This window comes from Desulfovibrio sp. SGI.133 (assembly GCF_050313955.1).
Taxonomy (GTDB): Bacteria; Desulfobacterota; Desulfovibrionia; order Desulfovibrionales; family Desulfovibrionaceae; genus Desulfovibrio.
On record NZ_JBNPMK010000002.1, the window covers coordinates 454,505 to 510,163 of the forward strand.

The following is a 55,659-nucleotide window of genomic DNA, read 5'->3' on the forward strand; positions in this document are numbered from 1 at the left end:
TGAAGTCGAGGCCCTGCTGGCCAGTCTGACGAAGGGGTAGGCCATGGCGACCACACGTCTGCTGTTGAAAGAAATCTGCGCGGCTGTCCGCGAGGCACTGGCCGGCTACCCCTTTCCGGCCCCTGACGGCAGCTGGGGTGATGTCCGGGTGTTCCTGCACGGGCTGCCGCAGGAGCAGGGCGACGCCTGCTATCCCTTCGTCATCGTGCGCTGGATCAGCGGTTCGGTGGAGGAGGAGACAGCACAGGTCACGCGCCTGCGCGAGACTGTGGGGCTGGCCCTGGGCGTCTACGCCTCCAAAACGCAGGAACAGGCGGGCATCCTGCTGGCCGAATTGCTCGACTGCCTGCGCCGCTCCCTCTGGAAGGGGCGCATCCTCGCGGGGCGCTTTGAGCTGGAAGAGCCGGTCAAGGCCGAGATCCCCACGCCGCGCACGCGCTGGAACGAATACCACCTGGCCACCATCGAGACTGTCTGGAACTACGTCTGGCCGTCGCGCGGCCTGGAAGAACTGACAAAAATGGAGAGACCATGACCCCTACGCAGTACATGTATCTGGGCCCCAACCGGCCTTTCGGGCTGCCGCTGGTGACGCGCGCGATCTTTCGCGGCGATCCCGAAAAGACGTTCCCGCAGCTCTCGGCCCTGTTCGAGCAGCACAAAGAGCTGCGCACCCTGTTCGTTCCCGTGGCGGAACTGGCCACGTCCCGCATGTTGCTGACCATGCAGGGCACGGCCTTGCACAATGTCTATGCCGCCATCAAGAGCGCGTCGGCCAAGGCCAGGAAGTAGGAGGAATATCACATGACAACCACCGGATACCGTCACGGCATCTACACCTCCGAGCAGGCCACCAGCATCCTGCCCGCCCGCACCGTGGACAGCGCGGTCGTCTTCGCCGTGGGCACGGCGGCCGTGCATACGCTGGCCGAGGATAAGGCCCGTCCCGTCAACGTGCCGCAGCTTTTTTACAGCTATGACGAAGCAGTGCAGGCGATGGGCTGGGATGCCGACCATTTCAGCGACTACAGCCTGCAAGAGCTGATCTACAGCCATTTCGCCATCTACCGCGGCGCGCCCGTGGTCTGCGTCAACGTTTTCGACCCCGAAAAACACAAGACCGAGGTCGCGGACGAAAGCCTGACCTTCGGCACGTCGGCCCTGGACAAGGACACCGCCCAGCTGGCCCACGGCGGCGTCAGTGCCGTGGAGCTGACGGATGAGCTGGGCGAGACCACCTATGAGGCGGGCACCGACTACAGCGTGGATGCCGTCAGCGGTCTGCTGACCCGTCTGGCCGAGGGAAGCATCCCCGAAGGCGGCACGGTCAAGGCCGGCTACGTCTACGCGGACGTGAGCAAGGTCACGTCTGAGGACGTGATCGGCGGCATCGACCCCGTCAGCGGGCAGGGCACCGGTCTTGAGCTCATCGACGAAGTGTTCCCGCGTTTCCGGCTCGTGCCGTCCATTGTTCTGGCGCCGCAGTTCTGCGAGGACCCGGCTGTGGCCGTGGTCATGGCCGCCAAGTGCGACGGCATCAACGGCCTGTTCAAGGCCGTCTGTCTGGTGGACATCCCCAGCAGCGGCGACAATGCCGTGACCAGATACAGCGACGTGCCCGGCTACAAGGAGAAGCACAACCTCACCGATGATCTGATGGTTGTCTGCTGGCCCAAGGTCAAGCTGGGCGATAACGTGTACGGCCTCGCCACCCATCTGGCCGGGGTCATGGCGGCCACGGACGGCGATCATGACGGCATCCCCTACGCCAGCCCCAGCAATAAACGGCTGGACATCACCTCCAGCGGCTATGTGGATACTGATGGCCAGTGGAACGAGCTGTGGCTCGACCTGACCAGGGCTAACTACCTGAACGGGCAGGGAATTTATACGGTCAGCAACTTCGATGGCGGCATGAAGACCTGGGGTGGCCGCATGGCCTGCTATCCGTCCAATACCGACCCCAAGGACGCGCAGGATAGCATCCGGCGCTTCTTCAACTGGTATCAGGCCCAGTTCATCCTGACCTACTTCTCCAAGGTGGACGAGCCGCTGACCCGTCGCCTTGTGCAGACCTTTTTGAAGTCCGAGCAGATCAAACTGGACGGCTACACCGCCCGCGAGATCATCCTGGGCGGCAGCATCACCTTTGATGAGTCCGAGAACCCCGTGACCGACCTCATCGACGGCATCCTGCGTTTTCACTTGCGCATCACGCCGCCTCCTGCTGCCCGGGATATTGAAGCCGTCTTCGAATTTGACACCGACAACCTCTCCGCCCTGTTCGGTTAAGGAGGCATAGCGTGGGCAAGTATCTCCCTGAACAAACAATCGCTTTCCGCATCTATCATGACGGTACTGACCAGATCGGCGTGGCCACCATCGACCTGCCTGAGCTGTCCTACATGACGGAAAGCCTGTCCGGTGCTGGCATCGCTGGCGAGATCGACAGTCCGACCCTGGGCATGACGGAATCCATGACGCTGAAAATGTCGTTCAATTCCGTGTATCCCGAAATTTACAACATGCTGGACTGGACGCGCTCCAATTTGTTCGAGTGCTATGCCGCCGTGCAGATGAGCGATCCGGCCACGTCCATGCGCACCTCTGTGCCCCTGCGCGTCAACATAGTGGGCCGCGCCAAGAGCTTCCCTCTGGGCAGCCTTGAACCCGGCAAGAAGCAGGGCAACGAGCAGGAACTGGAAGTGACCCGTCTGGAAGTGCTCCTGGATGGCGAGGAAAAACTGCTCATCGACAAGCTCAATTTTATCCATCGTGTGAACGGCACGGATCTGCTGGCCACGGTGCGCGCCCAGATGGGCCTGAACGTCTAAGGAGGACGCCATGAGTGAAAATCGTATGCAGACCGTGAAGCTGTCCGCTCCCCTGCAGGTGGGCGGCAAGGACGTGTGGGAGCTGACCGTGCGCCCGTCCACCATCGGGGACGAAGAAGACGCCATGCAGGACGCCGTAGGTATTCGCAGGGGCAACAATCCGCTGACGGCGGAGATGGCCCTGCTGGCCCGTATCGTGCGGGTCCCCTATGACGCCCTGCGCGGCCTGAGCAGTGGCGATTATCTCAAGCTGCGGGCCGCGTTCAACGTCGTGAACGGCACCAACGAATCCCAGGAAAACCCTACGCCGGAGGCGGCTGGGACGCCGGAACAGGCCTAGCGGAGTTGAGGCAGGGGATGGTGGCCCTGGGCAAGATCACCCATTGGCCACGCTCCGAGATCCGGGCCATGAGCCCGGAGGTATTCACACACTATCTTGATGCCGCCGCAGCCGTCGAAAAGGCGGCCAGCGGCGGATAAAGGGTATCATGGCCAAAGAAGTTTCCGTTTCCTTCAAGCTGGGCGCGACCCTCGCCGGGAGCTACCGCACAGCGTTCCAGGATGCCGCCGGCCAGGCGCGCATGGTCTCGCAGGCTATCCGCGAGATGGGCAACACGCCCGTGGGACAGCTGGGCGCGGCTCTGGAAAAGCAGGGGGCCAAGCTCACCGGTCTGGCCGGGAAGCTGGAGAAGGCGGAAGCCAAGCTGGCCGGTCTGCGAGCCCAGGCGGAGAGCGCGGGAGCTTCCTCTTCCCGCTTCGCCTCCCGCATCAAGGCGGCGGAAAGCAGGGTATTCGACCTGACGGCAGAGCTGGCGCTCAACAAAGAGGAAATGCAGGGACTTGCCCTGCAGGCAGGAAAGGTCAGCGGTAGCGTACAGGCCCTGCAGGCTGATTACGCTGGCCTCGTCAAGCGCATGGATCAGGCGAGGGCGGCGCGTTCCGCCCTTCAGGTGCACATGGCCAATTCCCGCGCTCTGCAGGCGGAGCGGCAGGAGCTGCAAAGCCGGTTGCTGGGCACAGCGGCTGTGGGGGCTACGGCGGCCATTCCGGTCAAGCTGGCCGTCAGCGCGGAAGACGTGTTCGCCGATCTGCGCAAGGTCATGGATGCGCCGGAAGAGGTCATGCAGCAGCTGTTTGCCGATGCGCAGGCCATGTCCAGCCGCACCGGCAAGAGCTTTGAGGACATCGTGACCATCATGACGGCGGCGGCCCAGGCCGGTCTCGGCAAGACCCGCGAGGAGATGCTGGGCGTGGCCGAGCAGGCCACGAAAATGTCCATCGCCTGGGGCGTCAGCGCAGAGCAGGCGGGCAAGTCGCTGGCCACATGGCAGGCCGCTATGGGCCTTACGGCGGAGCAGTCGCGCCACACGGCGGATGTCATCAATGCCCTGAGCAACGAGATGAACGCCGAGGCCGGGGAGGTCGACCAGATCTTCACGCGCATGGGGCCTTTGCTCAAGGCCTCCGGCTTCGCCACCCAGGACATCGCGGCTCTGGCCACGGCCTTCAAGGCCGCCGGGGCCGAAGTGGAAGTGTCGGGCACGGCCATGAAGAACTTTATCAAGGTCATGGCCGCCGGAGAAGCCGGGCTCACGGATCAGCGCAAGGCCATCTACAAATATTTGCAAATAGACCCCAACGATCTGCAGAAACAGCTCCAGACCGACGCTATGGGCGCGGTCATGCGCGTGCTGCAGGCCCTCCAGCGCGTGCGTCCGGAGGAGCGCAATTCCATTTCCTCCTTGCTGTTTGGTGATGAAAGCATCGCGGCCATCGCACCCATCATGGAGCGGATCATGACCTTGCGCCAGGCGGTGAGCATCGCCAACAGTGATGTGGCCGGTTCCGTGGATCAGGAATACGCCAACCGGATGAAGACCACGGCCACCTCGCTGGCCAAGGTCACGCAAAGCGCCCGCAACCTCGGTGTCACGGTAGGCACGGCGCTGCTCCCGGTAGTCGGAGCTGTGGCGGAAGGGGGCGCGTCCGTCCTCAATGTTGTCCGCGATCTGGCCCGGCGTTTTCCGCGTCTGACCGGCGTGGTCATGGGCGCAGGCGCGGGCATCGCCACGCTGGCGGTGGGCGGTGTGGCCCTGGGCCTTGTCCTCAATGTGCTGCGCACAGCGGCCAACGGCTTCGGCGGCATGCTGCTGCGCATGAATGCCGCCCAGCTCGCGGCAGCCGGTGGAGCGCAGACGCTTACCTTCTGGCAGCGGGCCTCGTCTCTGGCCTCCCTCTCGTGGCGGGATGTCCTTGCCGGTGTGGGGGGCAGGCTCATGGCCCTGACCGGCCTTCTGCGCGGTGCCACATTGTCCACCATAGCCCTCGGCACAGTCCAACGCGCTTGTGCCGCTGGTGCCGCGATCCTCTCCGGGGGGCTTCGTCTGGTGGGCGTGGCCCTGCGTTTCGCCATGGGGCCGATGGGCGTGGTATTCACGGCTGTGACCGTGGCCGCCGGTCTCATCATCGACAACTGGAGCACGGTCGGCCCGTTTTTCCATTCCCTGTGGAGCGGCATCGTGGGCGTGTTTCAGTGGGCGTGGGGCATCATCAAGGGAATCATGGATTCCGTTGCCGAGGCCGTGACCTGGATCGGCCAGAAGATCGACGAGATGCCCGTGCTGGGCAGCGCCAAGCGCGGCATCGGCAAGGCCATCGGCTGGTTCAGCGGCGATGACAAAAAAGAGCAGCCGGCTGCCAGCGCCAAGGCTGCGGCGGAGCAGAACGCCGCTCCTAATGCCAAGGCCGCAGCGGACAAGGCCTCTGCCATCGAGGCGCCCCCAATGCCCGACTTGCCCAAGGCACCGGACACCAAAAACTTAGCGAGTTTGCAGGGACTGGCCGCCGGGGGCGGCGACGAAGAATATTTCAAGCAGAGCTTTAACGATTTCAACGCTGCCGAAGAGGCGGCCAAGAAAAAAGGCAAAAAGGGAAGTGGTGGCGGTGGCTCCCGCGCTTCTGCAAGCGGCACCACCGTGGTCACGCTGGCCGGGGACAATTCCCGGCCGCAGACCCTGTTCATCCCGGCGGGTAGCCGTACGGGCAGCAGCCTGTCCACGACCACGGGCACGGCCATCCAGACATCCGGCCGTGTGGGCACGCCCACGGCTCTGCCGCAGACGCCCGCCCGTCTGGCCCGGCGCGGCGGCAATGCAGCCCAGGCTGCCGGGAGCAACGGCCAGATCATGGTGGATCTGACCCAGAATTTTTCGCTTATGTCGTCCGACCCGCGTGCGGTGCGCCGGGTGCTGGAGAGCATCAAGCCCGACATGGAGGCGCTCATCCGCCGGGCGCTGGACAAGATCGCCTCCGACCGCAGGAGGACGGCCTATGCCTAGTGAGTACGTCAGCCGACAGGGCGAGGCATGGGACCAGATCGCTCTGGCCCGCCTCTCCGGGGAACATCAGATGGGCGATGTGCTGGCCCTCAACGTTGATGAGCTGGACGCGCTGCTGCTCTCCGGGGAGACGCGCGTCAGCGTGCCGGAGCAGGCCGCTGACGCGCGGGTGCGCAGCCTTCCGCCGTGGGAGCGTATGTGATGCGTCGCGCCACCGTCGAGATCAGCATCCAGGGCAAGGACGTGAGCATGGATCTTTGGCCGCACCTTTTGTCCCTCTCCTACACGGACAAGGCGGACGATGAGCTGGACGACCTCCAGCTTACCCTGGAAGACCGCGAGGGGCTCTGGCAGGGCGACTGGCTGCCCAAACACGGGGACATCATCAGCGTGGTGATCGTGGCCAGCAATTTCCGCGCCCCTGGAGAGGAGGAACTGGATTGCGGGGAATTTGAGGTGGATGAACTGACGCTGGAATCCAGCCGCGACGGTGGCGACGTGGTGACCATCAAGGGCGTGCCGGCGGCGGTCAAGTCCAGCCTCATGCTGCAGAAAAAAACGCGGGCCTGGGCCGACGTGCCTCTGTCCACGGTGGCGGCGGACGTGGTGGGGCCTGCGGGCCTCGACCTGCTCTACAAAGCCCCGGAGATCGTTTTTGGGCGCGTGGAGCAGCGGCAGGAAGCCGACCTGGCCTTCCTCCAGCGCATCTGCAAGGAGCAGGGCCTGCGCGTGGCCGTGAAGAAAAATCTCTGCGTCATCTACTCCGGGCAGGCGGCCGACCAGCTGGAGCCCCTGGAGCTCAAGCGCGGCGAACTGGCCGTGGAGCGGGCCGGATTCAAGCGCACGCTGGACGGCGTCTATACGCAATGCGTGGTGGGCTACACCGACGCCGCCAGCTCCGAGACCACGGAGAAGAGCTATCAGCCGGAGCTGCCGCCCACCACGGGCCGGGTGCTGACCATCAACAAACGCATCGAGCATCCGGCACAGGCCGAGCGCGTGGCCATCGCGGAGTTGCGGGCCAAAAACTGTCAGGAGATGACAGGCTCTCTCGAAACTATGGGCGATACGCGCCTGCGGGCGGGCACGGTGCTGCGCCTCTCAGGCTGGGGCAATTTTGACACGGACTACATGATCCAGCAGGCCACGCACAACCTGGGCCGCGACAGCGGCTACCGCACCAGCGTGGAGCTGGTCAAGGCGCTGGACTACTAGGGGGCGGACATGGATCAGGATCTGCGACAGATCAGACGGGAGATGCGGCCCATTTTCCTGTTGCTGGCAGCGGGGTTGCTGTTCATGGCCGCCGGTGGCTGCTGGCTGGCTTTGGAATTGTGGGGGTACTGCCATGAGTGATGTGCAGGACGTGCTGGCCCAGGTCATCCGCGTGGGCTTTGTGACGGCCCGCCAGCCGGAAAAAATGCGCGTGCAGGTGGAGCTGCGGGACACGGTGACGCAGCCCCTGTCCTCCGCATGGCTGCCGGTACTCTGTCCACGGGCCTCCGGCGATCTGGTCTATGACCTGCCCGATGTAGGCGATCAGGTGCTGTGCCTGTTCCTGCCCTACGGGCTGGAGCAGGGCTTCGTTTTGGGGGCCATGTACGGCAAGGCCAGCCCGCCGGTTTCCAGCGGGGACAAGTGGCACCGCCGTTTTCAGGACGGCACGGTGCTGGAGTACGACCGGGCCGCGCACAAGCTCACGGCCCAGGTGCAGGGCGATGTGGCCGTGAAGGCCACCGGCAGCGTGCAGGCCGAGGCCACCGGTGATGTCAGCGTCTCCAGCGCGGCCAGCCTGACGCTCATGGCTCCGGCCATGCAGCTGGGCGGCACCGGTGGCGGCACGACCCAGGCGGCCATGCAGGGCACGTTCCGGCTGGAGCATGGCGACATCATCGTGGAGGGCGTTTCCTTCCTGCATCACGTCCACGACTGCCCGCACGGCGGTCAGACAGGGGAGCCGCACTGATGTACCAGGGGCTTTTGGGCGCTTTCCCGTTCACCGTGACAGAACTGGAGGTCAGTACCTTCCGCGACCTCAAATTTTCGCGCGAGCAGGTCTATGCCGAGCATCGGGTGCTGGCCGGCATCCCCTGTTTGCAGCACATGGGCCGTAACCTCGACCCGGTATCGCTGACCGTGCAGATCGTGCCCCTGACGCCCGTCTCCACCGTGGGCCTGCGCCTGCGCCTGCTGGAGAGCGTGGCGGCCAGCGGCGATGAGATGGCCCTGGTCATCGGCTTAAAATACTACGGCCTGTATGTGTTGAAGTCCTACGAGATCACCCACCGCCAGCTGCACTACGGCGTGACGCTTTCCGCCGAGGTCCAGCTGGCCCTGCAGGAGTACAACTGATGCCCCCCATCACGCTCACCGTGGACATGGCGCAGCGCCAGCGCATCCAGATCGGCGCCACCGGTCTGGCCGGTCTGGCGCAGGAGATCCGCATGGTGCTGGCCACGCGCAAAGGCTCCGTGCCGCTGGATCGTGATTTCGGCCTCAGCTGGGATCATGTGGACAGGCCGATGGGCGAGGCCATGCAGTACATGGTGGCCGAGATCGGCCAGCAGCTGGAGCGCTATGTGCCGCGCATCCGGGTGCGGGACATCTCGTTTTCCAGCAACGACGCGGTGGATGGGCAGCTCATCCCCCGCGTGACCGTCGAGATCAGGGAGGAGTACCGTGGCGATTTCCAGTAGCGTCGATCTGCGCGCCCTGTCTGCCGTGACCTTCGCGCCCTTATCCACGTCCGAAGTCGAGGCGTCCATCCTGACCTCCTACGAGGGGCTGACCGGCGTGAGCCTCCAGCCCGGTGATCCGGTGCGACTGTTCCTGGAATCTCTGGCTTATGTGGTCAGCGTCCAGAACCGGCTGCTCAACTTGGCCGGGCAGCAGGGCCTGCTGGCCTATGCCCAGGGCGCGCACCTCGACCATCTGGGCGCGCTCATGGGCGTGTCCCGTATCCCGGCGCAGTCCGCCCGCCTGAGCCTGCGCTTTGTGCTGGGCGAGCCCCTGGGCTTTGCCGTACCCATCCCGGAGGGCACGCGTGTGGCCACCAAGGACGGCCAGATCGCTTTCGCCACCGTGTCGGACAGCGAGATCGCCGCCGGTGAGCTGCAGGTGGACGTGGCGGCCCTGTGTACCACCTCCGGCGCGCAGGCCACGGGCCTCGTGCCCGGACAGGTGACGCAGCTGGTGGACCCCATCCCCTATGTGGTCAGTGTCAGCAACACCACCACGTCGGTGGAAGGGGCCGACATCGAGGATGATGAGCGCCTGCGCGAGCGCATCCGCCTTGCCCCGGAGACGTACACCGTGGCGGGCAGCACCGGTGCTTACGAGGCCCGCGTGCTGGCCGTGAGCGCCGACATCGAGGCCGTGTCCGTCACCTCCCCGGAGCCGGGCGTGGTGGACGTGCGCTTTGTGCTGGCCGGTGGCGAGCTGCCGGACGAGGCCATGATCTCGATGGTGCGCGAGGCCCTGTCCGACGAGACCGTGCGGCCCCTCACCGACAGGGTGGATGTGGCCGCGCCTGAGACCGTGGACTATGCCGTGTCCGGGCGCTGGTATCTGCGCCGCAGCGATGCCGTGCTGCTCTCCGGGGTGACGGCCGCCGTGGCCCAGGCTGTTGAGGACTGGCGGCTGTGGCAACGCTCCCAGCCCGGTCGCGACATCAATCCCACGCGGCTCATTGCCGCCGTGCAGGCCGCCGGCGCCAAGCGCGTGGAGCTGGATGCCCCGGCCTTCCGCGCACTGGAGGCCACGCAGGTGGCCCGCGAGACCGATATTTTCCTGCTGTTCGGCGGGCTGGAGGATGAGTGATGGCCCGCCGACTTGGAACTACGCCCTTCCGCGAGCTGCTGCCCGATTCCCTGAGCGGCGATCCCTCCATCCGCGCCGCCGCTGCCGCGCTGGACACCGTGCTGGATGCGACGACGCGCGCCATCCCGGGTGTGCTGCTGTACGCCCGCCTCGCGCATGACACGGGCTTTGTGGAGCCCGTGGCCATGCTTCCGCCTCTGGCCAGACTGTCGGAGCTGTCCGGCGGTCTGGCCAGCCTCCCGGAGCCTGTGCTGGATCTGCTGGCATGGCAGCTTCATGTGGAGGGCTACGAGACGGCTGTGGATCTGGCCGCCAAGCGCCAGCTTATCTCGGGCAGCCTGCTGCTGCACCGGCGCCGGGGCACTCCCTGGGCCGTGCGCACGGCGTTGGAGACGGCCCTGCGCCTGCCCACGGTCATCCGCCAGTGGTGGGAGTATGAGGGGCGTCCGTACTTTTTCCGCGTGCGTCTGGACGTTAGTGAGGCCGGTCTGGATGAGACCGGTGTGACCGACGCCATGCGGCTGATCTTTGACTACAAAAACACGCGCAGCTGGCTGGACTGTCTGGAGACCGTCACCACCCGGCCCCTGCCTGTCAGCATCGCTGTGGCCGGGATCATGCGGGCCATGAACCGGGTGCGCCTCTGGTTTCCCCCCAAGCCGGTGCCGTCCGGACGCGTCCATGTGGGGCTGGGCAGCACGCGCTACTCCCGGAGCGTCATCCGGCCCTGGACGCCGCCCCGGCCTGTCCCTGCTCTGCGCGGCCGCATCGCTTTTGCCATCATCTCACAAAGCCGGAGTATCGTATGCCCCAAGCCCTAGCTACAGTTCCCGGCGGTCTGGAGGATACCCAGACCGTCCCCGGTGTCGCCACCGATACCCCTAAGTATTACTGCCTGCTCACCAAAGCCGGGGCCGTGCTGGAGGCCGCGGCCCACGCTGCCGGTAAGCCCATCCGCCTCAGCGTCATCGCGGTGGGCGACGGCAACGGCGAGGTACCCGTGCCCGCCGACGATGCCGTGGATCTCGTGCACGAGGTCTACCGCCGCCCCATCGACAGCCTGAGCCAGGATGCGGATGACCCCAACGTCTGCTGGGCGCACATCGTCATCCCGGCCACGGAGGGCGGTTTCTGGATACGCGAGTTCGGCATTTTTGCCGAACCGCTGGAAGAGGGCGGCCAGCCTGTGCTGTTCGCCTACGGCAACCACGCCCCGTTCTACAAGGCCAAAAGCGTGCTGGGCCAGGCCACCACGCACGAGCTTTCCGTGCCGGTCATCATGTCCGGTACGGCCGAGGTGCAGATCATCGTCAGCGAGAGCGGCTATGCCTCACGGCTGGAGCTGCTCCAGATCGCGGGCGTGGTGGAGGATCTGCGTCATCCCCGGGAGGCCGTCTGGACGCTGGATGAGGCCGTAGAGGATGGCGGCACGCTCACTCTGCCGGAGGGGGTGGCATACCTCCCCGGGGAGCATCTGCTGGATGTGTTTTGGGATGGCGTGGCCTGCTATCCGGGCCAGCAATATGAAGAGATTTCTTCGGCTGACGCGCTGGAATCGACCGCGATCCGCCTGCTTTTCGCTGCTCCGGCCGGGAGCGAGATGCGGGTGCTGGTGCGGGCTTACAGCATCCAGCCGAAGTTGGAGGGCGTGGAGGTGCCGGAAGGCATCGCCGAGCGCGTGGACGCGCTGGAGACACGCCTCGAGGACGTGGCCGCGAACGTGGCCTATGTAGATGACTAACATTTTTGCCCAAGGAGCAAAGAAATGTCTGATCCCATCAAGGTGTTGCTGAAAGATGCGAGCGGCAACCTCATCCATCCCGAAACCGATGCTACCCAGGTCAAAACGGCCGACGGCAGCAATGTCGAAGCCAAGCTCGCATCGCTGCAAACCGCTATCAGCGGCAAGGTCCCCTGCCATATCGTCAACGACATCGCTGCCCGTGACGGTCTGGAGAGCCCGAAGCAGGGGGACCTGTGCTGGGTCAAGGATGCCACGGCTGATGAGACCGTCAGCACCGGCGCGGCCCAGTACATCTACGACGGCAGTGCGTGGGTGAAGATCGCCGAAGCCGAAAGCCTGGATCTTGTGGTCAACTGGGCCGACATCCAGGGCAAGGAAGCCGTTGAAACGGCTATGGCCAAGGCCCACGAGCACGCCAACGCTGACATCCTCAACGGCATCTCCGCCAGCGGCGACACCATGACCGTCAACGGCAAAACGTACTACTCCGGTCGCATGGTGGCCATCATCGAAAATGGCGCCGAGATCCCGGCGGACATGAACCCGAACGGCATCGTGTTCGAAAAGGCCGCCGCCGTCTAAGGCAGGGAGGGAGTCCTGTGTCGTACATTATCCGTAATGCCCAAGGTCAGAAAATCGGAATGCTGCCGGACTCCCTCCGCGTGGCCCAGGCTGCCGAGCTGCGCTCCCTTGCCGGGAGCCGCTCGGCAGCCATCGAGGCCGGCACGCAGTTCACGGTGCCGCAGTATGAGGTGGGCAGCGTGGCGCTGGAGGTCTTTTTGGACGGCGTCGCCTGCATGATCGGCGAGCAGTACGCCGAGGTCGGCAGCAAGGGCCAGACCAGTACGAAAATCACCTGGAATATCGAAGTCGCCACGGATCGGGACATCCTGGTCCGCTGCAAGTAGGAGGTCAGCCATGTCGTTTCCCGGAATCATCCGCCGCCTGTTCGCCAACAATGGGGCAGGCCCCCTGCTCCGGGGGGATATCCTCCCCCTGAATTACGGGACATGTTCCACGGCCGCAGGTACGGCGGCCAAGGTCGTGTCGATCCCTGGTTTTGCGCTGGCCACGGGCGCTGAGGTGACTGTCCGTTTCACTGTCACGAATACGGCCAGCAGCCCCACGCTCAATATCAACGGCACCGGCGCCAAGCCCATCCAGTACCGCAATGCGGCCATTGCGGCAGGCTATCTGGCGGCCAACCGCACATACAGGTTCGTGTATGACGGATCGAGTTATGAGCTGGTGGGTGACGTCGATACGAATACGACGTACACCGCCGCGACCGCCGCTCCCAAGGCTCCGGCCTCGTCTGCGGCTGTCGGCACGTCGGCCAAGTATGCGCGGGAAGACCATGTCCATCCCGTGCAAGAATCGGTGACGGGGTCTTCCGGGTCCTGCTCAGGCAATTCCGCCTCTGCCTCTAAGTTGTCGACGAAGCGCACCATCGGTGGTGTGCAGTTCGACGGTAGCGCCAACATTCATCACTTCGGGACGTGCTCCACAGCCGCAGGCACGGCGGCCAAGACTGTGGCGCTCTCGGGTTTTGTGCTGGCCACGGGAGCGGAAATCACGGTCAAATTTTCGGCCACGAACACGGCCAGCAGCCCCACGCTCAACGTCAATAATACTGGTGCCAAGGGCATTCGCTACCTCGGTGCCGCCGTCGCTGCCGGGTACCTCGCAGCAGGACGTATCTACCGCCTGCTCTATGACGGATCGTATTGGAACATCGTGGGCGATATCTACATCCATGCCGGTAGCGTTTCTGAGGAACAGGAGGCTCTGCGCCTGTCCATGATCGGCGTCCCGCGCTACTGGCGCAGCACCACGCTCCCGGCCCATCACTGCTGGGCAAACGGCGACTTCGTTGAGTTCGCCGACTGGCCGGAGCTGAAGAAAGTTTATGATGCTGGCGGGTTCAAGGGGATGTTGATGGCGTGGGATGCCGATGAAGAAACCCAGGCTGCCAACCTGGGGATGTGGCGTCCCGATGCAGCTAAGCCTACGGGATTGTTCACGCCCAACCTAAGCGGACAGTTTTTCCGAAATTGGGCGCCGGGCAGTGAAAAAGGCGCTGGCACATGGGGACGCGACGAGATCAGGAATATTACGGGGACATTTGGCATCGACTATGCCGGAATCAAGGGAGTCAGCGGAGCATTCTCTTACACAGGCGCTCAAAGCTCGACTACCAACAATAACGGCTCAAATCGCCAGGACTCCGTCAGATTCTCCGCAGCATCGGTCGTTCCTACCGGCCAAGAAAATGTTCCTCCCCACGTCTGGCAGCCGCTTGTGATCTATCTAGGCCGGTCTGCCCAGGTATAGGCAGACCGGCTGATCCACGCTGGCGGGCATGACTGTGGGGGATGCTCCGTAGATGCTGCTGGAACGAGATGCATCCATATACGTCATAGCCGCCTGCCGGTTTTGTCCGTTCGGGGCCTCTGAGGTGCCAGAGCGATAAAATGCCCCGGAGCTTCCGCTTCCATATGATCCATCGGCATTAACGGCACCAGAAATGTTGGGGACCCCCGGTTTATTGTAGCCCCCGGCGGTATCGTCCCCCGGCCCCCAATTTCGGAAAGACTTGCGGCATCCCCAAAAGCCAAACTCTGGCCGGTGGTTAGGCAGGGGCCAAAGGTTTTTCCGAAATTGGGCGCCGGGAGATGGGCAGAATGTCGGGGGTTATAACGCGCCGGGATTACCTGCTCTTGATGGGTCATTCCGGGGGGCATACAGCCTAGATGGTGAAGTAGACGATACTTACACTGGCTCATTTGTATCAGGGGCCGCCGGAAAAATTTATTGGAGTTCCACGGCAGGTACTGGCTTAGTCGACTGCCGAGTAAATTTTTTCCCATCCAAATCAAATAGCATCTATGGGGCTTCCGCGACGGTAGTTCCTCCCAGCGTCAACCAACCGGTTATCATCTATCTAGGCAGGCCTACCTAAATAAATCATAAGAGGCTGCCAGACATGGGGAGGAACATTTTCCGGGCCAGTGGGTACAGATTTTGATGCATCGAACTTAATGTAAACATTACGGGAAGATGTACGCGCATCAGCACTATAACATCCACTGCCAGCCACAAATGCACCAGTCGGACTCAAGTATCCACCGGTCGAATTGTTTGAACCTGACGTGCCAGTAATATTGCGAATCTCATCGCGGCCCCATACCCCGGCATCTTTACCACTGCTTGGCACCCAATTTCGGAAAAACTTTTTGTAGGCCCATAACATTCTGTCAAAACTGGGCTTTTGAGAAAGCCAGCAGTCTTTCCGAAATTGGGCGCCGGGAGCAGTCGCAGCAGCTGGGATAGCGAATACAGATACAGGTCGGAATATAACAGGGAGTGTGAATTTTAATACTCTAGGGGTCCCTTATCTTTATGAAGCATTCTATCCTCTTACTAATGATAATAATGGGGGGGAGCTTACTGTATTACCTAAAGGATGGGCGTCGAACTTTGCCTTCGATGCATCTCGCGTGTGGAAAGAGCATTCAGGACAAGAATTTGCTCCTATCCATGCATGGCAACCCGCCATCCTATACTTGGGAAGGCCTGCCTAGGTATAGGATAATAGGCTGAGAAATATTTACAGGACGTGTTTCCCCCGCAGTTCGAGGAGTTCCGTTTTTGCCAGGAGTAGGGTCGCCAATCGTTGCAAGCTGTCGGGCACGTCCCTTATCTGCACCACCGCTTGCGCTTATCTCATTGGACGTAATAGCAGCATCCCCAATCCAGCCATGACGATGCCCCTGGAACGCATCTTCTTGGGTAGAGCCAGCCAGACGTCCAGAATCAATCGTTTGCCCCTGCGCCCAATTTCGGAAAAACTTTCGTCTATCTCTAACCACTACCCCTAAAAGGAGATTGATATGGCAACCATGATGTACATGTTCGATGCGAAAACCCGCGAGTACAAGGGCTCTCGTCCGGCACAGGAACTCAACGGAAAGGCCCTGACCAAAAGTGCCTTCGCTACTCCTACCCCGCCGCCTACCTCCATCCCGGAAGGACATGTCGCCCGCTGGACGGGGAGTGAATGGGAGCTGGTGGAGGATCACCGCCAGCATCTGGACAGCAAGGGGACGAAGCAGGGCGGTACGCCGTACTGGCTGCCGTCCGAAGGCGATGACTGGCAGAGCCAGCCCCGCTACACCGAAGACCTCGGCCCGCTGCCGGATGGTGCGGTCACGATGCGCCCGGAAAAACCCCTGTCTGTGGTGAAGGAAGAAAAGGAGCTGGAGGTCAGGTCTGCCTGCGATGCGGCCATCATCGCCAGCCTCACCATGCCTGCCGCCAGCCCTTCCGTGACTGAGGTATCGGTGGCGGCTGCCTCCTTGGCTGCTGTTGATCCTGATGGCCCTGACACTATCCTCGCGCTGCATGCGGCTCGTCGGGACGAGCTGCTGGCCCTCATCAATGCGGCTGACAGCGTCGCTGCTGTCCAGTCCGTGGAGGTGACGTATGCAGTCTGAGCCCGTCCCAGATGCCCGGGCCCGGGGCGAAGGCGTCCCCTTCCAGAGGATTCGTCGAATCACCGGTTATCTGGTCGGTACGCTTAATCGCTTCAACAACGCCAAGCGTGCAGAGGAGCGGGATCGGATGAAGCACGGCTTGGGAGGGCAGCGATGACCGGCGGTGAAGGGGCGGACAGATCCTGCGGCATCATCGAGGAGCAGTACATCACGGCTCCCCTGAGCCGGGGAGGGGACGGCATCACGGTGTACGGCAGCGACGGCCCCGTAATTATCCGCAACTGCACGGTGGATATGGGCCGCTGGCCCCTGGACAAGCTGGATGAAGGCATCTCCGGCGTGGACGGGGCGCGTGCCGTGATCCGCCGTACACGGGTGACGAGAGTGGGAAAGGCCATCCTGTGGGGCAACGGCGATTACCCGGATACGGATCCGGACGCGGAGCTGGTGCTGGAGGATTGTATCATCCGGGATGTTGGCCGCCGTGCTCCGGAGGCCCAGGATGGTGTGCGCGTCATCATGCGTCGCTGCGTGATCCGCAACTGGGGCATTGGCAGCCGCTTCACGGTGCGGAGTTTCGGGGCGTGGGCGCACGATGGGGCCAGTATCCGGGCCGAAGACTGCGTTTTCTGGCAGGATGGCTTTTGGCAGTCCGGGCTGCGGGGCTTTGTGGTCGATCTGGCCAACTGGATTGGCTGGTGCTTCAACCGGCGGGACTGGAACCCGCTGCACTGGCTTTTGCCCGGTGTTTGCCGGGGTCTCACTGCCAGCCAGAAGGGAAAGGTCAGTGCCAGTCGTTGCTGGACGAATCGCTGGTGGATCAGGCTGCAGGGGCATCGAGGCCCCAGGATGTCCAAACGGGAGGCATTGGCCCTCATGGCGGAATTGGAAGGCAGGCTGCTTTGACGGTAGGGGCATTCGCTCGCATAGTGCCGGAAAGGAGAGGTACTATGCCTGTGATTTTTTTGCCGTATAAGAAGAAGCCCTGGATCTGCAAATTTCGGGAACCATGGAGCGGGCGTCCGCGCATCCGCTCTTTCAGCAGCGAACAGGAGGCGCTGGACTTCGAGAGGGTCCAGCGCCTTATTTTTGAGCGGGAGAAAGCTCTGGTGCGCCGGGCCAGATACAAAGGTCGTCAGCCGGAGAGGACGCTCACTGTGGCCGAGTTGCTGTCAGCCTATATCGAGGCCCGGCAGAGCCTGTCCACGAGGACGACGGCCATGCAGCACCTTCGCAGCTTTATGGATATCTACGGCCACCGGAAGGCGCACTGCATCAGCGTGGACGACGTTCTGGCGTGGATGGAGATAATGCGCCAGCGCGGGGCTGGCGCCGCCACGGTCAGCCGAAGGGCGGCTATCCTCAAGGGGGCATGGGCATGGGCCTGCCGCAGCCGGCATTTGGACAGCAACGCGCTATCCGTGCTGCGCATCCCCACCGTGCGCTCGCAGCGCATCGACCCTCCCACGTTGCAGGAGGCCCGGCGTCTGTACGCTGTGGCTGCGGAGCATGTGCAGCGGGTGATTGCTCTGGGCATGGGCATGGGGCCGCGCATCGGCCCCAGCGAGCTTTTTCGACTGCGCTGGTTGGATGTTGACCTCGACAGCCGTCTGATCCGTATGCCGAATGCCCGGAAGGGGGCTGAGTTCGAGGCCCGGAGCATCCCTGTCCGTGATGATCTTCTGCCCCTGCTGCGGCGCTGGCAGCAGACGGATGCCGCAGCAGGCGTGGAGTTCGTCGTCCACTATCGTGGCCGTCCGGTGCAGTCCATCAGCAGGGCATGGCACAACGCCCTGCGCAGAGCCGGGATCGGCAGACGCCTTCGCCCCTATGATCTGCGCCATGCCTTCGCCTCCCACGCCCTGGATCACGGTGCTGACCGCAAGTGCGTCGCCGAGGTCATGGGGCACAAGAACGAAGGCATGCTGCTGCAAATCTATCAGCATACGCTGCTGCGCCAGCGCCGCCGGGCCGTCAACGCGGGGCCGGGGTTGCGCGTGAAGTGACCTCAAATGCCCCCTGTTTTCTGGGGGGCATTTTTTTTGCCATTTAGCCGATTTTCTTCACTTTTTTGTGTACGACAACGCCGCTATATTGTATAGATAAGTTATTGAAATTCAACAACTTACCTCAAAGGAGCCTGAGAATGAGCAGCTACGACATCATCCGCCACGCCAGCTACATCCTGTCCCGCGTTTCTTGGCACGGCCTGCCGGAAACGGCGGTCGGAGAAGCGGGCTACCGCTTCCGCACGGGTGACATGGAAGGGGCGTCCCCTCTTGTGACCTCGCTGATGCGTGATCTCAAGTCCAACATGGAAATGAAGGACATCAAGGCAGCCTTCATCCTGCTGGACATCATCAACAACGAGATGCTGGAAGAGATCATCGAAGGGGCCTAGGCCGTATCATCCCTGCTCCGGTGGTGCCACACGCCGGGGCAGGACAACCTCAACCAAAAGGACACCATCATGAACAGCTACGAAGAAAAGCAGGAAGCCCGCCGGGCACGCTACGAAGAAAAGGCCAGCCGGCTGCGTGACGAAGCGCACCGGCTCCACGACCAGGCCCACGAGATGGCCTCGGCCATTCCCTTTGGCCAGCCCATCCTTGTGGGGCATCACTCCGAGGGCCGGGACCGGCGCTACCGCGACCGCATCCACAATACGTTCGGCAAGGCCTTCGCCACGATGGATAAGGCCGATTACTACGAGGAGAAGGCTGCCAAGGTCGGGAGCGGCGGCATCTCCAGCGATGATCCTGATGCCCTGGACAAACTCAATGACAAGCTGGAGAACCTGCGGCGGAACCATGAGTTCATGAAGGCGGCCAATGCCGCCATCCGCAAGGGCAAGACCACCGAAGCCAAACTGGCGAACCTCATGGCGCTGGGCGTGAGCGAAGGGGAAGCGCAGGACATCCTCAAGCCTGACTGTCTGGGGCGTGTTGGCTTCGCGCCTTACTCCCTCCAGAACAGCAACGCCAACATCCGCCGGGTGGAGCAGCGCATCCGCGAACTGGAGCGGGCCGCCGCTGCCGAGAGCAGGGAAGAGGAAGGGCAGGGATACACCTACCGGGAAGACACCGAGGAAAACCGGATAATGTTCCTCTTTCCGGGCAAGCCCGATGACGATACCCGCCAGATGCTCAAGGACTACGGCTTCCGCTGGTCTCCCACCAGAAAGGCGTGGGTGCGGATGCTGAACGGTCGTGGCCGTTTCGCCGCCATGCGCGTCCGTGAAAGGCTGGACGCCTGATGAGCAAGCCCCGCTTCGGCGGGGCTTTTTTGGCAGCTTGCCAAGGTGCGGACTTTCTCCTAAGCCGAAAGGAGCAGGAGAAGATTCTATGATAGCTCAGCACACGCTACATCCAGTACAGACGCTCAATGCCCTTTGCAAACGCTATCCCAATCTGACGCAGCAGGTAAACGCCGCCTGGAGCAAGAAACTTGCTGATCCCGGCCTCTGGCCAGAGTGGTGCCTGCTGCCTATGGACGAATGGGCACGTATCATTGAGCAACAGGAGCAACTTAGCGGTAACGCATTGCCGATTGAGGTCAAGTTTCGGGATCTGTATTTGCTTTCAGCTGTGGGGACATGGAAATTTTCGCAGGGGGTTTATAGAGTCGACAAGACTTTTCAGCAGGCATTGCTTGAAAGTGATCTTGGAAAGGATATCCCGGCAGATGTTCTGATGCATATGCCCGAATGGTGCATCTATGTCGAGACTCCTGATGAGCGGTGGAAAAATAGTGTGGAACTTTTGGGATTTTGGGCTCATATTTCTTATTCTGAAGAACATAATTATCCAAAATTAAACATATTATTACTTACATCCCAAGGTGAGTGCAGAATCCCAGGAGTACCTCTTGGAAATTGGCCTATAGATGAAGCCTTTGAGCGTGAATTTTCAGAGATGGAAAGCAAGGTCGTGGGCAACTACACGTTTCCTGCACAAATTGAAAACAGGATGCTGTTCAGCAAGTGGCGTTCATCGTATCCTCATATAGAGCGCCTGTTGCATATCATCCTGTACTGCTGTTGTGATAAGCCGGACATCGACGATGCCCGGCAGCCCGGCACGTCTCCCCAGCGTCCTCAAGCAAAGCAGGTCAAAGGTGGTTTTCGATTGTTCCCTGCCAGTGCGCCGCGTTTTTGGACTGTAGGGAACAATATCGGTGAGCAGTTACGACAGGTGCAGCAGGATAATCAGGAGAAGGAGACTTCCTGCGGCAGTGGGCGCAGCAGGCGTCCCCATCTGCGCCGAGGCCACTGGCATGGCTACTGGACAGGCCCACGCAAAAGTGAAGTGCCGCAAAAGTTCATCCTGCACTGGATTCCTCCACAGCTTATCCGCGGCAGCGGCGAGGAAAAGTCATAGAATAGCAAGTAGTACTGATATGTCATGGAAGCTTTATTGAATAAGGAGATTGTGATGGCTGAAAATGGCAAAAAACTTCCTTCGAAAGAAGAGATAGAAGAAATGATAGCTCAAGTTAACGTAGTACTTCAATTTATGGATAAACAAAATCAGAAAGAATTGTTACAAATAAAGGCTAATGCGGAAAAAATATTACGTGTATTTAATGCAATACATTTTTGTAATCATATCCTTGATGCGAGAGGTCTTCATTTTATTGGTGATGAGCCAATAGATGTAGTTTTTGAAGTTGAAGATAAAATACGAAAAGGCTTGATTGATGAGGCTGAAGACACTCTCGTCTCATATTACAGGACTGATTTTGAAGTACGCTATATAAGATTGGTTCGACTTCCAAACTATGAGTTGAGGAAGGATATCATAGAAAAAGCTCATGCTCATTTTTTGCAGGGGGATTATATCTCCTGTGTTCCTCTCGTGCTCATGATGGCAGATGGTGCTGCAAATGACGTCTTGCCAAAAGGCATATTTGCAGAGGGGACAGATATGGAGATATGGAATTGTGTAGGGACAGAATATGGTATTGTAGACTATCTTAAGTCTTTTACTCAATCGCGAAAAATGACTCGTGGAGATGAAATTACCATCCCTTACAGAAATGGCATCCTGCATGGTCGGGATACCGGCTATGGTACTGAAAAAGTTGCATTAAAAGCTTGGGCACTTCTTTTTAATATTTGTGATTTGATCATAAACAAGAAAAATTCTGTACAAGAAAAGAAAAAATACGATGAGCAGCAGGAGAAAAAACAAGAGGATAGGGCAAGGTTTGCAAAGGACCCTCTAGGAGAATTCCTGCGTTTAGTATGCAAGTTGCAGCAGTTATCAACATGGGTACCAATAAAGAAACCTGAAGAGTGGCTCGATGAAATGTCATACCAGGATATATCCAGGTATAAAAAACATTCTGTAGGATGGACGTTTCATACCTTTATGGATAACTGGAAAAATGGCCGCTATGCCATGCTGTTGGATGCTATGGAATCAACAAGTATGTCGCATAAAAAAATGAAAAATGATTTTATGAAAAATATAAAAAATCTGAAAATACATACTTATGAAGTCATCGCTATCCATGAAGCGAAGTCTTCATTAACATTTATTATAAGTATCGATATTAGAGATTATGGGAAAAAGGAAATCTGTATTCCCGTATTCGCTCGCGATGATAGAGGGGAAGGCGTCTGTTGCGCAGGTGCGTACTCATGGATAATAGGTAATTCTTTTATAGATATTGTTAATAGTATTATATAATAATTGTGTTATTTATTGAGTTGTAATATGTATTTCAGATTAAAAAATTGTTTATTTTGCATTATGCAAATCATCAATAATTGCCATTGTTCCAGATTTTATCGAACCATAGATTGAACTGGTGATACTCTGTGATGTATGTTGATCTGTTTGAAAATTATCTAATGTGATAGCTGCACGTAAGCGTGCAGCAAGAAAAACATCAACGGACATGTTTTTGGATAGCAAAGAATACTTAGCTTCAAATCTGTCGATTCTGAAAAGGATCTCTTCTTCTAGCTCCCTATCTCTAGTATTTTTTTTATGGTATTCGAGAGCTTTTTTTTCTATTAATTCAGCACTACTAGAAAGCGATCTTGCGAACTTTCTCCATTCAGCGCTTTGCTCACGTCGTTTGTTCAGATGATTAACCAAAAACCAACCTATAATAACTGCAAGGGGTGATAGTATGTCTTTAAAGTGAATATCCATAATGTTAATTATGTATTCATAGGGTATATGGGAAAAGACGATTCCTTGCTGTTCAATATACATCTAAGCCTTCTCAATATAGGAAAAAATTTCTTTTTTTAATCCTTCTCGATTTGAACTAAGTGTTAGATGTGCTTTTATAAATTTTCTATCATACCCTTCACGCACAAGACCGCCGAATACTTCTTCTAAAAAAGAAGATCCGTAGCCTCTAGTTCCATCTAACTCAACTATAACTTGTTGATATTTTTGAAGTGCTGGAATCAGTATATTATCTCTAAACTCTTCTCCACTGAATTCGCCATCACTTCGATAGCGTCCTCCAGGAAACACAGAAAAATCATTTGCGATGTTAATTGTTTTCATTGCTATCCCTCGTGTAATATTTTTTGCAGAGCCATTTCAGTTGGAGACTGATGTGGCGCGCTTAATGGAAGTTTCCAGCAGACAATAGTTCCAGGTAGAGATGTAGCAAAGTTGAGCTTTACGATCTTTTTCCTTCTTAAAAAGACGAGTCCTCTTCCTGAATAGATTGAAAATGATGCTCTTTCGTCGTCTTTGGCAATACCTGAGATTGTTTTCAAGCCATTACCTCTATTGCGTTCTCCTGTTCTGCTAGAGGGTGTTTCTATTGCGGCTTTGATGATGTCCGCATCATTAGGAGTTCTGATTTCTTTCAAAAGTGATTTTATTATTTCTTTCCATTGGATATGAACAGTTTCTGGAATGCCAATACCTAAATCACAAATAGATACATGAATATATTGATCTTTGATTTGTGAAAATACCCACCATGCTGTTTTCAACGATGCAACATCTGAAAGTTCACGCTTTTTTATGTAGGCATGTTCACGAGCATTTTTTATAGCTTCAATAAAACCACCATATACGTTTAAAGCCAATGGTAGTTCCATGAGTTCACTATCTGGATCTATGATTTCATCAAATTTTGCACCTGTTACATCAACTCCAGAAGTTTTTTTCCAATGTATAACATCATTATATTCTGTACATGGCGAAAAGGTATATGAGCAAATTTCGAAAATACCAATCTGATTTAAAACATGATTTACTTTTGATACTCTAGATTTTATACATTTTATGATTATATTTTTATATATATTTTTGATATTTTCTAATTCTGCATAGAGGTATAACATTCCTTCTGTATATACTTTTACTGTTTTTGAAAAGTCTATATACACACATTTGTTATTTTTAACGCTGTTGTGAATTTTTTTTACAGCATCTAAAAGAAGACGCCTTGATTCTTCTTTAGAGATGCCAATCTGTTCAGGGATTGCGATTCTAGGAGTAAACCGTGTCATGGAGATACGAGTAGTGCAATCAATTAATTTGATGGAAGTACGCCTTTGGTAAAACATACTTCTATATCTATGTCTTTTGCTAATACGGTTTATCATATACTGTAAGCCTTAATAAAATATCCTGAATTATCTCCCCATTTCCAGCAATCGTTCCGTCAGCCGTCGGTTCAGGGCGCGTTCCTCTTTCAGCTCGGCTTCCAGTTCGGCGATGCGCCGCTGGCAGTCAGATGCAGCAGGCGTTTCTGCCGGGGCGTCGCTGGCAAGCATCGCACCTTCCCCAAAGTAAAGCCAATCGCGGTTCACTTCTGGGTAGGTGGTCAAAATTGCATCAAGAACAACCTTTCGAATTTTTTGTTGGCCGTCAGGATTGAGATAGCCATGAAAAGTCTGCTGGAATAGCCCGATGCTCCTAGCAAATTTTGCTTGGGAGTTATCTGTAAAGATTTCAGTGAGTTTGATAAGGCGTTCGTACAGTTCCATGATGACAAATTTTTTTGTTGATTATGACAAAAAATATTGTTAAAACTCACTTCAACAACTTGACCAAACAACCCAACTTTCCGGGCCAACCCGGAGCCGCCGGGACCGCCCCATCAAAGCCCGCCAAGAACAACCAGGATCAGACACGAGGGGAAAGGCCCGGTCCCGGCGGTATGTTTAGCAACCGTGACCGTGATGGCAGCCCGCAAGGAGCAGGGCGGTCAGCATGGTCAGCAAAGGAAGAAGATATTTCATGGTTCGCTCACTTGCTGGAGAATTTGCTTATCCGTGCCCGTCGCTGGCCTTGCCGGTACCGCTCGCAGCGGCGTTGTCCCCAACGCCGTCGACCAGCAGGCGGGCCGCGAGTTTGCGATTCAGGCGGTTGGCTTCATTCAGTTCCGCCTCCAGCGCGGCGATCCTGTCCAGAAGTTCCGCTGTCGTCGTATCCGTCGGGGCCCCAAAGGGGTCGCCCTCCCCGGTCATGAGCCAGTGGTAAGAAAAACCCAGCGTTTCATGCAGGCGCTGCAGGTCATCAGGGCGGGGCAACTGGCCCCGTTCCCAGCTCTGCATGCGCCCCTGGGAAGCACCCATGAAGCGGGCGAAGGCCAGCTTGCTGGTCGGCTCATTCTTCGCAAGGGCCCGGGTCGCGAAGGTTTTGTAAATGATGTCAAAACGATGTGAAAAATCAACCATATTTTTGTATTTTTAATTTGCACAAATTAAATTTCAAGTTATTCCTTTCTTTGCCAACACACCTAACCAGCCTGACCACAGGAGAAAGCCATGCAGGAAAACGTATCTGTCTGGCCCCCGTCAGAGGAAGATCTCGAATTGATGTCGCAGCGCGGATTCGTCTGCATGGATGACAGCCAACGCGAGTTCTTGCGCATAACTGTCAAGCACGTCGGCAATTTCCACGTCAAGACGAAAGCCATCATCTACTTCTATCGCGGCAGAAGCAGTATCAAGGCCCTCAATACGCTGACGGTCTACATCGAGGGGGAGGAACTCACGGAGATCGTCTCCCGGACCAGGAGAAAATTATCGCCCTCCCTTACCGAGATCCTGCGGTGGTTCGGCAAGTTTCAAGGGCCGCCAACGTATCCACCGTCCGCAGGAGCTTGCGGGTAAGCATAGCGGCCTTGCCGTGGGGCGCACGACGTTCCAGGGCTTCAAGCTTCTCGGTCAGGATCTTGCGGGGGCGTTCGAAGCCGCATTTCTCGGGCCGGGTATGGGGATAGTAGGCCTCAAGGCGTTCCCGTTCGGGCACCTCCCCGCAGTCTTTGTAGACATGCTCATCCATTTCGGATTTGAGCTCGTCGATATTGTGCTCAAGGACGCCCTGGAGCTGATCCACCTCGGCGGACGGCACGGGATACCGCTTGGCAAGGACCATCAGCTCTTCGAGAGCGGCGGCAAAGGCAGTGTGTTCTTCAAAGGAGAACCCGGCAAGGATACGGTTACCCATTTTCCACTCCCCTGGTGCAGAGGGTTACACTATGACAATGAAGACAGCGATAACATACGAGGAATTGACCCGGCAAGAGAGGCTGTTGATCTGGTTGCGCCGGGCCAACCTGAACAATGCCCAGATCGCGGAGGCCCTGAACGTCTCCGCCATAGCCATCAGCCGCTGGTTCCGGGCGGAGAGCATCTCCTCCTGGAGGCATCGGCAGCTGGTGGATTTCGGTATCCCGGCGGAACTCTTGCCCCCTGCGGTGGACAAAGCGCCGGGACGCCAGCGCAAGCCCGAAGGGCTGTTCCGGCATGATAGCGGGCTGACGGGCGCATGTCTCGCCAATGAGTAGGGGATTTTCGCAATGCAGGATGAACAGATCAGGATCTTGTGCCAGCACGCGGTCAAGTATGCGCCCAACGGCATCTCCGCCGAGGCCGTGGCCGATGCGCTGGGCATGCGCTACGCCACGCTGATGTCGCAGCTGTCGGCGCAGCCGGGCCACAAGCTGGGGGCGGAGATCGTCCTGCCCATCATGCAGCTGACGGGCGCATCCGCTCCCATGCATCATCTGGCCCGGCAGATGGGCGGTGTGTATGTGGAGCTTCCGCCGGTCTCTCCGGGCAGCCACGAGGTCACGGCCTCGCTGGTGGAGAGCGTCCGCCAGTTCGGCGAGTTTGCCGCACAGGTGGCGCAAAGCCTCGACGACGGCATCATCACGGCAGAGGAACAGGCCCGCATCGCGCGGGACGGCCAGATGGCCCTGTCAGCCATCCTGAAGGTGATGGAACTCAGCGACAGGGCGCAGGCCGCCAAATAAAAAAAGCCCCTCGGCTGTTGCAGCAGCCAAGGGGCCAAACTCCCGAAGGAGCAAATGGTATGAGCAAGAATTACTCCCAACCCGGTACGGCTGTCAATCAGGCCACCTACATCGTGACCCTGGATGGCAAGCGGGTGCGCATCATGGCGAATTTCCGCCAGATCATGGCTCTGCTGCCCCTCATCTGCGCTGGCCGCCAGCTCAAGGAGGCGGTGGCGTGATGGGCGAAGGCCTGCTTCTGGGGGCCATCCTGCTCGCAGCTCTGGCGGGCTGCTGGCTGGCTCTGGCCCTCGTCTGGAACGTGTCGAACCGTCGGCACATCAGGAGATTGCAGCAGACGCTGCAGGAACGTGAGCAAAAGCAGTGAGGCTGTCATGCCCAGAAAAGAGATTCGTTACGCCTGTCCTTACTGCGATAGCGACTATGCCACGGAAGACGAGGCGCAAGAGTGCTTTGAAAGCCACTATGAAGGCGAGGTTTACAAACTCGACCTTTATTACTGTGTTTTCTGGGGCTTTGAATTTCAAGAAGAGCAGGACTGTCGTGAGCATGAAATACACTGCCGTCACCGGCATGAACCTGTCCCGGAAGAATGGCGTTGCTGCGACAACTGCGAGCTTTGCACTCTGGAGATGCGCCGGACGTTGCCCTGTCCCGCTTACAATTTTGCCCCAAGCCGCCCGGCCTGTTCCGAGTGGCGTCAAGTGAGGAAATAGATGTTTAACCAAGACCGTACCCCGTTAAGCCTCGACACGCTGAGAAGGCTTGTCGAAGATATAGAGAAAGAGATCCGTAACCCTGAGACCGTGTGCATCGAGGTACTCTTCTGTGCCCAGAACACGAAGGGTCAGTTCCGCCGTGGGAGCATGGCCAGCGGATCGATCCTCCCCGAAGACCACCTGAAAATTATGCTCGCCCTCCTTGATCGTCTCGAAAGCATGGGCAAGACCATTGAGGAGCTTGCCGCTCTCCCGCAAAAGGAGGCCGTCCATGTCCATTAGCCGACGCTCAAAGCTCGATGCTCTCAAAAGCCGCATCGACGACATCACCAGTGACCTGCGCGAGTTCGTGGATGCCGAACAGGAACGCTACGACAACCACAGCGAACGCTGGCAGGAATCGGAAAAGGGCGAGCAGATGCAAGAACTGCTGGAGAAGCTGGAGGAAGCCGTGGATTCCCTCACGGACGCTGCCTCGAACATCGAAGAAGCCTTGGAGGTCATGTAGCCATGTCTGCCCAGATGATGCAAAAGATTGCCCCCGGATGGCGCCGTGTCGCCACGCCCCGCTACAAGAAGGATTACAAGGGGAAGTACGTCACTGCCGAGGATTTCTCTGATGTGCGCTCCGAATTTCGGAAAAGCCCCCCGGACGGGGCCGTCTGCCTCATGGAGCGTCGCGCCTCGGAGGGCGCCGGCCATGAGTTCCTTCTGCATCTTAAGTGGCGCTGCCCCAACTGCGGACTGGACACCCTTTTCTGGGTGCCTGAATCGTGGATCAAGAACGGTAGGCTCGTGTTCGTGGAACCGGAGGAGGAGAGCCATGACGACCGCGCATGAGATCCCGTGCTATCCCGTCCCTCATTATCCCGGATACTGCATCAACCGGCGCGGGCAGGTATTCGGGCCGCGCGGGATGCTGAAAATCGACGAAAACTACAGCTGCACCCTCTACCGCAAGCGGCACCCCAAGCCCCTCTATGTGGGGGAGATCATGGAGCTGGTCGGCCTGCTGCGCTCGGAATCCACTGTCGAGGAGCTGGAGGATCAGGCCCGCAAGCTGGCCGTTCTGCAGGAGGAGAACGCCGCGCTCCATCAGGAGCTTGAGGAGGCCCGCACGTCCTTGCAGCGGGCGCGCAAGATCAACAGCCACTTCATGGCCCGCGACAAGCGGGAGCGCCGGAAAATCCGCGTCAGCGAGGCGGACATGGCCGCTCCGGACGCGGAGATGCTGCCGGAGTACTTCGGCTGGCCAAACGACGTGAAGAGGTAGCCGGACATCCGGCGCAGGAGTGTATCCCATGCCTGTCTGGGAAGCGGATGATGTGCTTTCTCTGGACGAGGTCGCCACAGCCTTGCGACTTGACCGCCGAACCGTGCGGCGGGTAGCCTTCCAGCTCGGCGGCAAACGCTTTGGAAGACGCTGGCGGTTTCGCTGGGGCACAGTGATGGAGTTCTTCAATGCCCACGAAACTCAAGAGCCGGGGGAACTGCTGGCTGGCGCGTGTCGTCATCGACGGCCAGCAGGTGGACAGCAAGGTTTTCCCTCCGGGCCGCAGCAAAGGCCCGGAGTGGATGGCGGCCAAGACATGGGAGGTCGAGCGAAAAAAAGAATTTTTGGAGCTGCGGGAGCGGCAGCGGAAGACCCTCACGGGCTTCGGGCTGCTCTTGGCATGGGGCGAGGCCTATCTTGACCATGTGGGGCGTACCATGTCGCGGATTACACTGACGGAAAAGCAGACGGTCATGCAGGCCTTGTTCGGCTACTGCCGCGAGGCAGGGCTGACAGGCATCGGAGACCTGACCCGCAATACATGGACGCTGTTCCTGACCAAGGTGGCCAGTGAACGCGGCCCACGGAGGGCCAACGTCTACCGCAAGAACCTGCTGGCAGCATGGAACTGGGCTGTGGACAGCGGCTTTCCGGGCTTTCCGCAGGCGCATTGCCCCCTGGAGCGGATCAGGCCGTTCCCCGTGGAAGCCGGGGTGCGTTATGTCCCCCCGGAGGAGGACGTGATAAAAGTCCTCCAGCAGGCACACGGGCAGGATCTGGTGATGCTCCTGACGTACTACTACACCGGAGCGCGGCGGGGCGAGGTGTTCCGCCTGCTCTGGTCGGACGTGAACTTCGATTCCGGGAGCATCCGGCTGGTGGATCACAAGGGCCGGGACGGAAGCTCCCGGGCCCGCTGGGTGCCCATGCACCCGGAACTGGCCAAGGCCCTGCGCTGGTGGCAGGCCGTCCGCCCCTGCGTGGTGGACAACGTCTTCATGCAGGAGCATTGCGACGGGATGCTTGGAGAGCCCTTCCAGCAGCGCAGCAAACTGATGCCGCGCCTGTGCCGCAAGGCAGGGGTCAAGCCCTTCGGCTTCCACGCCCTGCGCCACAAGGCCGCAGCCATAACATTCACTGCCGGCGGGCTGGCTGTGGCCCAGACGCTCATGGGGCATAGCCGTGCCACCACGACGGACATCTATGTCCGCAGCGCCGGATTGTACGGAGATCGAAGCGTCATGATGGACGCTCTGGGCGAGAGCAGTATAGGGATCGCAGCCGAACAGCTGCTGGAAATGGAAATGCCCCGCAGGCCGGAACCCCGCGAGGCATTTTGTAAACATGGGTCTGTAAACAACAGACTCCAATAGGAAAGCGCTTCTGTAACGCAGTGAAATCTTTGGCGTCCCCAGGCGGATAAATTTTAAATTATAACATACTAAAATTAAAAATATTTTTATATATACAAAAAGATAATACCTACAAAAGTACCTCAAAAATTAAAATAGTTCAAAAAACTTCTAGGGACGCCGTTAGACGCTGAACGCATTAGCTTGATTACAACAATTCACAATAAGGCCAATAAGGTAATTATTTCAAAAGCAAAGCTACTCTTCTTCCTCAAAGCCAAACTCCTTGATTTTCAATGTCCGACAATTCTCGGATACTGCCCGTATTGTCTCTTGTGAGAAGCCTTTTGAGGCACCAGCTTCCACTTCAAGCCGCAGACTCAACGTAACCCCATTGTCTGCTGCGAGCTGAGAAATAACTTCTTCAAGGATACGCTGTACGTCTCGATTAACGCGGGTATCGTCCAAGGGTGCGGAGAGGAAAAATCGCATACTTTTGGGCGTAGGTAGGGGCGATGGAGATGAGGAGGACTTTGTACCCGACCGCTCCGTGACCAAAGGCGTCCCGCATTCCCGTTGCCCGGAAGAATGAGCATTCAATTCCCCTTTATCGGTAATAGATTCAGAAGATGATGGATTACTCTGCATATGTTTCAGTTCGAGTTGCTTCTTTGCAGCACTTTTACGCACTATGAAGCCACTGCGATCTATAGATGCCTTTTGAGCATATTTTAAATCTATAAACCGCCCTTCACTTACGCCAGCTGCATAGGCAAAGTAATCTTCCCCCTGCACACCTTCCTGGATGGTCTTTTCAAGTACGCTGTAATCGGAAAGACGCGGCAGATAGCAGTAGGTGCAGAGATACTCCCATAATTTTTTTATTTGCAGGCTGTCTGCATCTTTCCAAAGTAGGCTGTCCAACTCCATCAGCAGAAGCGCAGGAGCCCACTTGTCTATTACAGTTTCATTTTCCAGCAGCTTTTTGCCGGCCCGGCTTATAATTCCCTCTATAGCGCCGCTGAGCCTTGTTTTTTCCCATTCCACATTTTTCATGTCAGAGCGAGTAATGGCCGGAGTCAGAAGCCAGCACCATGTTTCGTTCAATCGTAGATCAACAGTCTCATCACTGCGCTTGAGGCTGTTTTCCGTCTCTCTGTTTTGTGCAGCATCAAGGTTTAAGTCCTGACTGTCATTTTTAATGGACTGCCACGCCAGATAGCGACGGGTTTCCTGTTCCAATGCCGACATGGATGTTTGGTCAGGAGCAAGAAAGACCAGCATATTGCGGAAAATTCGAGGAGAATTCCCCCTTCCTTCCCAAATTTTTTCAGCAACGTCCAAGGCTGGGCAGGCATGAGATGAAGTCGTCACTGTCTCGCTGGGGCTGAGTATCACTAAGCGGACTGTCTGGTCGTCAGGCACGTCCAATGAGGAAGCAGGGCAAATATGTATGCCTTTAAATGGAGGTTCCAGCCGCAATTTTTTCATGCGGCGTTCTATCTCATATTCCACTTCAGAAGCCGAGAACTGTGTCGCACGATCCTCTACCGTCTTTCGTAGCGTCGGCCTGGTATCATACCAAAACCGATCCCCTGAAGGGTTCGTGTACAGGTAAGCAAGGCTGTTTTGCAAAGAACCGAGCGCATCATTGAACACGGCAATCTGCTCGCCGGGCTGCACCACACCGAGTCGTATGCGTGAGGCTTCTATGCCGCGCACGTTCTGTTGCCTCACTGTAGGGGCGCTGCCCAACATGATGGTTCTGGCTACTCGCCGTGAGGCCAGAGTCTTGCCGTAGCGAAGAACATTTTTATCTTGCTGCCAGGGAATGGAGCGCTTGCCGTCTACTTCTCTGTCCACAAGGCTGTTCCAGCCTTCCGGCAGATGACGCGTCAGCTCGTCGCGCACGGCTGACACGTCCAGAGGCAGGGAACCGGGCATGATTAACAGCCCCGCATCGCTGCCCATCCACAATTCATGAATGACGGCGGCCATCAGGCGCAGCACGCCGCGTGTGCGCTGAAAACGCTCCAGCGTGGCCCAGTCTTCATACAAACGGTCAAATACTTCCGGGTGGATGGGATAACAGGCCAGCAGGCGGTTCCTGTACTCCACTTCTCTGACTTCCAGAGGAAAATCAGTTGGATTTTCCCGGTACATGGCGCTGAAATGGCTGCATACCATTTCGCGTGCGGAAGGATTTTTGCAATCCAAAAAAAGCCTGCGGCGTACCACTTCAAAACCTTCGCTGGCAGCCACGGGCTTCCAGATGGCTTCCATGCGCCCAAAGGTATGCTCAATGGCTTCCAGAGCGGTTTTACCAGCTTCCCCACCCACCTCGATATCTGATTCCGGGATGGAGGCCACCACCAGACTGTTGCGGCTGGCGCGGGCGGCTTCTGTTATTTCCTGAATAAAGGTAATGAAATTGTCGAAAGATCCGGCTGGCAGGCCGTTCACGCCATAGATGCGCTTGGCGTAAGCTACGAGTTCGTCCATGAGGATGAGGCAGGGGCCGCAGGCGTCGAAAAGATTTTTGAGCGATTCCGAGCCGGGCGAGATGCCCTTCTTGTCGGCCTCTTTCACGAAGTCGTACAGTTTTGGGTCGCCGACGGAAAGTGCGAGCTGGGCGGCCATTTCGCCCCACAGCGTATTAATGGTGACGCCGGGCAGATTCTGAGGACGCTTGCTGCGGCTGGGGTCGAGGGCCGTGCCGACCAGTACGGCGGCGTGGACTTTCGGTAGGCTGGCGAGTCCGGCCCGCTCCAGCACGGGCCGCACGGTGGGAATCTTGTCCAGCGAGACCATGCCGCGCAGAAGATGATACAGCGCGAGCATACTATGGGTCTTGCCTCCGCCGAAGGCCGTTTTGAGCTGGATGACGGGCTCGCCGTCCTTGCCGGAAACACGCTTTAAAGCCTGTACCAGCAGGCCGGACATGCCCTCGGTAACGTAGGTACGGGCGAAAAATTCCACCGGGTCGCGGTATTCAAAAGATCCTTCGCCACGTGACACCTGCGCTAGGTCGGCTGCGAACTCTGCATTGCGGTAGCGGCCCTGCGCCACGTCGGGATGCGGTTCGATAACGTCGCGCCAGCAGGGAAGCCCGGACGGCGACACCGTGAGCATCCCCTCTGCTTTTGCAGGGCTGGGTGCGGCCTGCACAGCCTGCGCTGTGACCGTGGTGGAACCAGCAGAAGAGCCGTAGCGGGACTCGCGGAGCAGGGAGCGTATCTCTTCCGTGTGCTCCGGGTCTATCTGTTCACAGAGGCGCGACATGGTATCGAGTGCGCGCCACGTGTCGCTGTCGTTGAAGTCCTGCGCGCCGATGTGGGCCAGCTTGTTGCGCACACCCACGAGTTCCTTGGCCCAAGTACGGTGGTCAATGGAGAGGCGTTTACGGAACACCTCGCCCCAGTATAAGTCAAACAGGATAAGGCAGCGCTGGATGTCCAGCGAGTCGACAAGCATTTGTTCCGGGCCGTCTTCGGGGAGGTCGCGCTTCTGCTCATCCCAGAGTTTACCCATGACCGCAACACGCCACCAGTCTGTTCCGTACTCAATTTTGAGTAGTGCGCAGATATAGGGAGCAAAAGCCTTCAGGAGATGGCGGAAACCTTTGAAAACGAGTTCGTTATTGTTAGACATATTTCACCCTCAGGCGTTTGTCAGATAAGAGAACCCTGCTTGGCTGCACGACGGGCGGCGCGCAGTTCGGCTGCTTTCTGCTGGATGTCGGGCCATGCGACCACAAAGGAATTATAGGCATAAGCTTCGGCGTTCCAGCCTTTGCGCTCGGCAAGGGAGAAGAGGCGGTAGGCGAGGTCGCGGGCACTCTCGGCAGAGGTGGAAAATTCTACCACGAGCCGGGCGCAGGCTTCGATGCCGCCAGTATCCATGCTTTGAATAAGGTACTGCGTGATCATCCACAGACAGCGATTCGCCGTAAGGCGTGAGACTTTGAGTTCCGGCAGTTCGGTACGTTCCAGCAGATGGACGACGCCCTTTTCGGCATAGACGAGGCCCATGGACGCCAGCTTTTCCACAGAAGTGTTCTTGGCTCGGGCCAGTACGTCGGCCTCGCCGAACTTCATATGATTGAAGGCGAACTGCGTGTAGAGATCGACGCAGAAGCGGCTTTCGGCATCCAGCGCGCCGTCCTGCTCGCTGAAGTAGGCGTCGAGCTCGGCGTTAATGACCTGCAGAGCGGTACGGACGCCCATGGCAGAGCCGTCGGCCTCCATCACCTTGGCGTAACGGGAATACACGCCCATGCCCGGCCCAATGGCGGCCTGCGCCATATCTACCGGGGCGATGTTACTGGATTTGAGCTTGGTGAGTGCGCCGCGCAGTTCGCGCTTCAGTTCAGCAAGGAAATTGCGGCGCGTGATGGGCGGCGCATCTTTCTGGCGCTTGCGGCAGACCAGCACGATGGAGGAGGCGAGTGCATTGGTTCCAATTTCAATAGTTCTTCCTGGCTTTTCTGTGTTCATTGGCCAAGTCCCTGTGATACTGAAGCCCGCATGAATGATACTTGAAAGCATGGTTTCCCAGCCTGTAGAAGCGGTCTGACTGCCATTCTCGCCTTCACCCAATTCGCTCTGCTTATAGGCGTAGTAGATGGTGACGGGTACATCTTCCCGCGCGTACCGATAGAGTTGACAGCATGTTTTGAACATACCGTCTTCAAAAAAATCTCGTGCTTTTGCCTTACTGCCGTCAAATCGGTACGACATCGCCACCAGTTCTTCAGCTTTAGGAACCAGCATAGTTCGGAAAAGCTGAGGATAAGTATTTTTCAAGGAACGTCGCAGCCACACATAGAAAAAGTCAGAAAGATCGGCATAACCGATATTGTCGTAGTATGGTGGATCTGTAGAAATTACGATATTTCTTAGGTTACAATCTGTTTGAGCATCATACTGCTCCACAAATATACTTTTTCCGTGGCCAAGTATTTCAAACCCTTTTATCATTCGTTCAAAAAGATTATAGAAGCTCCCAGAAGAGTTGCTAAATATATTGCATTCTGCATAATCCCATGTCATGGGAATAGCTTGTCTTGAAAAAGTTGCGCGCATTTGAGTGTTAGGTGAGTTCCATCCACATACGGATGAAGAATGATTTGCAACTTGATCCACAAGAAACGCCAAATACACACCCACGGCCTGGCCGTAGGCTGTTGCGCCGCATCCGCCTTCATCCAGCCCCTTGCCGTCGTCTTGCATACCTGAGGCTAGTGCATCCTGTGTGGCTTTTGCCTGCGCTTCGGCCACCAGATCGCTGAAGGTGGTCAGGGCCGTAAGCTGGCGATTGGTGAAAAGCTGCTTCCAATGCGTGATACCATATCCGCGTCCACTCACCAAGTCAGTGCATTTGGTATTCATTTCTTCTTCTGGTTCCCATGCTGGAACTGCGGAAGTGGCTATTCGGCTATGTTCGTCATTCGGTGAAAGATAAATGCGCCCGTTCCGACTTTCGGCAACAATCGCCATGAGGACAGAAGATGTCTGCTTATCAATAAAGGCATCATGAATATAGGATTTGTCTGTAACGGTTCCACAAATGGGACATTGGAAAGATGCTCCCTTACCAATTTTCAGCGTTTCTTTTTCCTTGGGACATTTGCCATATCGAACCACATACTCAATTCCATCATCTGTAGGAATCAGCTCAATCCACGCCTCTTTCCCTTTCTTCTTCGACAGCACAAAGGAGCTTGCCAGCGGCATTTCGCAGCCGCAGGCCGGGTTCGGGCACTTTACGGTTCTGGCCCATATCCAGGCGATAACGGTAGCCTCGCCGCCGCCCTGTTCGGCAGGAACCTGCACCTTGGGGTAAAGGTGACCGATACGGCGGAAGGCTTCCTGCTTCATCCACTCGCCGTAGTAGCGCACGTCTTCGGCAAGCCCCTTAGCTCCGCTCCATGAACGGTCACTGCCCAGCTTGGTTCGGGCATCGGGATTCACCGGAGATTGCCCGGCAAAACGCGGAGGAATCTCTATCATGGCCTTGTTTATCATCACGGCCACAGGGTTCAGGTCGTGTGCGTGCGCTTCCAGCCCCAGACGCTGGGCTTCCAATGGAATAGAACCGCCGCCTGCAAAGGGGTCAAGGAAGATCAGCGGCTCTTCGCCCATGTATTTTCTGATTTCGGCTCGTGCTTCATTCAGGATATTCTCGTCGTTGGAGTTTTCCCACTTTACAAGCTTTGCCAGCAGGGTATGCAGCCTTTGCCGTTCCATAACCTGCGCATCTTCCGTAGGGAAAAGTTCCGGGTGCGACGATGGGTCATCCACCAATGAAGCCCAGAGCACTGCGCGCGCAGCCGCCAGCGGGCGTCGCGCCCACCACAGATGCAGGGTGGAAGGATGCCCGTGACGGATGGATTTTTCCCGCGCGGATTCGGCGTTGATGGCGTCCAGCGGAAGCGCGACTTCAATAAGTTTTTTTACAGGCATACTTCATACTCCTCAAATATTAAAAGCCACGAAAATTATGAAGCATATCTGACAGTTGCTCATTTTTCTTTATAAAATCCAATAAATACTCTTTAGTTATATAAAATTGCTTATTTTGCTTATCTTTAGTCGCTAAAATTTGTTCATTTTTATATGTACATTGAAATGAATGCACAATTCTATTCCTCATTTCACATATCTTTTTAAATTGATCGTAAATTTTATTATTTGAATCTTTAAATATTATATTTTTTATTTTTTCTTGTAATGGCATACAAGTTTTATCCATAAGTTTATACCAAGACTCATTATTATCACACATCAATATATTTTCTATTATAAATGCATTGTTAGAGTTAAATACACATATAGCTGTTCCCAAAAGTTCTCTGTATTCTTTAGAAGGCAGCGACTGTCGCGTATAACTTTCATACATATCCGCATCCTTATGACAGCATTGCATGGTTTTCATAAATCTGTTCTGCGCGTTCCATCAGCGCTGCCATATTGAAGGTGGCGCTTTCCACGGAAAAATCCGGGGGATTCACAAAAGGATGTTTCAGATAGACGGTATGCGTGTGCGGACCATCCACATCCACAAGGGCGAGGATGAACTGTTCCGGCAGATTGAGCGCAGTGAGTATTTCGTTGCGGGAAACGGTGACGGTATCGGCCCCGACCGCCCGTCCCTTTACTTCAATAAGACGCAGGCCTGGCAGATCGTTGCCAACATCCGGCACGTAGGACTCGATGTCATAACCGCATTTTTCCGCACTGACGTCACGAGGCAGATGGCCTTGGGCCTTCTCCGCTTCCATGACCGCACGCATAGCGGCAAGCTCCACTACTCTCCGGGGGGCAGCATCGATACAGATGGTTGGCACAGGAGCGTTCGTCAGTCGAGCCAGCAGTCCGGCGGGAATGACCAGCGCGCCGCCGATGACCACGGGCGGCTGAGCCGAAATCAGGCGTTCCGCCGCTAATTCGTCCGTACGCTGCTTCAGGCGGGCGGCCAGTTCTTCAGCGCGGCGTTCCGCTTTCTGGGAGTTCAAGTTATTGCTGATCTTCCCGGCCTGTTCTTGTTGTTTCAACTCTCCGGCGCGGTAATCCCAGTAGCGAATCTCGGCGGTAAGACGTTCGCGCACGGCCTTTTCCGTCTTGTCAATCATGTTCTCGCGGCGTTCGCGCACGTCTTTCAGATGTTTGGGGATAAGATGGCCCAGGGCGTAACCGATGGCCGCATCTTCCACGCCGCGCGTCAGCCATGGCAGCTTGCGGGCGTGGGTAAGAACGGCGTCCAGCTCTTCAGGCGCTGCGGGGCGGTAGTCGAGGTACGGCGCATAGCCTGCGTTTGCGGCTGTGCCGTGTTCGTCCATCTCCACAAAATGTATATTGCGCGAGATGACGCGGCGGCTACCATCGGGCAGAGCCGTGCCGTCCTGAATGGTGTGTTCGATGTAGAAAAGCAGGCGTATGGTCTCGCCAGGATCGCTGTCGTCGATAAGGACGGCTCCGCGTTTAAGCAGCTCGACAGAGCGTTCGCGGATGATGTCGATCACAGCTTCAAGCAAAGGATGCCCAGGGCAGATGAGCGCGGCAGGTACAGAGCCGGGCGGATTGCGATAAGCCTTGTCGAAGCAGATGCGCTCGTAGCGGTTGAGCACAGGCTCGATATGGCCTATCTGCCGGTCTCGATTGCGGATGGCGAAGGGAACGGAGAGTATCTCCCAACGACCTTTCTCACGGGCCGACATGCGACCGCCCAGTTCGCGGAACGCTTCTTTAAAGAATGCCTCGATGAAATACGGCTGGAGGCGGCGGGCCTCCATGCGCTCCATTTCCTCGCGGATGACGCTGACCGTGCGGATGTTCATCACGTCTTCGGTAAGGGCGCGTTCCTTCAGCAGCTGAAGCAGTGCTTGCGGGTCGAAGGCAATATCCATGTCGTGATTGAGTCGGGCCTGCACGTCGGGGTCACTGCCGTGGCGCACGGCTTCAATAAGCAGTTCGCGTAGGGGACGGTTGTTGAACGAGACTTTACCGAGAATGTCGAAGACCTTGCCACCCAGTGCCTCTTTTTCCTGCTCCAGCTTTTCAAAAAGCCGCTGGAACACCGCGCCTTCGCGTGTTTCGGAAGCCACTAGGTTCCAGAGCCAGCAGGTTTTCGTCTGGCCGATACGGTGGATACGGCCGAAACGTTGTTCAAGACGGTTGGGGTTCCACGGCAGGTCGTAGTTCACCATGAGATGGGCACGCTGAAGGTTGAGGCCTTCGCCTGCAGCATCCGTAGCGATAAGAATACGAACTTCCTTATCTTGCTTGAAGCGTTCTTCCACTTTGCGGCGCTCGTCGCGCAGCATTCCACCATAGATGACCACCACGGCGTCGTCATTGCCGAGCAGAGAGCGTATCTTGTCCGTGAGGTAACGGAGCGTGTCGCGGTGTTCGGTAAAAATGATCAGCTTTTCTCGGAATCCCTCTGCATCGAACATTCCTTTTTCGTCTTGCAGCAGGCAGGAAAGCTCTTCCCATTTGCGGTCTCTGCCGCTGGTGCGGACGGCGTTGGCCTTGGCTTCCAGCGTTTTGAGCGTGGCAATTTCCGCTTCCAGTTCCGTGATGGTAGTCGCGGCACTTGCCTTGTCAGCTACGCGTTCTTCGGCGTCTTCCAGCTCGGCGGAAGTCAGGTCGTCATCGTCGAATTCGTCCGTAAGGTTCAGATTACGCAGTTCGTTCCAGTCGCGGGCACGCTGGCCGAGCCGCTCTTCACTGAGACGGTTTTCCAGTCTTTCGCGGCGGCGGTGCAGAGACTGATAGATGGCCTCGGGAGAAGACGCGAGACGCCGTTGGAGCACGGTGAGCGCGAAGCCCACGGTGGTGCGGCGTTCGTTGTTCAGATTGTCGGCGCGATTGAATTCGTTCTGAACGTAGGCGGTCACAGCCTCGTAGAGTTCGGCTTCTTCGGGGGAAAGGCTGTAGTTCACCGTGACGGCGTGGCGTTCAGGGAAGAGGGGCGAACCGTCGAACTTGAGCAGTTCTTCTTTGACAAGGCGGCGCATGATATCGGAGATGTCGATAGCCTGCGAGCCGGTACGGGCCACGCCGCCGAAGCGATCCTGATCCACCAGCGAGAGGAAGAGCTGAAAATCTTCTTCCTTGCCGTTGTGCGGGGTTGCCGTAAGTAGAAGCATATGTCGCGTGATGCCGGAAAGCAGGCGGCCAAGCTGGAAGCGGCGCGTCATTTTGACTTCGCCGCCCCAGACCGTGGCTGACATTTTGTGGGCTTCGTCGCAGACGATAAGATCCCAGTCCGTAGCCTTCAGTTTTTCCTGAATGGCTTCGTTACGGGCCAGTTTGTCGAGCCGGGCGATGGCCAGCGGCGTTTCGTTAAAGGCGTTCCCCGTAACGGCGGATTCAAAACGGTCATTGGTGAGGATCTCGAAGCGCAGATGGAATTTCTGGAAGAGTTCGTCCTGCCACTGTTCCGCAAGACTGCCGGGGCTGACGATAAGACAGCGTCTAAGGTCACCACGTGCAAGGAGTTCCTTGACGAAGAGGCCGGTCATGATGGTTTTGCCCGCGCCGGGATCGTCCGCAAGAACGTAGCGCAGGGGCAGTCGGCCCAGCATTTCCTGATAAACGGCGGAAATCTGATGCGGAAGAGGCTCCACATCAGAGGTATGGACGGCGAGATACGGGTCGAAGAGATGGGCGTAGTGTATACGCCATGCTTCCGAAGCGAGGCGGAGCTTTGCACCGTCTGCGTCGAAACTCCACGGTAAGGATGCGTCCTGAAGCGATAGTTGCCCTTCATCCTCACGATAGAGGATACGATTGCCAAGATCGCCCCGGCTGTTTTTGTAGGTAAGATTCAGAACGGCGTTGCCGTACCACTGGACTGCCACAATGGTGACTGCCTCATGTGGATCAATGCCAAGAATAAGACTTCCGCTTGTAATATCTTCGAGTCGCACCACTTCCTGCCATCCCGGAGGAGGTGGCGGTTAAGTGTACTTGGCCGCCAAGGAAACTTCTGCTGTCTGTGACAGTCCAATAACGTTGACTAAGCTGTTTTTACCGTCTAAAAAAGAGTGCTAGAAGTAAAAAAATGGGTGGCGGCCAGGTACACTTTATCGACATATTATGGACAATTTTTTTTGAATGACTCCGCACGAATGCGGAATGTGGAACGAGCCATGCCGGAACGTTTTGCCGCTTCCGATGTCGAGATGGCACCCTCTGTCCATAAGGTATATGTTTCCGGAAAATTTGGGGGAAGCGGTCGTGGCGCGTGCCCGAACCGCACGCCGCTTTGCTTGGCTGCCGCAATCCCCTGAGCCTGTCTGCTGCGAATATTCTCCCGTTCGTTCTGAGCCACAAAGGAAAGTACTTGCAAAACAAGGTCGGCAATGAAGGTGCCGAGCAGGTTTTTGTCGCGCCGTGTGTCCAGCAGTGGCATATCCAGCACAAAGATGTCTACGCGCTTTTCCTTGGTAATTACCCGCCACTGTTCCAGAATCTCCTCGTAATTTCTGCCAAGCCTGTCAATGCTTGTAATACATAGCTGGTCACCCGGTCTGAACTTTTTTAGCATAGCCTGATATTGTGGACGCTGAAAATCCTTGCCCGACAGTTTATCCATGAAAATGCGGTCTGACGGGATGGCTTGCCGCTCAAGGGCGATGCGCTGACGGCTCTCGTTCTGATCTGTACTGGATACGCGAATATATCCGTAAGTTTCTGCCATAAGATTTTCTCCTTTCAGTGGATTTATGTTCATAGTTCATCATCGGGTATATCAGGAGTAATGAAGCTGGAGCGTTGTTCGCGTTTCGGAGGATGCGGGGGTGTGTCTTGCATCTTTGACTTTCGCCCTTCCCGTTGCCGTCTGGCTTCGGTCAGATACTTGGTCAGAGTTTGGGGCTTCACATCAATGCCTTTTTCGTGCAGACGTTCGACAATCTCCTGTGTGTCGAAGCCACGCTTTCTCATCCGCTCCAGTGTCGGGGCCAGAACGAAGACGGCTTCTTTGACGGACATGACTCTGTTCCCCTCCAGTGTGACGGAAGCGGGTTTGAGAGTGGCGAATTCCTGTCTGATTTCCTTCAACTGAGTCGCGGTAATGGTCATGGTGCTTTTCCTGTGGTTCGCCGGGGCCATGCCCCGGATTGGTGTTTTGTTTTTCCGGTCGAGCGGGACGGTCGCCCACGCTTCACGCAAGTGAAGCATAGTGGGCTATATCTTCGGCCTGTGCGAAGATTTCTCCCCGACGCCTTACCTCATCCTCATGCCGCGAGCGGTCATCGCCTGCCGACGCTCCCTGTCCCGCGTTGCCTGCTCCTGCCGCTGCCGCTCATCTTCCTGCTGGCGCTGGAGCTGTTCGGCACGCTTGCGCTCCACGAACTCGATATGGAGCGGTCGGATTTCCGGCAGACGCAGAAATTCCTGATAGCCTGCCATCATTCTCTTCATTTTCTTCAACTGCTTCTCCAGCTCCTCTTTTTCCTCATGGCTTTGTTTTCTGTGGGCCGTGTATCCCGCTTCAAGCTGCGTCAGTTTTCCGCGAAGGGTATCCACTTCCCGTTGCAGTGCTTCTTCCCGCAGCTGGACAAGGTGTTTGACGGCAAGCGCCTTTTTCAGTTCTTCAATGAGAGATGAGGCTTTTTTCAGCACGGACGGATAATTGAGAAAAGAGGCTTTCGGTAGATCGGTCTCCTCCCGAAGTACCTTTTCCGCTTCCTCAGCCTGCCGCTCATACTCTTCAATGCTCTTTCTCAACTCTTCCTCACGCTGTTCCAATGCGCTGATAAGCTGCCGTGAATTTCGGGAAGTCTCTTCGGATTCCTGAATCAGTTTCTCCAATGCTTCCTGTTGCTGCTTGAACTCGCGGCTATCCAGATGCTTTTTCACGGAACCAGGTGTCTGTTCCACGCCGCGCTCAATGACGAAGCCCCGGCTTTGCAGATGGGGGGGGAGCCCGGATTGCAGTTTCCGCAGACTCTGACGGGTATAGATTTTATTGGCGTTGAGCCTCCCGTCCGGCGTCACCGGCACATGAAGGAAGTGCATGTGCGGCGTCTTTTCATCCATGTGAACCATTGCGGAAATGACATTCTCCGCGCCCACAAACTCCGTGAGAAAGGCTTTGCTCTCCTCAAAGAAACGCCTTGTTTCCTCCGGCGTGAGGCCATCAAAAAACGCCTTGTCTGAGGTGACGATAAGCCCGCACATGCGCACGGCGTCCTTTCTTACAGCCTTGACCAGCAGGAGGTCGTCAATGCGATTCTGAATGGCCTCGGCATAGTTCGACGAGGCGGCTTCGTGCAGCTCGTAGTTCGCCGCGCTTCTGTCGTAGTCAATATCGGGGTTGCTGTGGCTCTCCCGCTCCCGTCGGTTGTGGCTCTGGATGCCGCGTATGGCCTCCTTCTTGAATTTGTCCATGTGGAGTACGAGATAGGACATGGCAATACTTCCTTGTATCAATGGATGTCCCGTTCTTTCTGTGACAGGAATGCGGGACACTTTTTCAGTTTACGCGGGACAAGAATTGAAAATCTGTTCGGATTTGGCTGGACTTCATGGGATGACAGATACGATGAATATTGCAGGTGTCCCGCTGTACCGGTGCTTAGGCAGCGGTACAGCGGGACACCTGGAAAATGGTCAAGCGAGACCTTCCAGTTTTCTTTTCAATCTGTGGACAGACGATTTTGATTTTCCCATTTCCTCGGCGCAGTCACGAATGCTGTATCCCTCGCCGAGCAGCCTTTTCAATTCCTCCAGTTCCACATCTTCAATGTCCCGAACCCGCCAATGCAGGGCATTGCCTTCGGTAATCAGGTTGGCCTCAAAGGGTTTGGCGTCATCGCCCAATATGCCCCGCGCCTTGGTCAGGTGAACTTCAAAACGTGCGCCTTCGGCCATGCTGTATTCCCTGGGCCTGCGCAGACTGATCACCGTGTCCATAATGTCTTCTCTGGCGCTGGTGCCGCGCTGGTCGCCGGATTTTCCGGCATGATGGATAAGCAGGACGGTCATCCCTCTGCGGCGTAATTCCAGCAACCACGCCTGCATGGTCTGCCAGGACTGAGACTCGTTTTCCTTTCCGGTGCGGCACAGGGTTGCTATGTTGTCCAGCACAACCATGTCCACGTCTTTCAGAAACGGCTCAATCATGGCCTGCCCACCGGCGGTGGACAAATCCGGCATGGGACAGGGCTGCAAATCCGGTGTGATGAGCGCCATGTTTTTCAACGTATGAGGGGGAATGGACATGCCGTTGACAAGAGCGGAAAGGCGGTTCTGCATGGATGTGGCGGGCATTTCCCCATCCACATACAGCGTCCGTTTGGGCATCGGCGCACGCCAGTTGAACACGGCTCCGCCGGAAGCCACCGCAACGGCGATGCTCAACGCGGCGAATGTCTTGCCTATGCCGCGCGGGGCGTACAGGATGCCTATGCCCTGTACCGGAAGAACGGGCGATAAAAGATACCCCCGTTCAGGTATGGACATGGAAAGAAATTCGCCCATGTCCAGAGCGATAAGACCTTGCTGTTTGGTCAGCGCCGTTTCCAGTTGCGAGCGGACGGCCTCAATGCCTTCAATCTGGTGAAGGTCATTAAAATCCGTACCGTTGTCGTCGGTGAAGTGGGGAAACAGAAGTTGAGCGTTTGCGAGGCCGGCTGCATCCTCCCCCTTCCTGAGTCCGGCTTCGTCATTGTCGCCGCAAATGATGATGGTCTTGTCCGGAAAGCGTTCTTTCACGGTCTTGGCCACTCTCGCGAGATTGTTTGCGGAAAAGGCCACATAAACCGTCCAGCCTGTGGCAAGATGGATACTTGTGCCTGTGGCAAACCCCTCACAAACGGCAACGGGCTTTTCCGACTGCCCCTGAATGATGAATTGTCCTCCAGATACCTTGCCGCCCACGAGAAAACGCTTTGTTCCATCAGGATAGATGCGTTGCAGACTTTGCAGATTGTTTGCGGCATCCATAACAGGAATAAGCAGAGAGCCGTCCCGTGCCTGCCGTATGCTTTCCAAAGCTGTAATGCCCTTGCGGTGCAGATAGGGATGGTTGGCGTCGCACCTTCGTGCCGAGTTCCATTCCTGTCTGGCCAGTTGAGCTGCTTCAGCATGGCGTTCGGCATATTCCGCTTCGCGTTGCCGCTGTATGGAGTGTTGACGTTCCCGCCATGCGGAAAGTTCGGACACGGAAAGCGTTTGCTTTTCTTCTGTGCAGAACGTGCCCTGTTCACCGTTTTCCCAGTTGCACCACCAAAGTGTCGCAGGGATATCGACATGCGCGATATATGCGCCGTTCTGTTTGTGCGGTTTGGTCTGGGTGGGACAGCGATGCAGTTTTCCGTCCGCCATGATTTCGGCCGGAATCAATCCCTTGTCGGTCAGGATGTCCCGAAAGGTTTGCAGGGGATTACTCATGCTCTTCCCCCTGCCTGCCAAGACGTTCGATGAAAGCGGCAATATCCTCTGCTCTCCAGACCGTAGTTCTGGGACCGAGTTTCACGGGTTTGGGATAACGTCCGGTGCGACACCCCTCCCACCATGCGCTCTTGCTTATGGGAATCATGCTGAGAACCTGAGGCAGACGCAGAAGGCCGTGGACGGGGATGGGAGCTTGATGCTGTTTCATAAAAAAAATCTCCTGAATCTGGTTGGATTTCAGGAGAATCTGGCACACGTCAAACAATTCCCGTGAGGGAATCGGACGGGAAAATGACGGGAAAATCCAAAAAAGATGGGAAAGCGACAGGCTGGTCACGCCTTGATTATGGTGTATGTCTCCGCTTCCTTGAGGAGCATATCCATCAAATTGCGATAGGATTTGTCGTCCCTGTACTCTTTGCCCGCAAGCAAGCGCCCCACATGTGTCTTTCTGCCCTGCGGGGTTTTGTGACTGGTCTCGGATTTTTGAGGACCACACCAGTACAGAAGAACATAAGCGATGACCGAAAGAGGATACTTTTCTTTCATGGCGTCACGGACAGCCGCATCCGGCCTTCCTTCCCAAACGGCTCCGGGAATACGAAAAACGAGTTTTCCATCCTGTGGCGACCTTTCACACAGGGGAACTGCCGCCGCTTTGTCGGCAACGGACGATTCCGGCGGAGCTGCCCGTAAAAGGGATTCCACAAGGGCGCGGGCGATGCCTTTTACTTCCCGGCGCAGGGGATAATGGCGGAGCTGCCTGATGGCGGCGTCCCTGTCCACCATTATGGTATCGGTAAAGATATGCGCAATGAAGTGATAACTTGAGGCGGGCATGGAGAATATCGGCTTCTCAAAGAGAGGCGAGTCCGGTGAATACTGCTCGAAGATGTCTTCTGTTTTCAGTCTCTCCAGACTGCTGAACAGAAATTCTCGTTCCTTGGGAAAGACAGACGCCGTATCTTCAAAGGCTTCTTCAAGAATAACATTCAGTCCATATCGCAGGGAGTTAAGAGGAACAATCGTTGATATCTTTCTGAAAAATTCCATCACATCAAAACCAAGCAGATACGTCTGAATGCCCATATTCGCTTCCGGCACTGAAGGAAATTCCGGTATCTGCGTTCCATATGCGGCGTGTCTGCCCGCAACAAATGCCTGCCAGCAGGATTCATATGTGGTGCGCCACAATTCCAGAGGCTGAACGGCGTCAGGCCAGAGCGCCTGAACAAGCATGTCGCCTTCTCTGGCGGTCAGGCCATACGCCTGCCGTACTCTGCCTAGGGTAATGATTTGCCGGTCTGTCATGGAGAAAAGCATAGTCTGTCGTCAAAAAATGGACAACAAAAAACAGCGACAGGGACTTCCCATGTCCTTGCTGCCGCTGTTTTCCTGTAAAACCTGTTTCAGCTATACCATGCCCGGATGATATCCATGTCGTCATAGCCGTATTGTCTCATACGGTCCTTTTCTTCTTCACTCCAGCCAGTGTCGTTATCCGTCACCTGAGTTTCATCCTCCGTTTTCCCGATAACGATACAGACATCCCGTTCTGTCATGGCGTACTCTTTCATACCGTATCTCCGCTCCCTTTCCGCTTGGCGTTGCGCAGCCCATCCAGATAGTCCGCCCAATCCTGCATCATCTTTCGGCGCTCAGGCAGATATTCCGCATAATTGTATGCCGCCCGCACTTCGTCTTGTTCCCCGTGGGCAAGCTGCCGCTCTATCCAGTCCCGGTTATAGCCGAGTTCATTGAGCAATGTGGAAGCGATGGAGCGAAAGCCGTGCACGCTCATTTCGTGTTTCTGGTAGCCCATGCGCCGGAGCGCATTGAGCATGGTCGCATCAGAAATGGGCCGCACCTCCGTGCGGATGGAGGGAAAGAGGAATTTTCCCTCCCCGGAGTATTTTTGAAGTTCCCGAAGAATGGATATTGCCTGTCTGGACAAGGGAACAAGATGCTGACGGCGCATTTTCATGCGTTCCGCAGGGATGCGCCATTCCCCGGCCTCAAGGTCGAATTCTTTCCATTGAGCGGCACGCAGTTCCGTGGGACGGGTGAAGACCAGCGGAGCCAGCTTCAAAGCGCAGACCAGAGGAAAATAACCTTCGTAGGCGTCGATATCCCGCAGAAGCTGACCGACTTTCTCCGGTTCCAGCACTGCCGCCCGGTGAACAGTTTTTCGCGGTCGTAAGGCTCCCCGCAGATCGGCTGCGACATTGTGTTTCGCCCGGCCCGTGATGACCGCATAGCGGAACACCTGACTGATGATTTGCAATACTCTCCGGGAAGTCTCGTAGTTTCCCCTCTGTTCCAGAGGCTTGACGACCTCCATAACGTCCCGTGTCTCAAGTTTGGCGATATGCGTCTTGCCGATGGCCGGAAAAATGTAGGTCTCCAGCCGGTACATAACAGTTCCCTGATGCTTTTCGGAAAACTCCGCCATACGGGTTTCATGCCATTCTCTGGCGATATTCTGGAAGCTGTCGCGTTCCGCGATGGCTCTGGCCTGTCGTATCTGCCGTTTATGGTCTGAGGGGTCGATTCCCCTGGACAACATACGCTTCGCCTCTTCGCGGCGTTCTCTGGCGTCCTTGAGTGATACGGTGGGATATTCCCCGAAACTGAGCAGCTTGCTCTTGCCGTCAAAACGGTAGGCCATTCTCCAGAGCTTGCTTCCGTTGGCGGGAACGAAAAGAAACAGACCGCCGCCGTCAAAATACTTGCGGGGCTTCACGTCGGGTTTCAGACTGCGGATGTGGGTATCGGTAAGAGGCATGGGCACTCCTTGGCTGTCGTTGGACGAAGAGATACCCCCATGGATAAAAATATTTTTGATTCCGCGCGGTTATTCATGTAGGTATCAGAAATGTCGTACCACATTTCTACCTACGGATATACCCATAAAATGTTTGGATGCAAGCGGACGAGGCTGGACTTCGGGAAACCATACTGGAAAGAAAAAACAAAGAATGCCAAGGTCTTTTGGACCTTGGCATTCTTCTTTGTACCTAAATTTGGCGTCCCCAAGGGGATTTGAACCCCTGTCGACGGCGTGAAAGGCCGTTGTCCTGGGCCGGCTAGACGATGGGGACGCACTATGAAGTTTTTATGGCTGGGCTGCAAGGACTCGAACCTTGATTAGCGGAGCCAGAATCCGCCGTCCTGCCAATTGAACGACAGCCCATCGCGAAAATGGAACCTACGCAAAACCTGCCCTCTTGTCAAACAAAAAAATGAAAAAAGTGGATATTTTTTTGAGATAAATAAAAAGATGAATTATTTTAGTATGTTGATATATGCCTTTTGGGTATAAAAAAGGCCGTCCCGATGGGGACGGCCTTGGGGATGGCAGGTGATGCCGTTATGGCGGTCTTACTTCCAGTAAAGTTTGACCAGGTTGGTACCGCGCGGGGTAGCCGTGGAGCCCTTGAGCTGGCCGGCGGTGATGACGGCGCATTCATTGGGCAGGAAGTCCGGGCAGTTGTGGATGAAGTTCTCGGCGCGGCTCAGGTGGCTGGGATCGCTGGTCGGATCGGCGACGAACACGGGGTGCACGCCCCAGACGAAGTTCAGGGCCTTGATGGTCACCGGGTCGGGGGTCAGGGCGTAGATATCCTGGGGAGGACGGCGGCAGGAGACCTGACGGGCCGACGCACCGCTGAGGCTGTGGGAGACGATGGCCTTGGCGTGGGCCTTTTCGGCCAGCAGGCAGGCGGAGTAGGCCAGGAACTCGGGGATGCCCTTGTCCGCGGCCGGTTCTTCCAGCTTGCGGTCATTGACCAGCAGCTTTTCGGCCTCGTCGGTGATCTTGCGCATGTACTGCACGGTCTCCACCGGGAAGTTGCCCATGGCGGTCTCTTCGGAGAGCATCACGCAGTCGGCGCCGTCCAGCACGGCGTTGGCCACGTCCGTGGTCTCGGCGCGGGTGGGCGCGGGGCTGTTGACCATGGAGAGCAGCATCTGCGTGGCCACGATGACCGGCTTGGAGATGGCGTTGCAGGCGCGGATGATGCGCTTTTGCAGGGCGGGCAGCAGGGGCAGGGGGCATTCCACGCCCAGGTCGCCGCGCGCCACCATGATGACGTCGGTCTCCTTCAGGATCTCGTCCAGGTTGTCCACGGCGTTCTGGCGCTCCAGCTTGACCACCACCGGCACGCGGCGGCCCGATGCGGCAATGAGCTGTTTGGCTTCGCGCACGTCGTCAGCCGTCTGTACATAGGAGATGGCCACGGCGTCCACGCCCAGGGCCAGACCGTCGCTCAGGTCCTTTTTGTCCTTTTCGGTCAGGGCGCGCACCTTGGTGGCCTTGCCGGGCAGGGCCAGGCCCTTGCGCGAGGTTACAATGCCGCTGTTGTTGGCTTCCAGCAGCACCAGACCGTCGGGGCGGCTCTGCTGCACGGTGAACTGCAGGCCGCCGTCGGCCAGCACCATGCGGTCGCCGGGCTCCAGGGTCTCCAGGATCTCGGGATGGTCGAAGGGCAGGAAGGGCATCTCATCGGTGCGCTGGTCGGAAAGGCCCAGCAGCAGCTGCATGCCCTTGGTGACCTGGATGGTCTTTTCCTGCACGACACCCAGACGGATCTTGGGGCCGGACAGGTCCTGCATGATGGTGATGGGCTTGTCCAGCTCCTTTTCCACTTCACGGATATCATTGATGATACGGACGAAATCCGCAGCCGAACCGTGGGAGAAGTTCAGGCGGAAGACGCTGACGCCCGCTTCGACGAGCTGACGCAGCTTTTCCTTGGAATTGGAAGCCGGGCCGATGGTGGCGACGATCTTGGTTCTCATATCTTTATTCCTTTCATACCCGTGCGGGGGCACGGATGTTCTCTCATAAAGCTGTATGTCCAGAAAAAACTATCCGGGCTTTCCTGCGGCTTGTCAAGCGGCAGGAAAAACGCCGGTGGGCAGGGGGGCCTCACCCCGTGTCACAGGCAGCCCATTGGAATAATTAGCAAACAAAATCACGTGATTGTCACCGTCCCGTCATGTTCGCTTGACAGCGGGGGAAAGGGTGGGGCATAAGTGGGAAAACGTGGTAAATAGTGGGCGACAGGTGGTAGGATCGGTGGCAAATCTGTTTATCCAGAGCGCATATCGCAATCTTGACGCCAAGGGCCGTCTGCTGCTGCCGCCAGAGTACAGGGATGCCCTGCTGGCCGCCGGGGATGGTTCCTTCTGGCTGACCATAGGTCTGTACGGAGGCCTCAAGGCCTACATGCCTGCGGATTGGGAAGCCATCGTCGAAAAGCTGAACAGCGTCCCCCTCCCTTCCATGAAGCTTTCCCACGTCAAAACGAAGTTGCTCGGTCTTGCGCAGCGGATGGTCCCCGATGCGCAGGGCCGCATACGTATCCCGCAGCCCCTGATGCGTGCCGCCGGTCTGGAAAAGGACGTGGTACTGGTGGGCATGGCGGACAAGTTCGAGATCTGGGATCAGGCCCGCTTCGATGCCCTGCTGGTGGAGGACGTCAGCGATGAAGTGGCGGCCTGTCATCTTGATATAGCTCTTTAGAGGTAAGCATGACCATGCAGCAGCAGGGACAGGAACGAAATGCGGCTGATCTGCACATCCCTGTCCTGATGAAGGAAACCCTTGCGGCCCTGCAGCCCGTGCTGGATGCCGGAAGGGATCGCCCCGTGCGCATCCTGGACGGCACGCTCGGCATGGCCGGGCACAGCTCTGCCATGTTGCAGGCGGCCCCCCAGGCGGAACTCTGCGCCCTGGACCGGGACGAGGAAGCCTTGGAACTGGCCCGGCGCCGGCTGGAGCCTTTTGGTGGGCGCGTCCATACCTACCATTGCCGCTACAGCCAGTTCGAGGAGGCCCTCGATGACCTGGGTTGGGACAAGGTCGATGCCGTGCTGCTGGATATCGGCGTCTCCTCCCTGCAGCTGGACGAGGCGGAGCGCGGCTTCAGCTTTTACGGGGACGGGCCCCTGGACATGCGCATGGACCAGCATTCCGGCGCGCCTTCGGCCTGGCACTGGGTCAATCGCGAAAGTTTCGACCGCCTCAAGGAATGCATCGCCACCCTGGGCGAGGAGCCGCAGGCCGGGCGCATAGCCCGGGCCATCGTGGATGCCCGCCAGAAGAGCCCCATCGATACCACCGCCCAGCTGGCGGCTTTGGTGGAGAAGGCCTATCCGCCCGCGTGGCGCGCCAAGGCCCGCCGCCATCCCGCCACGCGCACCTTCCAGGCCCTGCGTATGGCCGTCAATGACGAGTTGGGCGAGCTGCGCCGCTTCCTCGATGCCATCCTGGGCCGTCTGTCCCTGGGCGGCCGTCTGGCGGTCATTTCCTTCCACTCCCTGGAAGACCGCATGGTCAAGCAGACCATGCGCTACTGGGCCGAGGGCTGCCGTTGCCCCCGGCATGTGCCGGTGTGCGTGTGCCACCATGTGCCGGAAGTCGAGATCCTGTACAAAAAGCCCGTACAGGCCGACGATGACGAGCTGGCCGTCAATCCGCGTGCCAGCAGTGCCAAACTGCGGGCCGTGGAGAAAATAGCCGAGGCGGTTTCATGAAGAAGCTGTCGGTCGGGCTGCCGTTCCGCGGACAGGGCAAGGTGCAGACCAAAAGCTGGCTGCTCCTGCTGGCGCTGGGACTGCTGGCCTGCATGACCATGTGCCTGATCCTGGTCTGGAGCAATATCGAGCGCATCGATACCACCTACTTCATCAATATCGCCCAGAACAAGTTGCAGGAACGCAAGGCCCTGCGCGCCAAGCTGGAAGTGGAGCGGGAGCGCCTTCTTTCCCCGTACGAGCTGCGCCGCAAGGCGGAGGAGATCGGCATGAAGGAGCCGAAGCCGGGGCAGGTCCGGCGTATGGAAGCGCACTAGCCGGCAAGCATCACAAGCGGGGGACGCATGTTCAAATTCTCATCCGATACCGGAGACAAGAAACGTCGTCCGGGCCGTACCGCATCGCGTACCGTACGCAGCGGTGGGGCCCGGCGTGTTTCTGTTGCGCCCAAGAACAGGGGCCTGAGCTGGGTCGACAGGGTGGACTGGGGCAAGGCCCGTATCGCCGCTGTCGTGGCCATCTTCTGCGTCCTGTGGCTGGGCCTGTGGGGCCGTGCCTGGTATCTGCAGATGATCGAGGGCCCGCGTCTGGCCGACAAAGCCCGCCGCCAGCATATGGCCACGGAGCTGGTCACCGGCAAGCGCGGCATGATCATGGACCGCAACGGGCAGGTGCTGGCCCGCAGTGTGGAGGCCCGTTCCGTCTATGCCCGGCCGCAGGAGATCCAGGATTTCCTGACCATGGCCAACACCCTGGGACCCATCCTCGGCATCGAGCCGCAAAAGCTCTATGATGAGCTTTCCAAGACCAAGCGCCGTTTCGTCTGGGTGCGCCGCAAGGTGGACGATTACACCGCCGAGGCCGTGCGCAAGGCGGGCCTGCCCGGTATCGGCCTTTCCAAAGAATACGACCGCGTCTATCCCTTCAAGCATCTGGCCGGGCAGCTGCTCGGTTTCGTGGGCGTGGACGACAAGGGCCTGGAAGGCCTGGAACGCTCGCTGGACGACCGTCTTGCGGGCACGCCCACCCGCATGGTGGTGCAGCGCGACGCCATGGGCCGCCGTTTTTACCTGCACGAAGAAGGCAAGGACGAGCTCCGCGGCGAGGACCTGATGCTGACGCTGGACGTGCAGCTGCAGTTCATCGCCGAAGAAGCCGTGGCCCGTGCCGCCCGGGACTTCGATGCCCGCTGGAGCGGGGCCCTGGTGGTGGATGTGCCCAGTGGCGACATCCTGGCCTGGGCGCAGTATCCCTTCTTCAATCCCAATACCTACCGGCAGTCCAGCCCCATGATCTACCGCAACCGGCTGGCCTCCGACGCCCTGGAACCCGGTTCCACCTTCAAGCCCTTCGTCATGGCCTCGGCCCTGCAGGAGCGCAAGATCAACCGCAATACGGCCATCGACTGCGAGAACGGCAAGTGGGAGATCAAGAAGGTGACCATCCGCGACACCTCGCGGCAGGGCGTGCTGCCCGCGCACAAGGTGCTGCGCTATTCCTCCAACATCGGCATGGCCAAGATCGGTCTGGAGCTGGGGTCACCCACGCTCTACAAGTACCTGCGCGCCCTCGGCTTCGGGGAGAGCACCTGCGTGCCCGTGGCCGACAGCCGGGGCATCCTGCGCCAGCCCCGCTCCTGGAGCGAGGCCGACCTCATGTCCGCCTCCTTCGGGCAGAGCGTGTCCGTCACGGCCCTGCAGATGGCGCAGGGCTACTTGACCCTGCTCAACAATGGTGTCTACAAGCCGCTGCGCCTGCTGCGCGAGCAGGTCAACGTGGAACAGCGTTACGAACGCATCTTTTCGGAGCGCGTCTGCCGTGAGGTCATGGGCATGATGCGCGACGTGGTGGAAGAAAAGGACGGTACCGGCAAGCGGGCCCGTATCGAAGGGGTGGAAGTGGCCGGCAAGACCGGCACCGCCCAGAAGGCCGACCACAAGGCGGGTTCCTACGGCGCCAAGCGTCTGGCCTCCTTCGTGGGCTTTTTGCCCGCCGACAATCCCCGCTATCTGATCGTGGTGCTGGTGGACGAACCCACCAAGAACCAGTACGGGGGCGTGGTGGCCGCGCCCGTGTTCCGCGAGATCGCCTCGCGCGCCATCACCTACAGCGGCGCCATCGTGCCTGATGCCACCAGTCAGGCGGAAAAGGACGACAAGCCGGACAAGGACAAGGGCCGTCAGCGCGGCCTCAAGCTTTCGCGTCTGGATGTGCCCTTCCTGGCCAAGGAAGACGTCCAGACCAGTCGTCCGCCGTCCATGCAGCAGCCCGGCCATCTGGCCAAGGCCTCCAGCCGGGTCCCCGACGTCAAGGGAAAGACGGTGCGCAACGCCGTGGAACTTTTTGCCCGCGCCGGGATCGTGCCGGAGCTCAAGGGGAGCGGCACGCGCGTGGTCAGGCAGAGCCCGCCGCCGGGCACGGCCTGGCCCAAGGAAGGAGAAAACGTCACTTACATTCTGTGGCTCTCGGAGAGGTAACCGTGAATCGCGAATTCGAACAATTGCTCGACAAGGTGCGCCGCGAGGGAGGGGAGATCCGCTCCGACTCGCGTGAAGTCGGCAAGGGGGACATCTTTGTGGCTGTCCCCGGCGTCAATGCCGACGGCGCCCGTTTCATCCCGCCGGCCGTGGAGGCCGGTGCGTCCACCATCGTCTGCCTGCCCGGAGGGGCCGAAGCCGAGGCCGCCCGTGCCGCGGGCTGCACGGTGATCCATCATGACGATCCCCGCGAGGCCCTGTGGCGTCTGGCCGAGGCCCGCTGGCATACCGGCAGCCTGCCGCTGCGCGTGCTGGGCGTCACCGGCACCAACGGCAAGACCACCAGCGCCTATTTGCTGGAGCATCTGTTCACGGCCACCGGACACAAGGTGGGCGTGCTGGGCACGGTGAGCTACCGCTGGCCCGGCCATTGCGAGGCCGCGCCCCTGACCACGCCCGATCCCCTGCGCGTGCACGCCATGCTGGCGGCCATGGCGCAGGCCGGGGTGGACATCGCCGTCATGGAGGTCTCTTCCCACGCCCTGGAACAGCAGCGCGTCTGCGGGGTGCCCTTTGCCGGGGCCTCCTTCAGCAACCTGACCCAGGACCATCTGGATTTCCACCAGGACATGGAGAGCTATTTCCGGGCCAAGTCCCGCCTGTTCCTGGAGCTGCCCCGTGCCGACAAGGTCATGGCCATCAACGGCGATGATCCTTGGGGCCGCCGCCTGCTGGAGCTGTGCCCGCGTGCCCTGTCCTTCGGCCTGCAAAAGGCGCTCCCGCAGCAGCGTCATCTGTGGGGCGAGCTGTTGTCCGCCGGTACGGACGGCTGCCATCTGCGCATGCATCTGGACGGCCAGCAGTGGGAACTGCGCTCGCCGCTGGTGGGGGCCTTCAATGCCTCCAACCTGCTCTCCGTACAGGCCCTGGCCCTGGAACTGGGCCTGATGCCGGACGATCTGCGCCATCTGGAAGACTTCCACGGTGTGTGCGGCCGTCTGGAGCGGGTGCCCAATGCCCGCAAGCTGCACGTCTTCGTGGACTACGCCCACACGCCGGACGCTCTGGTCAACGTCCTGAAGGCCCTGCGCGGCGCCGGTTTCAAGCGCATCGTCACGGTCTTCGGCTGTGGCGGCAATCGTGACCGCACCAAGCGCCCCATCATGGGCGAAGCGGTGGCCCGTTATTCCGACGTGGCCGTGCTGACATCGGACAATCCCCGTTTCGAGGACCCGGAAGCCATCCTCAAGGACGTGCTGCCCGGTCTGCGTGAAGCCAGGGAAGTCGTGGTGGAAGTGGACCGCCGCAAGGCTACGGCCAAGGCCGTGGAAATGCTCGGTCCCGATGATGCCCTGCTGATCGCCGGCAAGGGCCATGAGGATTATCAGATCATTCAGGGCACCAAACATCACTACAGTGATCAGGAAGTGGTGCGGGAGCTGTTGGGGTGCGCCTAGATCTTGCTGAAATCGTTCGTTGCCTGGGCTGTGCCCGGGATGTGAAGGTGACCGACGGCAGCGTGACGGTCACTTCCGTCGTCACGGACAGCCGCGAGGCCGTGCCCGGCAGCCTGTTCGTTTGCATCGCCGGCGAGCGTGTGGACGGCCATAATTATGCCGCCCGTGCCGTGGAGCAGGGCGCTGTGGCCGTGCTGGCCGCCCGTCCGCTGGAAGGCCTGTCCGTGCCTGTCCTGCTGGTTCAGGACACGGTGCGTGCCCTGGGCGCCGTGGCCGCCCTCTGGCGCGGCAAGTCCTCTGCCCGGGTGGTGGGCATCACCGGTTCCGCGGGCAAGACCACGGTCAAGGAGCTGCTGGCCCATGTGCTGTCGCGGCGCGGCAAGACCGCCTGCAATGCCCTCAACCTCAATAATCAGGTGGGCATGCCCCTGTGCATGCTCAAGACCGACGGGG

Annotated in this window: 62 protein-coding genes and 2 tRNA genes (2 of these 64 only partly in view); 43 read left to right on the plus strand and 21 right to left on the minus strand. The window is 57.8% G+C overall.

Translation table 11 applies throughout. The features are described 5' to 3' along the window. From ACQRBR_RS04740 to ACQRBR_RS04870, 27 genes are all read left to right on the plus strand, one after another. Positions 1–40 carry the final stretch of a hypothetical protein gene (locus tag ACQRBR_RS04740; protein WP_304040072.1) on the plus strand. It extends 656 nt beyond the left edge of the window, so 40 of the gene's 696 nt are visible here — the last part of the coding sequence; its start codon lies off the left edge, out of view; its stop codon occupies positions 38–40. Positions 41–43: 3 nt separating this feature from the next. Beyond that, the gene (locus ACQRBR_RS04745) at positions 44–535 is read left to right on the plus strand and encodes a hypothetical protein (protein WP_427812435.1); all 492 of its coding nucleotides are present in this window, start codon (positions 44–46) and stop codon (positions 533–535) included. Continuing rightward, the gene (locus tag ACQRBR_RS04750; RefSeq protein WP_427812436.1) at positions 532–792 is read left to right on the plus strand and encodes a hypothetical protein; all 261 of its coding nucleotides are present in this window, start codon (positions 532–534) and stop codon (positions 790–792) included. Before ACQRBR_RS04745 ends, ACQRBR_RS04750 begins: the two co-directional genes overlap by 4 nt. A gap of 12 nt (positions 793–804) precedes the next feature. Continuing rightward, entirely contained in the window at positions 805–2,292 is a 1,488-nt protein-coding gene (locus tag ACQRBR_RS04755) for a phage tail sheath family protein (RefSeq protein WP_427812437.1), read from the plus strand. Between the two features lie 11 nt (positions 2,293–2,303). Then, complete coding sequence (locus tag ACQRBR_RS04760; RefSeq protein ID WP_204626072.1) at positions 2,304–2,834, plus strand: phage major tail tube protein; 531 nt, start codon at positions 2,304–2,306, stop codon at positions 2,832–2,834. Between the two features lie 10 nt (positions 2,835–2,844). Beyond that, on the plus strand, positions 2,845–3,174 hold the full coding sequence (locus ACQRBR_RS04765; RefSeq protein ID WP_427812438.1) for a phage tail assembly protein: 330 nt from the start codon (positions 2,845–2,847) through the stop codon (positions 3,172–3,174). Between the two features lie 148 nt (positions 3,175–3,322). Further along, positions 3,323–6,172, plus strand: a complete 2,850-nt coding sequence (locus tag ACQRBR_RS04770; protein ID WP_427812439.1) for a phage tail tape measure protein — start codon at positions 3,323–3,325, stop codon at positions 6,170–6,172. Beyond that, positions 6,165–6,374 (plus strand): hypothetical protein, encoded by a 210-nt coding sequence (locus tag ACQRBR_RS04775; protein ID WP_427812440.1) that lies wholly within the window; start codon positions 6,165–6,167, stop codon positions 6,372–6,374. Before ACQRBR_RS04770 ends, ACQRBR_RS04775 begins: the two co-directional genes overlap by 8 nt. Next, positions 6,374–7,387 carry a phage late control D family protein gene (locus tag ACQRBR_RS04780; protein WP_427812441.1) on the plus strand — a complete coding sequence of 338 codons (1,014 nt, stop codon included), beginning with the start codon at positions 6,374–6,376 and terminating at the stop codon, positions 7,385–7,387. Before ACQRBR_RS04775 ends, ACQRBR_RS04780 begins: the two co-directional genes overlap by 1 nt. Positions 7,388–7,396: 9 nt before the next feature. After that, the gene (locus ACQRBR_RS04785; protein WP_275060965.1) at positions 7,397–7,528 is read left to right on the plus strand and encodes a hypothetical protein; all 132 of its coding nucleotides are present in this window, start codon (positions 7,397–7,399) and stop codon (positions 7,526–7,528) included. Then, complete coding sequence (locus ACQRBR_RS04790; protein WP_427812442.1) at positions 7,521–8,138, plus strand: phage baseplate assembly protein V; 618 nt, start codon at positions 7,521–7,523, stop codon at positions 8,136–8,138. Before ACQRBR_RS04785 ends, ACQRBR_RS04790 begins: the two co-directional genes overlap by 8 nt. After that, complete coding sequence (locus ACQRBR_RS04795; RefSeq protein ID WP_304045415.1) at positions 8,138–8,524, plus strand: phage tail protein; 387 nt, start codon at positions 8,138–8,140, stop codon at positions 8,522–8,524. The genes ACQRBR_RS04790 and ACQRBR_RS04795 overlap by 1 nt, the downstream gene beginning before the upstream one ends. Further along, positions 8,524–8,868, plus strand: coding sequence for a GPW/gp25 family protein (locus ACQRBR_RS04800; protein ID WP_427812443.1), 345 nt, complete (start codon positions 8,524–8,526; stop codon positions 8,866–8,868). Before ACQRBR_RS04795 ends, ACQRBR_RS04800 begins: the two co-directional genes overlap by 1 nt. Further along, on the plus strand, positions 8,852–9,991 hold the full coding sequence (locus ACQRBR_RS04805) for a baseplate assembly protein (protein WP_427812444.1): 1,140 nt from the start codon (positions 8,852–8,854) through the stop codon (positions 9,989–9,991). Before ACQRBR_RS04800 ends, ACQRBR_RS04805 begins: the two co-directional genes overlap by 17 nt. Then, a complete protein-coding gene (locus ACQRBR_RS04810; RefSeq protein WP_427812445.1) occupies positions 9,991–10,812 on the plus strand; it encodes a phage tail protein I in 822 nt (273 codons plus the stop codon). Before ACQRBR_RS04805 ends, ACQRBR_RS04810 begins: the two co-directional genes overlap by 1 nt. Next, positions 10,797–11,732: a phage tail protein gene (locus ACQRBR_RS04815; protein WP_427812446.1), complete on the plus strand. Its 936-nt coding sequence runs from the start codon at positions 10,797–10,799 to the stop codon at positions 11,730–11,732. The genes ACQRBR_RS04810 and ACQRBR_RS04815 overlap by 16 nt, the downstream gene beginning before the upstream one ends. 24 nt (positions 11,733–11,756) lie before the next feature. Further along, positions 11,757–12,317 (plus strand): hypothetical protein, encoded by a 561-nt coding sequence (locus ACQRBR_RS04820; protein ID WP_427812447.1) that lies wholly within the window; start codon positions 11,757–11,759, stop codon positions 12,315–12,317. A gap of 17 nt (positions 12,318–12,334) precedes the next feature. Continuing rightward, a complete protein-coding gene (locus ACQRBR_RS04825; protein ID WP_427812448.1) occupies positions 12,335–12,643 on the plus strand; it encodes a hypothetical protein in 309 nt (102 codons plus the stop codon). 10 nt (positions 12,644–12,653) lie between these two features. After that, on the plus strand, positions 12,654–14,069 hold the full coding sequence (locus tag ACQRBR_RS04830; RefSeq protein WP_427812449.1) for a hypothetical protein: 1,416 nt from the start codon (positions 12,654–12,656) through the stop codon (positions 14,067–14,069). Positions 14,070–15,628: 1,559 nt separating this feature from the next. Next, positions 15,629–16,231, plus strand: a complete 603-nt coding sequence (locus ACQRBR_RS04835) for a phage tail protein (RefSeq protein WP_427812450.1) — start codon at positions 15,629–15,631, stop codon at positions 16,229–16,231. Next, positions 16,221–16,388 carry an anaerobic ribonucleoside-triphosphate reductase gene (nrdD, locus tag ACQRBR_RS04840; RefSeq protein ID WP_427812451.1) on the plus strand — a complete coding sequence of 56 codons (168 nt, stop codon included), beginning with the start codon at positions 16,221–16,223 and terminating at the stop codon, positions 16,386–16,388. The genes ACQRBR_RS04835 and nrdD overlap by 11 nt, the downstream gene beginning before the upstream one ends. After that, positions 16,385–17,137, plus strand: a complete 753-nt coding sequence (locus tag ACQRBR_RS04845; RefSeq protein WP_279135737.1) for a right-handed parallel beta-helix repeat-containing protein — start codon at positions 16,385–16,387, stop codon at positions 17,135–17,137. Before nrdD ends, ACQRBR_RS04845 begins: the two co-directional genes overlap by 4 nt. Positions 17,138–17,181: 44 nt before the next feature. Next, positions 17,182–18,237: a tyrosine-type recombinase/integrase gene (locus ACQRBR_RS04850; protein WP_427812452.1), complete on the plus strand. Its 1,056-nt coding sequence runs from the start codon at positions 17,182–17,184 to the stop codon at positions 18,235–18,237. A 140-nt stretch (positions 18,238–18,377) separates the two neighbouring features. Then, positions 18,378–18,632, plus strand: a complete 255-nt coding sequence (locus tag ACQRBR_RS04855; RefSeq protein ID WP_006004904.1) for a hypothetical protein — start codon at positions 18,378–18,380, stop codon at positions 18,630–18,632. Between the two features lie 69 nt (positions 18,633–18,701). After that, complete coding sequence (locus ACQRBR_RS04860; RefSeq protein ID WP_427812453.1) at positions 18,702–19,487, plus strand: DUF3560 domain-containing protein; 786 nt, start codon at positions 18,702–18,704, stop codon at positions 19,485–19,487. Between the two features lie 88 nt (positions 19,488–19,575). After that, positions 19,576–20,610 carry an AcrVA2 family anti-CRISPR protein gene (locus tag ACQRBR_RS04865; RefSeq protein ID WP_427812454.1) on the plus strand — a complete coding sequence of 345 codons (1,035 nt, stop codon included), beginning with the start codon at positions 19,576–19,578 and terminating at the stop codon, positions 20,608–20,610. 54 nt (positions 20,611–20,664) lie between these two features. Beyond that, a complete protein-coding gene (locus ACQRBR_RS04870) occupies positions 20,665–21,924 on the plus strand; it encodes a hypothetical protein (protein WP_427812455.1) in 1,260 nt (419 codons plus the stop codon). Positions 21,925–21,975: 51 nt separating this feature from the next. Here ACQRBR_RS04870 and ACQRBR_RS04875 read toward each other — a convergent pair whose 3' ends face one another. The 6 genes from ACQRBR_RS04875 to ACQRBR_RS04900 form a co-directional block, all read right to left on the minus strand. Further along, on the minus strand, positions 21,976–22,458 hold the full coding sequence (locus ACQRBR_RS04875) for a hypothetical protein (protein WP_427812456.1): 483 nt from the start codon (positions 22,456–22,458) through the stop codon (positions 21,976–21,978). Continuing rightward, positions 22,459–22,761, minus strand: a complete 303-nt coding sequence (locus ACQRBR_RS04880; RefSeq protein ID WP_427812457.1) for an STAS-like domain-containing protein — start codon at positions 22,759–22,761, stop codon at positions 22,459–22,461. A gap of 2 nt (positions 22,762–22,763) precedes the next feature. Then, positions 22,764–23,723 carry a hypothetical protein gene (locus ACQRBR_RS04885; protein ID WP_427812458.1) on the minus strand — a complete coding sequence of 320 codons (960 nt, stop codon included), beginning with the start codon at positions 23,721–23,723 and terminating at the stop codon, positions 22,764–22,766. Between the two features lie 126 nt (positions 23,724–23,849). After that, complete coding sequence (locus tag ACQRBR_RS04890; RefSeq protein WP_427812459.1) at positions 23,850–24,203, minus strand: hypothetical protein; 354 nt, start codon at positions 24,201–24,203, stop codon at positions 23,850–23,852. 282 nt (positions 24,204–24,485) lie between these two features. Beyond that, positions 24,486–24,896, minus strand: a complete 411-nt coding sequence (locus tag ACQRBR_RS04895) for a hypothetical protein (RefSeq protein WP_204626472.1) — start codon at positions 24,894–24,896, stop codon at positions 24,486–24,488. 361 nt (positions 24,897–25,257) lie between these two features. Continuing rightward, positions 25,258–25,671 (minus strand): hypothetical protein, encoded by a 414-nt coding sequence (locus tag ACQRBR_RS04900; RefSeq protein WP_204626473.1) that lies wholly within the window; start codon positions 25,669–25,671, stop codon positions 25,258–25,260. Positions 25,672–25,756: 85 nt separating this feature from the next. Between ACQRBR_RS04900 and ACQRBR_RS04905 the strand changes: the two genes are divergently transcribed. From ACQRBR_RS04905 to ACQRBR_RS04950, 10 genes are all read left to right on the plus strand, one after another. Continuing rightward, positions 25,757–26,011, plus strand: coding sequence for a hypothetical protein (locus ACQRBR_RS04905; RefSeq protein WP_204626474.1), 255 nt, complete (start codon positions 25,757–25,759; stop codon positions 26,009–26,011). A gap of 12 nt (positions 26,012–26,023) precedes the next feature. Continuing rightward, positions 26,024–26,479 carry a phage regulatory CII family protein gene (locus ACQRBR_RS04910; RefSeq protein WP_427812460.1) on the plus strand — a complete coding sequence of 152 codons (456 nt, stop codon included), beginning with the start codon at positions 26,024–26,026 and terminating at the stop codon, positions 26,477–26,479. A gap of 59 nt (positions 26,480–26,538) precedes the next feature. Continuing rightward, positions 26,539–26,700 carry a hypothetical protein gene (locus tag ACQRBR_RS04915; RefSeq protein WP_204626476.1) on the plus strand — a complete coding sequence of 54 codons (162 nt, stop codon included), beginning with the start codon at positions 26,539–26,541 and terminating at the stop codon, positions 26,698–26,700. Beyond that, positions 26,697–26,846, plus strand: a complete 150-nt coding sequence (locus ACQRBR_RS04920; RefSeq protein WP_204626477.1) for a hypothetical protein — start codon at positions 26,697–26,699, stop codon at positions 26,844–26,846. The genes ACQRBR_RS04915 and ACQRBR_RS04920 overlap by 4 nt, the downstream gene beginning before the upstream one ends. 7 nt (positions 26,847–26,853) lie before the next feature. Beyond that, positions 26,854–27,195: a hypothetical protein gene (locus tag ACQRBR_RS04925; RefSeq protein WP_427812461.1), complete on the plus strand. Its 342-nt coding sequence runs from the start codon at positions 26,854–26,856 to the stop codon at positions 27,193–27,195. After that, positions 27,196–27,480: a hypothetical protein gene (locus ACQRBR_RS04930; RefSeq protein WP_427812462.1), complete on the plus strand. Its 285-nt coding sequence runs from the start codon at positions 27,196–27,198 to the stop codon at positions 27,478–27,480. Continuing rightward, positions 27,470–27,706 (plus strand): hypothetical protein, encoded by a 237-nt coding sequence (locus ACQRBR_RS04935; RefSeq protein WP_204626479.1) that lies wholly within the window; start codon positions 27,470–27,472, stop codon positions 27,704–27,706. Before ACQRBR_RS04930 ends, ACQRBR_RS04935 begins: the two co-directional genes overlap by 11 nt. Before the next feature lie 2 nt (positions 27,707–27,708). Beyond that, positions 27,709–28,038, plus strand: coding sequence for a hypothetical protein (locus ACQRBR_RS04940; protein ID WP_427812463.1), 330 nt, complete (start codon positions 27,709–27,711; stop codon positions 28,036–28,038). Continuing rightward, positions 28,022–28,471 carry a hypothetical protein gene (locus ACQRBR_RS04945; protein ID WP_427812464.1) on the plus strand — a complete coding sequence of 150 codons (450 nt, stop codon included), beginning with the start codon at positions 28,022–28,024 and terminating at the stop codon, positions 28,469–28,471. The genes ACQRBR_RS04940 and ACQRBR_RS04945 overlap by 17 nt, the downstream gene beginning before the upstream one ends. A 188-nt stretch (positions 28,472–28,659) precedes the next feature. Continuing rightward, positions 28,660–29,844 carry a tyrosine-type recombinase/integrase gene (locus ACQRBR_RS04950; protein WP_427812465.1) on the plus strand — a complete coding sequence of 395 codons (1,185 nt, stop codon included), beginning with the start codon at positions 28,660–28,662 and terminating at the stop codon, positions 29,842–29,844. 237 nt (positions 29,845–30,081) lie between these two features. On the opposite strand, the gene ACQRBR_RS04955 is transcribed toward ACQRBR_RS04950, so the two are convergent. From ACQRBR_RS04955 to pyk, 15 genes are all read right to left on the minus strand, one after another. Continuing rightward, the gene (locus tag ACQRBR_RS04955) at positions 30,082–33,474 is read right to left on the minus strand and encodes a DUF499 domain-containing protein (protein WP_427812466.1); all 3,393 of its coding nucleotides are present in this window, start codon (positions 33,472–33,474) and stop codon (positions 30,082–30,084) included. A 20-nt stretch (positions 33,475–33,494) separates the two neighbouring features. Further along, the gene (locus ACQRBR_RS04960) at positions 33,495–36,287 is read right to left on the minus strand and encodes a DUF1156 domain-containing protein (RefSeq protein ID WP_427812467.1); all 2,793 of its coding nucleotides are present in this window, start codon (positions 36,285–36,287) and stop codon (positions 33,495–33,497) included. A 19-nt stretch (positions 36,288–36,306) separates the two neighbouring features. After that, a complete protein-coding gene (locus ACQRBR_RS04965; RefSeq protein ID WP_427812468.1) occupies positions 36,307–36,723 on the minus strand; it encodes a hypothetical protein in 417 nt (138 codons plus the stop codon). 10 nt (positions 36,724–36,733) lie between these two features. Then, on the minus strand, positions 36,734–40,261 hold the full coding sequence (locus tag ACQRBR_RS04970) for a helicase-related protein (protein ID WP_427812469.1): 3,528 nt from the start codon (positions 40,259–40,261) through the stop codon (positions 36,734–36,736). A 164-nt stretch (positions 40,262–40,425) separates the two neighbouring features. Then, positions 40,426–41,031 (minus strand): recombinase family protein, encoded by a 606-nt coding sequence (locus ACQRBR_RS04975; protein ID WP_278732736.1) that lies wholly within the window; start codon positions 41,029–41,031, stop codon positions 40,426–40,428. Positions 41,032–41,060: 29 nt separating this feature from the next. Next, complete coding sequence (locus ACQRBR_RS04980; protein ID WP_278732734.1) at positions 41,061–41,414, minus strand: protein MobC; 354 nt, start codon at positions 41,412–41,414, stop codon at positions 41,061–41,063. A gap of 144 nt (positions 41,415–41,558) precedes the next feature. After that, the gene (gene mobV, locus ACQRBR_RS04985; RefSeq protein ID WP_427812470.1) at positions 41,559–42,746 is read right to left on the minus strand and encodes a MobV family relaxase; all 1,188 of its coding nucleotides are present in this window, start codon (positions 42,744–42,746) and stop codon (positions 41,559–41,561) included. Between the two features lie 201 nt (positions 42,747–42,947). Then, on the minus strand, positions 42,948–44,729 hold the full coding sequence (locus ACQRBR_RS04990; protein ID WP_337381617.1) for an AAA family ATPase: 1,782 nt from the start codon (positions 44,727–44,729) through the stop codon (positions 42,948–42,950). Then, on the minus strand, positions 44,722–44,940 hold the full coding sequence (locus tag ACQRBR_RS04995; RefSeq protein WP_303866802.1) for a helix-turn-helix transcriptional regulator: 219 nt from the start codon (positions 44,938–44,940) through the stop codon (positions 44,722–44,724). The genes ACQRBR_RS04990 and ACQRBR_RS04995 overlap by 8 nt, the downstream gene beginning before the upstream one ends. 125 nt (positions 44,941–45,065) lie before the next feature. Next, positions 45,066–46,055 carry a hypothetical protein gene (locus ACQRBR_RS05000; RefSeq protein ID WP_427812471.1) on the minus strand — a complete coding sequence of 330 codons (990 nt, stop codon included), beginning with the start codon at positions 46,053–46,055 and terminating at the stop codon, positions 45,066–45,068. Between the two features lie 86 nt (positions 46,056–46,141). Further along, complete coding sequence (locus ACQRBR_RS05005; RefSeq protein ID WP_427812472.1) at positions 46,142–46,309, minus strand: hypothetical protein; 168 nt, start codon at positions 46,307–46,309, stop codon at positions 46,142–46,144. After that, entirely contained in the window at positions 46,306–47,517 is a 1,212-nt protein-coding gene (locus ACQRBR_RS05010) for a tyrosine-type recombinase/integrase (RefSeq protein WP_427812473.1), read from the minus strand. The genes ACQRBR_RS05005 and ACQRBR_RS05010 overlap by 4 nt, the downstream gene beginning before the upstream one ends. A gap of 239 nt (positions 47,518–47,756) precedes the next feature. Next, positions 47,757–47,833 (minus strand) — tRNA-Glu (locus ACQRBR_RS05015). Positions 47,834–47,850: 17 nt separating this feature from the next. Further along, positions 47,851–47,925 (minus strand) — tRNA-Gln (locus ACQRBR_RS05020). Between the two features lie 188 nt (positions 47,926–48,113). Next, positions 48,114–49,532 (minus strand): pyruvate kinase, encoded by a 1,419-nt coding sequence (pyk, locus tag ACQRBR_RS05025; protein ID WP_321031478.1) that lies wholly within the window; start codon positions 49,530–49,532, stop codon positions 48,114–48,116. A gap of 280 nt (positions 49,533–49,812) precedes the next feature. Between pyk and ACQRBR_RS05030 the strand changes: the two genes are divergently transcribed. The 6 genes in view from ACQRBR_RS05030 to ACQRBR_RS05055 are tightly spaced (at most 27 nt apart) and all read left to right on the plus strand, a layout consistent with a single transcriptional unit that may run on beyond the window. Continuing rightward, complete coding sequence (locus tag ACQRBR_RS05030; RefSeq protein ID WP_006004095.1) at positions 49,813–50,259, plus strand: division/cell wall cluster transcriptional repressor MraZ; 447 nt, start codon at positions 49,813–49,815, stop codon at positions 50,257–50,259. An 8-nt stretch (positions 50,260–50,267) separates the two neighbouring features. Beyond that, on the plus strand, positions 50,268–51,272 hold the full coding sequence (gene rsmH / locus ACQRBR_RS05035; RefSeq protein WP_204674773.1) for a 16S rRNA (cytosine(1402)-N(4))-methyltransferase RsmH: 1,005 nt from the start codon (positions 50,268–50,270) through the stop codon (positions 51,270–51,272). Continuing rightward, positions 51,269–51,589: a hypothetical protein gene (locus ACQRBR_RS05040; protein ID WP_168935452.1), complete on the plus strand. Its 321-nt coding sequence runs from the start codon at positions 51,269–51,271 to the stop codon at positions 51,587–51,589. Before rsmH ends, ACQRBR_RS05040 begins: the two co-directional genes overlap by 4 nt. 27 nt (positions 51,590–51,616) lie before the next feature. Next, on the plus strand, positions 51,617–53,749 hold the full coding sequence (locus tag ACQRBR_RS05045; protein WP_427812474.1) for a penicillin-binding transpeptidase domain-containing protein: 2,133 nt from the start codon (positions 51,617–51,619) through the stop codon (positions 53,747–53,749). Between the two features lie 2 nt (positions 53,750–53,751). Then, positions 53,752–55,206, plus strand: a complete 1,455-nt coding sequence (locus tag ACQRBR_RS05050; RefSeq protein WP_427812475.1) for a UDP-N-acetylmuramoyl-L-alanyl-D-glutamate--2,6-diaminopimelate ligase — start codon at positions 53,752–53,754, stop codon at positions 55,204–55,206. Beyond that, positions 55,197–55,659, plus strand: the 5' portion of a protein-coding gene (locus tag ACQRBR_RS05055; protein ID WP_427812476.1) for a UDP-N-acetylmuramoyl-tripeptide--D-alanyl-D-alanine ligase. 959 nt of this gene lie beyond the right edge of the window; only the first 463 of its 1,422 coding nucleotides appear in the window; it begins with the start codon at positions 55,197–55,199; its stop codon lies beyond the right edge, outside the window. The genes ACQRBR_RS05050 and ACQRBR_RS05055 overlap by 10 nt, the downstream gene beginning before the upstream one ends.

Bases quoted from the DNA above. Each gene is read 5' to 3' on its own strand.
- ACQRBR_RS04955 (WP_427812466.1), bottom strand. From the start codon at position 33,474: ATGTCTAACAATAACGAACTCGTTTTCAAAGGTTTCCGCCATCTCCTG.
- ACQRBR_RS04915 (WP_204626476.1), top strand. From the start codon at position 26,539: ATGAGCAAGAATTACTCCCAACCCGGTACGGCTGTCAATCAGGCCACC.
- ACQRBR_RS05005 (WP_427812472.1), bottom strand. From the start codon at position 46,309: ATGAAAGAGTACGCCATGACAGAACGGGATGTCTGTATCGTTATCGGG.
- ACQRBR_RS04765 (WP_427812438.1), top strand. From the start codon at position 2,845: ATGAGTGAAAATCGTATGCAGACCGTGAAGCTGTCCGCTCCCCTGCAG.
- ACQRBR_RS04865 (WP_427812454.1), top strand. From the start codon at position 19,576: ATGATAGCTCAGCACACGCTACATCCAGTACAGACGCTCAATGCCCTT.
- ACQRBR_RS04995 (WP_303866802.1), bottom strand. From the start codon at position 44,940: ATGAAACAGCATCAAGCTCCCATCCCCGTCCACGGCCTTCTGCGTCTG.
- ACQRBR_RS04795 (WP_304045415.1), top strand. From the start codon at position 8,138: ATGTACCAGGGGCTTTTGGGCGCTTTCCCGTTCACCGTGACAGAACTG.
- ACQRBR_RS05040 (WP_168935452.1), top strand. From the start codon at position 51,269: ATGAAGAAGCTGTCGGTCGGGCTGCCGTTCCGCGGACAGGGCAAGGTG.
- ACQRBR_RS04950 (WP_427812465.1), top strand. From the start codon at position 28,660: ATGCCCACGAAACTCAAGAGCCGGGGGAACTGCTGGCTGGCGCGTGTC.
- ACQRBR_RS04860 (WP_427812453.1), top strand. From the start codon at position 18,702: ATGAACAGCTACGAAGAAAAGCAGGAAGCCCGCCGGGCACGCTACGAA.
- ACQRBR_RS04815 (WP_427812446.1), top strand. From the start codon at position 10,797: ATGCCCCAAGCCCTAGCTACAGTTCCCGGCGGTCTGGAGGATACCCAG.
- ACQRBR_RS04855 (WP_006004904.1), top strand. From the start codon at position 18,378: ATGAGCAGCTACGACATCATCCGCCACGCCAGCTACATCCTGTCCCGC.
- ACQRBR_RS04745 (WP_427812435.1), top strand. From the start codon at position 44: ATGGCGACCACACGTCTGCTGTTGAAAGAAATCTGCGCGGCTGTCCGC.
- ACQRBR_RS05010 (WP_427812473.1), bottom strand. From the start codon at position 47,517: ATGCCTCTTACCGATACCCACATCCGCAGTCTGAAACCCGACGTGAAG.
- ACQRBR_RS04930 (WP_427812462.1), top strand. From the start codon at position 27,196: ATGTTTAACCAAGACCGTACCCCGTTAAGCCTCGACACGCTGAGAAGG.
- ACQRBR_RS04895 (WP_204626472.1), bottom strand. From the start codon at position 24,896: ATGGTTGATTTTTCACATCGTTTTGACATCATTTACAAAACCTTCGCG.
- ACQRBR_RS05045 (WP_427812474.1), top strand. From the start codon at position 51,617: ATGTTCAAATTCTCATCCGATACCGGAGACAAGAAACGTCGTCCGGGC.
- ACQRBR_RS04755 (WP_427812437.1), top strand. From the start codon at position 805: ATGACAACCACCGGATACCGTCACGGCATCTACACCTCCGAGCAGGCC.
- ACQRBR_RS04935 (WP_204626479.1), top strand. From the start codon at position 27,470: ATGTCCATTAGCCGACGCTCAAAGCTCGATGCTCTCAAAAGCCGCATC.
- ACQRBR_RS04790 (WP_427812442.1), top strand. From the start codon at position 7,521: ATGAGTGATGTGCAGGACGTGCTGGCCCAGGTCATCCGCGTGGGCTTT.
- ACQRBR_RS04875 (WP_427812456.1), bottom strand. From the start codon at position 22,458: ATGTATATTGAACAGCAAGGAATCGTCTTTTCCCATATACCCTATGAA.
- ACQRBR_RS04965 (WP_427812468.1), bottom strand. From the start codon at position 36,723: ATGTATGAAAGTTATACGCGACAGTCGCTGCCTTCTAAAGAATACAGA.
- ACQRBR_RS04890 (WP_427812459.1), bottom strand. From the start codon at position 24,203: ATGGAACTGTACGAACGCCTTATCAAACTCACTGAAATCTTTACAGAT.
- nrdD (WP_427812451.1), top strand. From the start codon at position 16,221: ATGCAGTCTGAGCCCGTCCCAGATGCCCGGGCCCGGGGCGAAGGCGTC.
- ACQRBR_RS04980 (WP_278732734.1), bottom strand. From the start codon at position 41,414: ATGACCATTACCGCGACTCAGTTGAAGGAAATCAGACAGGAATTCGCC.
- ACQRBR_RS04750 (WP_427812436.1), top strand. From the start codon at position 532: ATGACCCCTACGCAGTACATGTATCTGGGCCCCAACCGGCCTTTCGGG.
- ACQRBR_RS04780 (WP_427812441.1), top strand. From the start codon at position 6,374: ATGCGTCGCGCCACCGTCGAGATCAGCATCCAGGGCAAGGACGTGAGC.
- ACQRBR_RS04885 (WP_427812458.1), bottom strand. From the start codon at position 23,723: ATGACACGGTTTACTCCTAGAATCGCAATCCCTGAACAGATTGGCATC.
- ACQRBR_RS04845 (WP_279135737.1), top strand. From the start codon at position 16,385: ATGACCGGCGGTGAAGGGGCGGACAGATCCTGCGGCATCATCGAGGAG.
- ACQRBR_RS04940 (WP_427812463.1), top strand. From the start codon at position 27,709: ATGTCTGCCCAGATGATGCAAAAGATTGCCCCCGGATGGCGCCGTGTC.
- ACQRBR_RS04850 (WP_427812452.1), top strand. From the start codon at position 17,182: ATGCCTGTGATTTTTTTGCCGTATAAGAAGAAGCCCTGGATCTGCAAA.
- ACQRBR_RS04770 (WP_427812439.1), top strand. From the start codon at position 3,323: ATGGCCAAAGAAGTTTCCGTTTCCTTCAAGCTGGGCGCGACCCTCGCC.
- ACQRBR_RS04820 (WP_427812447.1), top strand. From the start codon at position 11,757: ATGTCTGATCCCATCAAGGTGTTGCTGAAAGATGCGAGCGGCAACCTC.
- ACQRBR_RS04975 (WP_278732736.1), bottom strand. From the start codon at position 41,031: ATGGCAGAAACTTACGGATATATTCGCGTATCCAGTACAGATCAGAAC.
- ACQRBR_RS04925 (WP_427812461.1), top strand. From the start codon at position 26,854: ATGCCCAGAAAAGAGATTCGTTACGCCTGTCCTTACTGCGATAGCGAC.
- mobV (WP_427812470.1), bottom strand. From the start codon at position 42,746: ATGTCCTATCTCGTACTCCACATGGACAAATTCAAGAAGGAGGCCATA.
- ACQRBR_RS04870 (WP_427812455.1), top strand. From the start codon at position 20,665: ATGGCTGAAAATGGCAAAAAACTTCCTTCGAAAGAAGAGATAGAAGAA.
- ACQRBR_RS04800 (WP_427812443.1), top strand. From the start codon at position 8,524: ATGCCCCCCATCACGCTCACCGTGGACATGGCGCAGCGCCAGCGCATC.
- ACQRBR_RS04945 (WP_427812464.1), top strand. From the start codon at position 28,022: ATGACGACCGCGCATGAGATCCCGTGCTATCCCGTCCCTCATTATCCC.
- ACQRBR_RS04880 (WP_427812457.1), bottom strand. From the start codon at position 22,761: ATGAAAACAATTAACATCGCAAATGATTTTTCTGTGTTTCCTGGAGGA.
- ACQRBR_RS04900 (WP_204626473.1), bottom strand. From the start codon at position 25,671: ATGGGTAACCGTATCCTTGCCGGGTTCTCCTTTGAAGAACACACTGCC.
- ACQRBR_RS04835 (WP_427812450.1), top strand. From the start codon at position 15,629: ATGGCAACCATGATGTACATGTTCGATGCGAAAACCCGCGAGTACAAG.
- rsmH (WP_204674773.1), top strand. From the start codon at position 50,268: ATGACCATGCAGCAGCAGGGACAGGAACGAAATGCGGCTGATCTGCAC.
- ACQRBR_RS04775 (WP_427812440.1), top strand. From the start codon at position 6,165: ATGCCTAGTGAGTACGTCAGCCGACAGGGCGAGGCATGGGACCAGATC.
- ACQRBR_RS04910 (WP_427812460.1), top strand. From the start codon at position 26,024: ATGCAGGATGAACAGATCAGGATCTTGTGCCAGCACGCGGTCAAGTAT.
- pyk (WP_321031478.1), bottom strand. From the start codon at position 49,532: ATGAGAACCAAGATCGTCGCCACCATCGGCCCGGCTTCCAATTCCAAG.
- ACQRBR_RS04810 (WP_427812445.1), top strand. From the start codon at position 9,991: ATGGCCCGCCGACTTGGAACTACGCCCTTCCGCGAGCTGCTGCCCGAT.
- ACQRBR_RS04785 (WP_275060965.1), top strand. From the start codon at position 7,397: ATGGATCAGGATCTGCGACAGATCAGACGGGAGATGCGGCCCATTTTC.
- ACQRBR_RS05000 (WP_427812471.1), bottom strand. From the start codon at position 46,055: ATGCTTTTCTCCATGACAGACCGGCAAATCATTACCCTAGGCAGAGTA.
- ACQRBR_RS04830 (WP_427812449.1), top strand. From the start codon at position 12,654: ATGTCGTTTCCCGGAATCATCCGCCGCCTGTTCGCCAACAATGGGGCA.
- ACQRBR_RS04990 (WP_337381617.1), bottom strand. From the start codon at position 44,729: ATGAGTAATCCCCTGCAAACCTTTCGGGACATCCTGACCGACAAGGGA.
- ACQRBR_RS04960 (WP_427812467.1), bottom strand. From the start codon at position 36,287: ATGCCTGTAAAAAAACTTATTGAAGTCGCGCTTCCGCTGGACGCCATC.